The organism is Collinsella sp. CLA-ER-H8 (assembly GCF_040092335.1).
Classification (GTDB): Bacteria; Actinomycetota; Coriobacteriia; order Coriobacteriales; family Coriobacteriaceae; genus Collinsella.
In genome coordinates, this window is sequence record NZ_JBBNLU010000015.1 from 1 (window position 1) to 52,926 (window position 52,926).

The 52,926-nt window shown below is 58.0% G+C and carries 40 protein-coding genes, 5 tRNA genes and 1 rRNA gene; 20 read left to right on the forward strand and 26 right to left on the reverse strand.

What is annotated here, in order from left to right; translation table 11 throughout:
- The 11 genes from AAAX72_RS08415 to AAAX72_RS08465 all read right to left on the reverse strand — a co-directional run.
- Positions 1–121 (reverse strand): 16S ribosomal RNA (locus AAAX72_RS08415); the annotation flags it as partial.
- Positions 122–895: 774 nt separating this feature from the next.
- A tRNA-Lys gene (locus AAAX72_RS08420) sits at positions 896–971 on the reverse strand.
- 28 nt (positions 972–999) lie between these two features.
- Positions 1,000–2,280, reverse strand: a complete 1,281-nt coding sequence (locus tag AAAX72_RS08425) for an aminopeptidase (RefSeq protein WP_316366577.1) — start codon at positions 2,278–2,280, stop codon at positions 1,000–1,002.
- 89 nt (positions 2,281–2,369) lie between these two features.
- Positions 2,370–2,945, reverse strand: a complete 576-nt coding sequence (locus tag AAAX72_RS08430) for a hypothetical protein (RefSeq protein WP_022093792.1) — start codon at positions 2,943–2,945, stop codon at positions 2,370–2,372.
- The gene (locus tag AAAX72_RS08435; protein WP_035136481.1) at positions 2,946–3,824 is read right to left on the reverse strand and encodes a phosphoribosylaminoimidazolesuccinocarboxamide synthase; all 879 of its coding nucleotides are present in this window, start codon (positions 3,822–3,824) and stop codon (positions 2,946–2,948) included.
- 118 nt (positions 3,825–3,942) lie between these two features.
- Positions 3,943–5,388, reverse strand: coding sequence for an ATP-binding protein (locus tag AAAX72_RS08440; protein WP_006236209.1), 1,446 nt, complete (start codon positions 5,386–5,388; stop codon positions 3,943–3,945).
- A 131-nt stretch (positions 5,389–5,519) separates the two neighbouring features.
- Positions 5,520–6,242 (reverse strand): response regulator transcription factor, encoded by a 723-nt coding sequence (locus AAAX72_RS08445; protein WP_006236208.1) that lies wholly within the window; start codon positions 6,240–6,242, stop codon positions 5,520–5,522.
- Positions 6,243–6,396: 154 nt separating this feature from the next.
- Positions 6,397–7,608: a hypothetical protein gene (locus tag AAAX72_RS08450; protein ID WP_349129976.1), complete on the reverse strand. Its 1,212-nt coding sequence runs from the start codon at positions 7,606–7,608 to the stop codon at positions 6,397–6,399.
- The gene (locus tag AAAX72_RS08455) at positions 7,608–7,871 is read right to left on the reverse strand and encodes a TIGR03905 family TSCPD domain-containing protein (protein ID WP_006236206.1); all 264 of its coding nucleotides are present in this window, start codon (positions 7,869–7,871) and stop codon (positions 7,608–7,610) included. Before AAAX72_RS08455 ends, AAAX72_RS08450 begins: the two co-directional genes overlap by 1 nt.
- A 128-nt stretch (positions 7,872–7,999) precedes the next feature.
- Positions 8,000–9,346, reverse strand: coding sequence for an adenylosuccinate lyase (gene purB / locus AAAX72_RS08460; RefSeq protein WP_055251306.1), 1,347 nt, complete (start codon positions 9,344–9,346; stop codon positions 8,000–8,002).
- 293 nt (positions 9,347–9,639) lie between these two features.
- Positions 9,640–9,714 (reverse strand) — tRNA-Gly (locus AAAX72_RS08465).
- Positions 9,715–10,011: 297 nt separating this feature from the next.
- Between AAAX72_RS08465 and AAAX72_RS08470 the strand changes: the two genes are divergently transcribed.
- Positions 10,012–13,443 carry a SpaA isopeptide-forming pilin-related protein gene (locus tag AAAX72_RS08470; RefSeq protein WP_349129977.1) on the forward strand — a complete coding sequence of 1,144 codons (3,432 nt, stop codon included), beginning with the start codon at positions 10,012–10,014 and terminating at the stop codon, positions 13,441–13,443.
- Positions 13,444–13,509: 66 nt separating this feature from the next.
- On the opposite strand, the gene AAAX72_RS08475 is transcribed toward AAAX72_RS08470, so the two are convergent.
- Both AAAX72_RS08475 and AAAX72_RS08480 read right to left on the reverse strand, forming a co-directional pair.
- Positions 13,510–13,728, reverse strand: a complete 219-nt coding sequence (locus AAAX72_RS08475; protein ID WP_022094153.1) for a hypothetical protein — start codon at positions 13,726–13,728, stop codon at positions 13,510–13,512.
- A 21-nt stretch (positions 13,729–13,749) separates the two neighbouring features.
- Positions 13,750–16,926, reverse strand: a complete 3,177-nt coding sequence (locus tag AAAX72_RS08480; protein ID WP_349129979.1) for a hypothetical protein — start codon at positions 16,924–16,926, stop codon at positions 13,750–13,752.
- Between the two features lie 198 nt (positions 16,927–17,124).
- Here AAAX72_RS08480 and AAAX72_RS08485 point away from each other — a divergent pair, with 198 nt between their 5' ends.
- Entirely contained in the window at positions 17,125–18,147 is a 1,023-nt protein-coding gene (locus AAAX72_RS08485) for a WYL domain-containing protein (protein ID WP_349129980.1), read from the forward strand.
- The gene (locus AAAX72_RS08490) at positions 18,134–19,051 is read left to right on the forward strand and encodes a WYL domain-containing protein (RefSeq protein WP_349129981.1); all 918 of its coding nucleotides are present in this window, start codon (positions 18,134–18,136) and stop codon (positions 19,049–19,051) included. Before AAAX72_RS08485 ends, AAAX72_RS08490 begins: the two co-directional genes overlap by 14 nt.
- On the opposite strand, the gene AAAX72_RS08495 is transcribed toward AAAX72_RS08490, so the two are convergent.
- Positions 19,048–21,942, reverse strand: coding sequence for a helicase C-terminal domain-containing protein (locus tag AAAX72_RS08495; protein ID WP_349129983.1), 2,895 nt, complete (start codon positions 21,940–21,942; stop codon positions 19,048–19,050). The genes AAAX72_RS08490 and AAAX72_RS08495 overlap by 4 nt on opposite strands.
- The gene (locus tag AAAX72_RS08500) at positions 21,936–22,901 is read right to left on the reverse strand and encodes a D-alanine--D-alanine ligase (protein ID WP_035136496.1); all 966 of its coding nucleotides are present in this window, start codon (positions 22,899–22,901) and stop codon (positions 21,936–21,938) included. Before AAAX72_RS08500 ends, AAAX72_RS08495 begins: the two co-directional genes overlap by 7 nt.
- Before the next feature lie 85 nt (positions 22,902–22,986).
- On the opposite strand from AAAX72_RS08500, the gene rlmN reads away from it, so the two are divergent.
- On the forward strand, positions 22,987–24,039 hold the full coding sequence (gene rlmN, locus AAAX72_RS08505) for a 23S rRNA (adenine(2503)-C(2))-methyltransferase RlmN (protein ID WP_349129985.1): 1,053 nt from the start codon (positions 22,987–22,989) through the stop codon (positions 24,037–24,039).
- 199 nt (positions 24,040–24,238) lie between these two features.
- Here rlmN and AAAX72_RS08510 read toward each other — a convergent pair whose 3' ends face one another.
- The 9 genes from AAAX72_RS08510 to rpmH form a co-directional block, all read right to left on the reverse strand.
- The gene (locus tag AAAX72_RS08510; protein ID WP_349129987.1) at positions 24,239–24,493 is read right to left on the reverse strand and encodes a hypothetical protein; all 255 of its coding nucleotides are present in this window, start codon (positions 24,491–24,493) and stop codon (positions 24,239–24,241) included.
- Positions 24,483–25,388: a ParB/RepB/Spo0J family partition protein gene (locus AAAX72_RS08515; RefSeq protein WP_349129988.1), complete on the reverse strand. Its 906-nt coding sequence runs from the start codon at positions 25,386–25,388 to the stop codon at positions 24,483–24,485. Before AAAX72_RS08515 ends, AAAX72_RS08510 begins: the two co-directional genes overlap by 11 nt.
- Positions 25,381–26,181 (reverse strand): ParA family protein, encoded by an 801-nt coding sequence (locus AAAX72_RS08520; RefSeq protein WP_022093800.1) that lies wholly within the window; start codon positions 26,179–26,181, stop codon positions 25,381–25,383. Before AAAX72_RS08520 ends, AAAX72_RS08515 begins: the two co-directional genes overlap by 8 nt.
- Before the next feature lie 134 nt (positions 26,182–26,315).
- Positions 26,316–26,981, reverse strand: a complete 666-nt coding sequence (gene rsmG / locus AAAX72_RS08525; RefSeq protein ID WP_349129990.1) for a 16S rRNA (guanine(527)-N(7))-methyltransferase RsmG — start codon at positions 26,979–26,981, stop codon at positions 26,316–26,318.
- 168 nt (positions 26,982–27,149) lie between these two features.
- Complete coding sequence (locus AAAX72_RS08530; protein WP_022093802.1) at positions 27,150–27,719, reverse strand: R3H domain-containing nucleic acid-binding protein; 570 nt, start codon at positions 27,717–27,719, stop codon at positions 27,150–27,152.
- 44 nt (positions 27,720–27,763) lie between these two features.
- A complete protein-coding gene (locus AAAX72_RS08535; protein WP_349090988.1) occupies positions 27,764–28,534 on the reverse strand; it encodes a YidC/Oxa1 family membrane protein insertase in 771 nt (256 codons plus the stop codon).
- A gap of 29 nt (positions 28,535–28,563) precedes the next feature.
- A complete protein-coding gene (gene yidD, locus AAAX72_RS08540) occupies positions 28,564–28,788 on the reverse strand; it encodes a membrane protein insertion efficiency factor YidD (protein WP_082421942.1) in 225 nt (74 codons plus the stop codon).
- Positions 28,785–29,123, reverse strand: coding sequence for a ribonuclease P protein component (rnpA, locus tag AAAX72_RS08545; RefSeq protein WP_006236191.1), 339 nt, complete (start codon positions 29,121–29,123; stop codon positions 28,785–28,787). The genes yidD and rnpA overlap by 4 nt, the downstream gene beginning before the upstream one ends.
- 20 nt (positions 29,124–29,143) lie before the next feature.
- Positions 29,144–29,278, reverse strand: coding sequence for a 50S ribosomal protein L34 (gene rpmH / locus AAAX72_RS08550; protein WP_019127408.1), 135 nt, complete (start codon positions 29,276–29,278; stop codon positions 29,144–29,146).
- 345 nt (positions 29,279–29,623) lie between these two features.
- On the opposite strand from rpmH, the gene AAAX72_RS08555 reads away from it, so the two are divergent.
- The 16 genes from AAAX72_RS08555 (at position 29,624) to AAAX72_RS08630 (ending at position 50,508) form a co-directional block, all read left to right on the forward strand.
- Positions 29,624–30,976, forward strand: coding sequence for an ATP-binding protein (locus AAAX72_RS08555; protein WP_349129991.1), 1,353 nt, complete (start codon positions 29,624–29,626; stop codon positions 30,974–30,976).
- Between the two features lie 15 nt (positions 30,977–30,991).
- Positions 30,992–32,716: a DnaA/Hda family protein gene (locus AAAX72_RS08560; protein WP_349129992.1), complete on the forward strand. Its 1,725-nt coding sequence runs from the start codon at positions 30,992–30,994 to the stop codon at positions 32,714–32,716.
- A 238-nt stretch (positions 32,717–32,954) separates the two neighbouring features.
- Positions 32,955–34,058, forward strand: coding sequence for a DNA polymerase III subunit beta (gene dnaN, locus AAAX72_RS08565; protein WP_022094338.1), 1,104 nt, complete (start codon positions 32,955–32,957; stop codon positions 34,056–34,058).
- Between the two features lie 10 nt (positions 34,059–34,068).
- Positions 34,069–35,175: a DNA replication and repair protein RecF gene (gene recF / locus AAAX72_RS08570; protein ID WP_349129993.1), complete on the forward strand. Its 1,107-nt coding sequence runs from the start codon at positions 34,069–34,071 to the stop codon at positions 35,173–35,175.
- Positions 35,162–35,725 carry a DciA family protein gene (locus tag AAAX72_RS08575; RefSeq protein ID WP_346963405.1) on the forward strand — a complete coding sequence of 188 codons (564 nt, stop codon included), beginning with the start codon at positions 35,162–35,164 and terminating at the stop codon, positions 35,723–35,725. The genes recF and AAAX72_RS08575 overlap by 14 nt, the downstream gene beginning before the upstream one ends.
- Positions 35,726–35,830: 105 nt before the next feature.
- Entirely contained in the window at positions 35,831–37,861 is a 2,031-nt protein-coding gene (gene gyrB, locus AAAX72_RS08580; protein ID WP_040360015.1) for a DNA topoisomerase (ATP-hydrolyzing) subunit B, read from the forward strand.
- A gap of 41 nt (positions 37,862–37,902) precedes the next feature.
- A complete protein-coding gene (gyrA, locus tag AAAX72_RS08585) occupies positions 37,903–40,614 on the forward strand; it encodes a DNA gyrase subunit A (RefSeq protein WP_349130002.1) in 2,712 nt (903 codons plus the stop codon).
- A gap of 300 nt (positions 40,615–40,914) precedes the next feature.
- Positions 40,915–40,991, forward strand: a tRNA-Ile gene (locus tag AAAX72_RS08590).
- Positions 40,992–41,058: 67 nt separating this feature from the next.
- Positions 41,059–41,134 (forward strand) — tRNA-Ala (locus AAAX72_RS08595).
- Positions 41,135–41,138: 4 nt separating this feature from the next.
- A tRNA-Ile gene (locus AAAX72_RS08600) sits at positions 41,139–41,215 on the forward strand.
- Between the two features lie 158 nt (positions 41,216–41,373).
- Positions 41,374–41,874 carry a bifunctional nuclease family protein gene (locus AAAX72_RS08605; protein WP_349129994.1) on the forward strand — a complete coding sequence of 167 codons (501 nt, stop codon included), beginning with the start codon at positions 41,374–41,376 and terminating at the stop codon, positions 41,872–41,874.
- Entirely contained in the window at positions 41,875–42,264 is a 390-nt protein-coding gene (locus tag AAAX72_RS08610; RefSeq protein ID WP_349129996.1) for a hypothetical protein, read from the forward strand. It begins immediately after the preceding gene.
- Positions 42,265–42,294: 30 nt separating this feature from the next.
- Positions 42,295–42,744 carry a hypothetical protein gene (locus tag AAAX72_RS08615; RefSeq protein WP_089572580.1) on the forward strand — a complete coding sequence of 150 codons (450 nt, stop codon included), beginning with the start codon at positions 42,295–42,297 and terminating at the stop codon, positions 42,742–42,744.
- Positions 42,745–42,861: 117 nt separating this feature from the next.
- Complete coding sequence (gene typA / locus AAAX72_RS08620) at positions 42,862–44,700, forward strand: translational GTPase TypA (protein WP_349114818.1); 1,839 nt, start codon at positions 42,862–42,864, stop codon at positions 44,698–44,700.
- 422 nt (positions 44,701–45,122) lie between these two features.
- Positions 45,123–48,863 (forward strand): FctA domain-containing protein, encoded by a 3,741-nt coding sequence (locus AAAX72_RS08625; protein ID WP_349129998.1) that lies wholly within the window; start codon positions 45,123–45,125, stop codon positions 48,861–48,863.
- A complete protein-coding gene (locus AAAX72_RS08630; protein WP_349130000.1) occupies positions 48,856–50,508 on the forward strand; it encodes a SpaA isopeptide-forming pilin-related protein in 1,653 nt (550 codons plus the stop codon). Before AAAX72_RS08625 ends, AAAX72_RS08630 begins: the two co-directional genes overlap by 8 nt.
- 191 nt (positions 50,509–50,699) lie before the next feature.
- Here the strand turns inward: AAAX72_RS08630 and AAAX72_RS08635 are convergent, their stop codons facing one another.
- Both AAAX72_RS08635 and AAAX72_RS08640 read right to left on the reverse strand, forming a co-directional pair.
- Complete coding sequence (locus AAAX72_RS08635) at positions 50,700–51,845, reverse strand: polymer-forming cytoskeletal protein (RefSeq protein ID WP_342996779.1); 1,146 nt, start codon at positions 51,843–51,845, stop codon at positions 50,700–50,702.
- Positions 51,846–51,951: 106 nt separating this feature from the next.
- The gene (locus AAAX72_RS08640; RefSeq protein ID WP_229065363.1) at positions 51,952–52,641 is read right to left on the reverse strand and encodes a TRIC cation channel family protein; all 690 of its coding nucleotides are present in this window, start codon (positions 52,639–52,641) and stop codon (positions 51,952–51,954) included.
- Positions 52,642–52,926: the final 285 nt, after the last annotated feature.

Genomic DNA, 52,926 nt, shown 5'->3' on the forward strand with positions numbered 1-52,926 from the left:
TCTCCACGTGTTACTCAGCCGTTCGCCACTCGCTTCTATCCGAAGATAGGTGCCGTTCGACTTGCATGTGTTAGGCGCGCCGCCAGCGTTCATCCTGAGCCAGGATCGAACTCTCCGTCCAAAATATTTGGGCTTCGAGCCCGTCCGGTCCTCTCAGTCATTCGCTGATCGGTTCCGTTCGATTCATATGGTTTTAGTATAGGAAAAGGAATTTCTCGGGGCCGCCTCTCGGCGGCCTTGCGAAAAACAAATCCAAGTTAGACCATTTCAAATGGTTCGATGTCTGCCCGGATGCGACACTGAAGTAAGTGTCCATCCTCGCAGTATCCGGTTCTCAAGGTGCACGCCCCGCGGCTGATCCGGTTCCACCGGGCCGCGCGGCAAGGAGATATATTGCCAGACCGGAGGGGCCCCGTGGGCGGGAATCGCGCACTCCATATTTTGTTCACAAATGAATAGGTCCCTCAGTCGCATCACTGAGGTTAAAACTGAAGCATTGGCTTCTGATATTGGCGATGACCAGCTGTTTTATGAGTATTGAGACATCGGTCATCTCTGGAGCGCTACTTTACTCCAAAGGCATCAGCCATTTGTTTCCCATCGGTAAAAGGCAGGTTTTGTTCGCCAAGCGTTCTTATATATAGACAGATACGGGTTCGAACCCATGAAAGGGCGACAAAAAAGACGGCCAACCGAAGTTGACCGTCTCGGCAATCTTTGGGTGGGCCGTCAGGGGTTCAGCCTGCTTCGCAGGCGGCCGCTGCGGCGCTTTCTCGCCTTGCGCGCTGCGCTGGCAAACGCTCACGCGTTTACTCAGCTCCGCGCCCCGACGGGTTTGAACCCATGTCGCGGCAACAAAAAAGCGACCAACCGGAGTCGATCGCTTTCTTTTCTATGGTGGGCCGTCAGGGGTTCGAACCCTGGACCTTGGGATTAAAAGTCCCCTGCTCTGCCAGCTGAGCTAACGGCCCGCGGGTGGCATTGTACCACGGTCTGGGACTATTCCCAACTCCATTGGCCGTTCTGGAAAATCACAACTTCACGTCCATCAGGCGTAATGCCCGTAATATCGATGTCGTCCGTGCCGATCATAAAATCGACGTGCGTGCTCGAGACGTTAACGCCATGCTCCAGGAGCTCCTCCTTGGACATGTCATACCCACCCTCGATGCATTCGGGGAAACCGACACCTAGCGCGAGATGGCAGCTAGCGTTCTCGTCATAGAGCGTATCGTAGAACAGAACACCACTTTCGCGGATCGGCGTGTTCTTGGAAATGAGCGCGACCTCTCCCAGGTGAGCAGCGCCCTCGTCAGTATCGATGATACTTGCGAGCGTTGCCTTGCCCACGCGGGCGTCGTAGTCCACCACGCGGCCTCCCTCAAACTTAATCCAAAAATCGTCGACCTTATTGCCGTGGTGGATGAGCGGCATGGCAGAGTACACGATACCGTCGGCGCGCATGCGATCTGGCGAAGTGAAGACTTCCTCGGTGGGAATGTTGGGGAAGAAGGGGTGCCCATCGGGCGTTTTGCCCTTGCCGCCGGCCCACTCGTGACCCTTCGTCATGCCAATCGTCAGATCGGTTCCATTTGCCGCGGTGTAATGCAGGTAGTCGAAACGATTGTCGTTCAGGAAGCGCAGGTTCTTTTCGAATGCGGCGTCATGGAGTTCCCAGTCGCTCTCCGGGTCCTGGCCATCGGCGCGCGCGGTGTGCAGAATCGCATTCCACAGCTTATAGATTGCAACCTCATCGGCGTCTCCCGGGAACACCTCGTGCGCCCATGCCACGACCGGAGCGCCGGCGATGCACCACGGATTGATGTTGTAATCCAGTCCACGGCGGAAAACTTTGCACTGCGTATTCCTCGCCTTGGATGCCGCGGCCGGCTTGGCTGGATCGATGCCCTTGAGGGCCGCAGGATCCGCACCCTCGATAAAGACAAAGCAGGCACCATCCTGGGCCAAGGAATCCAGCTGCATGCGCTTCCACTCGGGCGTCTGCTCAAAATAGCTTTTCTCGACATGCTCGTACGTGAGCCTCGTCACGGCATCATCGGCCCAAATAACCGTCACGTGGCCGGCGCCGGCAGCATAGGCCTCCGCGACCACCACGCGCGCAAACGGCGCGCACTCGACCGGAGACTGAACGACGACCTCCTGGCCGGGCTTGACGTTTACGCCCTTGCGGACGACCAGGCGCGCGTAGTTTTTAATCTTGGGCTCCAGGGCCTTCATGCCCTCCAGAGCCTCTTCGACCGTCAGGGCAGCTCGAATCATGTGCCACTCCATCTATCTATAGAACAGTAAAAAGGCGCGCCGCAAAAACGACGCGCCTTATATCTTAGCGATAAGTATGTATGCAAACGCTACTTCTTCTTGGAGTCCTTCTTGTCCTCCTCGGCAGCCGCGCGCTCAATAAGAGCGTTGAGCTTGTTCTCGGACATGCCCTCGGCCTGCGCGCGGTACATGTTGCGCAAGGGACGAATACGAGCGAAGTCATAGATAAAGTCGCCCAAAATGATGACGTAGGACAAAACAATGCCGACCATCTGGACAGGGCTGGACACCATGCCAGCGGGAGCGAAGTACAGCGAGGCCCAAATTGCCACGACGAGCACCATGCCAATGGCGAGCACAATCCACCAGATGCGACGGCGCTTGGTGTAGTCCTCGTCCTGCTTGAGGAGGATATTCGACACCGTATAGATGCGGTCCTCCTTGGCGCGCTGCTTAGCCTTGCGGGCGCGCTTCTCCTCTTTAGAGAGGCCCTCGAGGTTCTCGCCCTTCTCGAGCTCTTTGCGGCGTGCCTTAGACGAAGCCGGCACGACGCGAACGGAGCTCGCTGCTTGGCGGGCGGGCTTAGCAGATGCGGCAGACTTGCGCGCAACCCCGGTAACTTCATGGGATTGCGTGCGCTTGTTCGTGGCGCTACGGGTACTCACTTATGCGTTCTCCTTCATGCTTGTGAACTGGGAGCCCGTGATGATCTGGAAGGCCTCGCGATAGCGCTCGGACGTGCCATCGATGACCTCGGCGGGCAGGTGCGGGGTCTCCCCCGTCATATCCCAGTTGGCCTTGAGCCAATTGCGGACGAATTGCTTGTCGTAGCTAGGCTGGATCTTGCCCTCCTCGTAGCTGGCAGCAGGCCAGAAACGGCTGGAGTCGGGCGTGAGACACTCGTCGATCAGCGTGACCTTGCCATCAATAACACCAAACTCGAACTTGGTGTCGGCAATGATGATGCCACGGGTCGCGGCGTACTCGGCGGCAGCCTTGTAGATCTTGAGGGAAAGGTCACGAATCTGCGTGGCGATGTCCTCGCCCACGATCTCGCAGCAACGCTCGAACGAGATGTTCTCGTCGTGGTCACCGATCTCGGCCTTCGTGGACGGCGTGAACAGCGGCTCAGGAAGCTTGGAAGCCTCGGTCAGGCCCTCAGGCAGCTGGATGCCGCAGACGGTGCCGTTCTCGTCGTAGGTCTTCTTGCCCGAACCGGTCAGATAGCCGCGGACGATGCACTCGATAGGAATCGTCTGGGCCTTCTTAACCAGCATGGCGCGGCCAGCGAGGTAGTCACGATACTCAGCAAACTCCTCGGGGAAATCCGCCGGGTCGATGGAAACGAGATGGTTGGGGACGATGTCGGCAAACTTATCGAACCAGAATGCCGAGATGCGGTTGAGTACCTCTCCCTTAAACGGAATCTCGTCGGGAAGAATGAAGTCGAACGCAGAAATGCGGTCGGTGGCGACCATCAGCAGGTTTTCACCGGCATCGTAAATATCACGAACCTTGCCACGGGAATCCGGACGACGCTCCATCGTTGTCACGTGAGTCACTCCTTACCTAAATACGACAGAAATGCGGGTTCTTTCCCGCATGTTTTCGCAAACTCGGAGCGGCAGGGACGCGGCCCCTCCTTCACCGAATAGCGAAAAGCTAGTGCTCCATTGTAGTAGATGCCGCGTCTGCCGTGTGCTCGCGGGGCAGATGAATTGTAAAAGTCGTACCCTTTCCAAGCTCCGACTCCACGGATATGTAGCCATGGTGACGCTCGACGATCTGCTTGGTCACGGCGAGGCCAACGCCCAGGCCGCCAGCTTCGCGGGCGCGGCTGGCATCGGCGCGCCAAAACCGCCCGAAGATGCGCGACAAATCGTCCTTGGCAATACCGATGCCGGTATCAGAAACGGCAATGCTGACGTGCTTGCGGTCACTGAGCACCGACACCACGACCCAACCGCCCTCGGGGGTGTAGCGCATGGCGTTGCTCATGAGGTTGATAACACATTGCGTGATCATGTCGGGATCGGCCTCGACGACATCGTCGTGACCCTGGGTCTCGTCCGCAAAACGCAGGCGCAGATCGCGGTCGACAAACAGGCGCTCCTGGGCATTAACGATGGAACGCACGAAAGGAACCATGTCCACCGGCTCAAGGTTGAGCGGAGCCGTGCTGTTTTCCATGCGCGACAGGTCGAGCATCTGCTGCACCAGACGAGCCAGGCGACGCGTCTCGGAAGCAACGGTTTCCAAATGCTCATCGTCGGTGGGATACACGCCATCCTGCATGGCCTCGACCGTTGCGAGCATGGCCATAAGCGGCGTGCGAAGCTCGTGTGCAACGTCTGAGGTCAGGCGCTTCTCGTGTTTCATATCCTTCTCGAGCGAAGTGGCCATCTCATCGAAGGTCTCACCCAGCTGATCGATCTCGTCATCACCGCGCAGTCCCGTGCGAGCCGACAGGTCGCCGTCACGGATTTGCTTTGCGGTACTGGTGATGCGATGAATCGGCTTGGTGAGCATGCGCGACACGAGCGATCCGATAACGACCGAAATGCAGATTGCAACAACCGCGGCGAGGGCCATGGCGTTAAAGGTCTTCTCCCTAAACGCAGAGTCCGCCTTGGTGAGCAGAGCGTCGGAGCCGATGGCCCACAGCTTTACCTGTCCGACATGCTCGCCGGAAGACGTTACAATCTCGACGTTAGCAACGCTATCGGAGTCGGTTGGAGCAGACGAGACCGGGCTATGCGATGCCCTCTTGCCGCTCGTGTCGTCGGTCGTAGCCTGGTTTTCGCGTACATCGGCGGTGGCGCTTGCCGAGGGCCAGGAATCGTCATAAACGATCACACCCTTTTTATTGACGACCTGCATGCCCAGATCGTCGGAAACCAAACTCGACGTTGCGACCGTGCGCAGTTCTCCCGCGGTCCAAGAGCCGTTTTCCTCATATGAGGTCGCCAACTTCTCGGCAGCGGAATTTGCGATTTCGACGATATTGGAGCGTGTGTAATCCGAAAAGACCGTGCCCCACACAACAGAGACAACGCCCACCAGCACCAATACCGTCATGAGCGATGTCAGAGCAAAAGCAAGTGCCATGCGCGAGGGATAGCTCATCGTTGGCCGTGAATCGGAACGAGGCGGGTTCCAACTAGCCTTGGAACCCGCCTCGCTCTCCTGCTTGTGCTTTTGTCCGATTTCAAAGCGCGCAGGTGTCATATGTGATTTCCCTATTTCTCGTCCGACTTATCGGTCTTGGCCGGAGCCTCGAAGCGATAGCCGACACCATGGACGGTGTAGAGCCACTTGGGCTTCTTGGGATCATCGCCCAGCTTGGCGCGAAGATTCTTCACGTGGCTATCGATGGTGCGCTCATAGCCCTCAAAGTCATACCCGAGCACTTTCTCGACCAGCTCCATGCGGTTATACACACGGCCGGGATGGCGGGCAAGCGTGGTGAGCAGCTTAAACTCGGAAGCCGTCAGATCGACTTCCTTGCCCTCGACCAAGATCTTGTGGCCCGAGATATCGATGACCAGATCGCCGAAGTCGAGTACCTCGACGGCGGGCTCGTCGGCCTGATGGGCACGGCGGAACAGAGCGCGAACGCGGGCGACGAGCTCGCGCGGCGAGAACGGCTTAATCAGATAGTCGTCGGCGCCGAGCTCAAGACCGATAATACGGTCCTCGATCTCGCCCTTAGCCGTCAGCATGATGATGGGGACATCCGAGGTATCGCGAATGGTGCGGCAAACGCGCTCGCCGGGAATCTTGGGGAGCATAAGGTCGAGCACGACCAGGTCGAACTGATGCTTCTCGAACTCCTCGATCGCGGACTGGCCGTCGCCGACGCCCACAACCCAGTAGCCTTCGCGCTCGAGATAGGCAGCGACGGCGTCACGGATTGCCTTCTCATCCTCGACCAGCAGAATCTTTTTTGCATCTGAAGCCATAACACGGCCCCCCCTGTCTCAATTAGCTAAGAACAAGCCCATTTTAACGCACCTGAGCCCGCCGGATGCCGCTATGACGCGGCAGCTCGGCGGGCGGTACTCACAATTACAACGCGTTTATTCCCCTGTTGGCGCCTTTTTAACCCCTCTAAGCTTAAAGAGAGAATAGGCGTGCAGTGACCGTCTCTGGTATACCCTGGCTGTTGCGCACCGTGGCGTACGTAAGGAATGAGTCCGATTTTCCCGCCGTAGCTGGATAATCGCCATACTCCAAAGCGCGGTCGGGCGACAGCAGCGAGCCATAGGTCTTGGCAGAGGTGTCGATCAGGAAATGCGACGCCTGTACCTTAACAAGGTATTTATTCTTCTTGCCAGCCGCACATGCGAGCGGCTCGCGTGACAGAAAGAGGTACGGCCCTCCCTCATTACCGATATACGTGCCCATATTGCCCAGGCTGCCCACGCCGCTATAGGCCGCCTCGATAGAAAACACGAAGGTATCGCCCATATATACGGCCTCGAAAGGCGAGACTGACGAGGGAAGGACTAGCTGGGCACGTTTGGGGTTGTTGCCGTCGGTCAGATCGATTGCCGTTATGCCGTAGTAGACGCCCTCGTCGTTGCGGACACGCGGCGAGATGGTCAAAATGCCGTCGCTCGCGCGCGGGGCCGATGCAAAGCGGCCCGTCGATTTCCAAATTACCTCGGCCTTGGATTCATCAAGCGAGCGACGATAGCAAAACGAATCGCTACTCGTTTTATTGCCACCTGCCGAGGGCATTTTATACCAGATGACTGATGACCCGAACGCCGTAAACAGCGGCGGATCATAGTCCTTGCCACCTCGATCGAGCTCAACCACGTCGCCAGAGAGCGAAGCGCCCGACAGATTTTGACCGTAGAGCTTCCACGATGAATTGGCAAAGTTCATCTCAACCCACGCGAATACGCTGTCGCCGGCACGGACATCGTAGAATGCATATCCCGTGCCCTCGATAGGATCCTCGATTAATGTGGTAAGCGAGCCATCGCCCAGGTTGAGCACACCGAGTGTGTTGGCGTGCAGTGCCGATGCGGGCGCCATCATCGCCGCGGCGTAATCGCCGTCGCAGTAGTACAGCAGCGTACCCAGAGGCAGCGTCCATGACGCCGCCGGCTCAAGATCGATGTCGACTGCCTCGTACTCATCCGTAATCGAGATGATTTTGGAATCATCCTTGATAACCTGCGGCTCGCCGGCGGCATCATCGCTGGTGCCCGTTTTTTTCGAGCATCCGGCAAGCACCGTGGCAGCGCCCGCGGCAGCCCCACCGAGTACAAAGCCGCGACGCGATATTCCGTTCTTGATGTGATCGGCGATACCCATTAGGCGATCTCGGTGCGAGCGGCCTCGATAGCGCGTGTAAGCTGGTCGGCGCAGGAGGTCTTTTTCATACCGCAGGTATTACCGGCGAGAACCTCGATTACGCGATCGGCAGGAGCGCCCTCGACCAGCTTGGAGATAGCCTTGAGATTGCCGTCGCAGCCGCCGGTAAACTCAACGCCCATCACCTTGTTGCCGTCATCGGAAAGATCAAGGTGAATATTGCGAGCACACACGCCCTGAGGCTTGTAATCAAACGAAATCATGCGATCCCCTCTCAGAATGTTATTCGAGACGACTATTATCCCCGTCTTTCCCTAAATGCAACGAGGCGCTTTGCCGGCAACACACATTACCAGCAAAGCGCCCTAAAAAGCTAACGTTATGCCCGAACCTACTCGAAGCTCAGCTGCTCCAGACGATCAAAGACCGTGTCGATACGGGTGAGGAAGTCCCACGGATCAAAGATCTCGTCGAGCTTCTCCTGACTGACGGTGCAGCGCGGGTCGGCCTCGAGACGCTCCTTAAAGGTGGGGCCGGAGACACAATCCTGTACCTCGTGCCAGGTTGCCATAGCGTTCTCCTGCACAATGGCGTACGCGTCCTCGCGGGTGATGCCCGTGTCGACGAGGGCGAGCAGTACCTTGGAAGAGAAGATGAGGCCGCGGGTCTTATTGAGGTTGGCCATCATGCGGGCGGGATACAGCTGCAGGCCGTCGATAACGCGGATGAGGCACTGGAACATGTGGTCGAGGGCGATGAAGCTATCGGCCTGGGCGACGCGCTCGGCAGAGGAGTGCGAAATGTCACGCTCGTGCCACAGGGCGACGTTATCGAAGGCAACCTGGGCGTTGGACTTCACGACGCGCGACAGACCGCAGACTTTCTCCATGGTGATGGGGTTGCGCTTGTGCGGCATGGCTGAGCTGCCCTTTTGGCCCTTACGGAACGGCTCCTCGGCCTCGAGCGTATCAGTCTTCTGTAGATTGCGAACCTCGGTAGCGATGCGCTCACAGGTGGCCGCTGTAGTGGCAAGCACGCCGGCAAGGTAGGCATGGTGATCGCGGCTGATGACCTGCGTGGACAGAGGATCGTGGACCAGGCCCAGGTGCTCGCAGACGTACTCCTCGACGAACGGCTCGATGGAGCTGTACGTGCCGACAGCGCCCGAGATAGCACCGAAGGCAACATTCTTGCGGGCGTCCTCAAGACGATCCAGATCGCGCTTGAGCTCCCAGGCCCAAGAGCCAAACTTCATGCCGAAGGTCATCGGCTCGGCGTGGATGCCATGAGTGCGGCCGGCACAGAGCGTGTTGCGCTCCTCAAAGGCGCGACGCTTGCAAATCTCGCCGAGCTTCTTGACGTCCTCGATGATCAGGTCGCAGGCCTGGGTGAGCTGGTAGCACAGGGCCGTGTCGCCCAGATCCGAGCTGGTCATGCCATAGTGAACCCAGCGGCTGGGCTTGGGGTCGCCCTCGGGAACATCGGCATCGATGTATTCCTTCATGTTGGTCAGGAAGGCAATGACGTCGTGGCGCGTGACTTCCTCGATCTCATCGACCTTCGCCTTCTCAAAGTTGGCATGGTCGCGGATCCACTGGGCCTCGTCTTTGGAAATACCGATCTTGCCGAGCTCCGCCTGGGCCTCGCAGGCCAGAACCTCGATTTCCTGCCAAATGGCGTACTTGTTCTCGAGGGAGAAGATGTGTCCCATCTCCGGGCGGGTATAGCGATCGATCATAGCGGCTCCTTTTTGGTTATTGGCACGTTGGTCGTAACCCAACCATTGTACCGTGCGCAGGTACAAGTATGGGCAGCAGGCATTAACCTAACATTTTGGAATTGGAGCGGGCATGGGGACGTCCGCGTATTTGCTTCGCAAATCCGCACCGGCTGCGGTCGCCTATCGGCGACCTTGCCTGCTCGCTATAAACGCTTCGCGTTTATTTAACGCTCGCACCCTGTCGGGTTCGAGTCCCGGCACTTTATTGAAAAAGGCACGGTAACGAAACGTTACCGTGCCTGAAATTCGAATGGAGCGGGCAACGGGACTCGAACCCGCGAGTGTCAGCTTGGGAAGCTGATGCCTTACCACTTGGCGATGCCCGCATATGTGGGGGATAGTATAACGCGGTTGTCTTGTTCGATACAAGAGTGGCGATGCTTGTTTTAGCTGTGGAGATTCGTTTGAAAATCGCGTCAATTGTGGAGATGGGGACCTTTAACCTCCTGTTCTCCTTATCTTCTACCTGCGCTTTTGCTTGATTGTTGTATTTGAGCTCAATTTGTCAGGAATTGGGCAAGCTTTTGGTCAGGCTCCGGTACTTACCCGCATGAACCTCGGGGGTAGCCTCATCCTACGCGTCGCAACCTCCCCATGCGGCGCACGAGGGATAAGGAGCAGCCATGTCCAACGCACCCACGCACTCTGTCCACAGCGCAATCGCAACAGGTCCGCTGCTCCTGCTCCTCTTCCTGCTTTTCGGCTGCCTGACACCGGGAGCCGCATTTGCCGTCGATGGCTACGGTCAGCTCGGCTTCCGCACTATTAGCGATGATTGTGGGCCCTTCTTCATCGGCAAGTATGAAGCTCAAGACGCCTCGATTGCCTACTGCATGAACCAGGAGCGCCCCGGCCCCACCAAGCCGGGCGGCCCATGGCTCAACTTTGATCAAGGCTGGGTGTGGCTCGACGACGAGTTCGCGGCAATCGTTTGTCACGGATATCCTACCGCCACGTCGTTTGGCGGTTACCATCTTTCGCCCGATCGCGCCCGCGCCGCAACCCAGCTTGCCGTATGGATGCTCAACGGCACTACCCATGTCGACGGTACTTACTCTTACACGACCGCTCAGGGCAAAACCAAGAGTGGGCACTTTACCGCTGACAATGAAGTCGTGGCGGCGGCGCGGTGGCTCCACGACAGCGCAAAATCAGGAAACATCAAAGCCGCTCCGCACCGCGCGCGACGCTATCTAGGAGCCGTATCGGGCGGCAGCAAACGTCAGGACATGCTCTATGTACTGCCGGCGGTCTCTGTTTCCTTCCAAAAGCAGTCTGCAAACGCTGCCATTACCAGCGGAAACAATACTTATCAGTTTGACGGGGCAACATTCGATATTTTTGAGAGCGCCAGCGGCGCGCGTGTCGGCACCATCCAGATGGACAGCAACGGTCGGGCGCAAGCAACTCTTCTGCCCAACACTGCATACTACCTAGTTGAAACGAAGGCGCCGGCCGGCTATGTCCCCCTTCGTGATCGCATCGCCTTTACCACGGGGAATGACGGTGGACAGGTCGCCATTGATGAACAGCCCGGCATCATCAACCTGCATATCGTAAAACTCGATGCCGCGACGAATGCCGGCCCCCAGGCGGGATCTTCACTCGCAGGAGCAGAGTTCACGTGTGTGTCACAATCAACCCCTGGATGGGCGCAAATCCTCACGACCGACGAAAGCGGTCAGGCCACCCTCGCCGATGTCCCCTTAGGAACCTTTACCATCTACGAATCAAAAGCCCCCGAGGGCTACCTGCCATCCAACGACAGCTGGACCTATACCGTTGGAGCCGACCAGCTCGGCGATTCAGGCGTGGTCGAGATCGAATCTCGCATTTCCGATATCCCCATTGCGTTTGACCTTGAGATTTCCAAATTCAAGGATTACGGCAATAGCGACCAATCCGGCCTGGAGCAACCGGCGGGTGGTGTTGTCTTTGAGGTTGTCAGCAACAGTTCTCAGCAGGTTGTTGGCACACTGACCACAAACATCTATGGCTTTGCCTCCACCAAAGATCAGCCCGAAGCATGGTTCGGCACAGGCAAGCGACCCGCCGGTGTCCACGGAGCTGTCCCATACGACCGTGCCGGCTACACGATTCGCGAGGTTCCGGAAACCGTCCCCGAGGGTTTTAAACGTGCAGGGGAATGGACCGTCGGGGCCAATCAGATTTCCAACGGCGCCGAGCTTCAATATATCGTGGACAACCACGCGCTGTCGACGCATCTCCAGATTGTAAAACGCGATGCCCAAACAGGCGCTTCTGTTCCACTAGCCGGATTCACCTTCCAACTCCTAGACAGCAATCACGAACCTGTCTCACAAACTTGCTGGTATCCAGCACATAACGTATTGGACACCTTTACGACTGACGCGACCGGGACCGTCACACTGCCCGAATCGCTCGTGCCGGGCACCTATTATGTACGCGAAACCTCGGCCAAAGAGCCCTATCTTGTCGGCGAAGAGATCGAGGTAAACATACCCGCCGACATGAACCTAACGCCCGTTGCAGTCGCCTCGTATTATGACCACGCCGCGACCGGAAACATCAGGATCGTTAAAACCGATGCCATAGACGGCAGCAGCCTCGCGGGCGCCGTCTTTGAGATCCGCGCCTCGGGTGATATCGTGCGCCCCGACGGTAGCATTGCCGCGCTCGACGGTGAGACTGTCACGACCGTCACGACGGATGAAACTGGAGAAGCACGCGCGGACAACCTCCCACTGGGATCTGGCACCGCACGCTACGAGGTTGTCGAGACTCAAGCGCCGGCAGGCTTCTTGCTCGATCAGACAACCCATATTGTTGCCCTTACTTATGCCGACCAGAAAACACCCGTTGTAGAAGCACGGCTTAACGTATCCGACGATTACACCAAGGTTGATATCTCCAAGGTCGATGCAAGCGGTGAGCAAGAAGTGGAAGGCGCACAACTCACCTTATATGGTCCCGATAAAACCGAAATAGACTCCTGGACCTCATCCGACAAGCCGCACCGCGTCGAACATCTTGCACCCGGCACCTACTCGTTGCGCGAAATGATGTCTCCGCGGACCTATGACCTTGCCGAGGAGATAACGTTTGAAATAAAGGATACGGGAGATGTCCAACCCGTCGCGATGAAGGATGCGCCCATCGAGATCAAGGGACAGGTCGACAAGCGTCAGGAACTTGTCCAACCTATCGAAAAAGGCCTGTTGGCTAACGGCGATGGTAAAAACCGCGCCACGACGCAAACCAATAGTGATGGGCTTTTCTCCTATACCATCGATGCTCGAAACGATTCCGCTACTTGGGTTGATGAGTTTACGATTACCGATGATCTTGAGTGCGCCAAAGACGGCACGGCGAGATTCATCTCAATCGAAACCCCCGTCGCCATCGGCGACCTCAACGGTCTGTGCAACGTATGGTATCGCACGACGCCGTTGGACTCGACAGACGTCGATGAGCCGGCAAACGCGACACTTGACGATGGGCACGAAAATCCTTGGCTTGAGTCCGACGAAGTAAAAGAGAGCCTGGGTGAGGACTGTCGCCTCGTCGATTACGACGGTTGGCACCTCTGGAAGGCGGATATCTCGACCACGGAATCCACCACACTCGAGGCGAAAGAACTCGACCTTGCATCCAATACCGTCGTAACGGCCATTCGAATTGAATACGGTGCGGTAGCCGCCGACTTTACGACTCGAAGCGATGCGGATTCTTGGACCCGCGATGATCTCAAAGATGAGCACGACGACCTTGACGATGCCAAAGCAATCCTTGGTGCAGACGCTCGGGGCGCAGTCGTGCACATGCAGGCAACATCGGCTTATACGCCCCAAACCGCACTCACCAACAGCGCACGCGTCGATCTTTGTCGCAACGGCGGCGGCGATAAACTTGAGTCACATGACGAGGACTGTGTCATTCAACGCTGTACCCTACCGCAGGACCTACCGGCAACAGGACCAGTTCCCATCGCCGCTTGCATCACCGCGCTCCTGACCTCGGGTGCCGCAGCCCTATGGTTCGCTCGCCTTAGGTCGATCCCAAAGAAGCGCTAGCGCGATGAAAAAGCGGGCGAGCCAGTCCCCTGGCTCGCCCGCTTTCAATCATGTAAATCGCCGTATCTACTCTGCAGACGAAGATCCACCATCAACGATTGCTTGCTCGGACTCAGGAATCCCATCGGCGCCCGTGCTCTGTTCTTGCTCCACCTCTTCGCTGATTGCGGAGGCGGGGGTCGAGCCCTTTGCACCCACGATGTAGGCAGCCCCAAATCCTAACGCAATGGCAATCAAGGTCAAAATCACGTAGACAGGCCAATGGCGCTTAATATACGAAAACACGTTGACTCCTTAGAGCTCCGTCTACGAACGGCGGATAACCTCGGTCACGACCTCGGATACCGTAGCAATGTTCGTCGGGTTGACATTGTGGGGCAGGTCGTCCTCGGTACGAGCGCAAGCCAGACGTGTGCCGTCCACACCGGCGATGGTGAGGGCTCGGCGGCTCGCCTCGAGCGCGGCGTAGGCATCGGTCTTGGCATAGGGCATCTCGAGCGCGCCACAATCGACATGGAACGACTTGCAGACCTTGCTGACCAGGTTCATGATGCGGCGATCGCCCTTGAGCAGTTGTTGTTCGCCCTCGACCGTCACAACCGAAAGCCTACCGGCGCCGACGGATTCAAGATTGATAAAGAATACGCCGCGGAGCTTATCGCGATGCGAAGCCAAGAAGGCCTTCATGCCGGCGCCATCACAATCCGAGGCACCCGTTGCCACAAACCAGATATCGTGACCGAGCAGCTCATCATCGCCCATAGAGGCGACAGCCGAGAGCATATCTTCGGAAGAAGCGCCATCGGAAGACGTAGCGCCGCCCTTCCAGCCATCGTTATCGTCCTCGAAGTTATCCCACGAACCGATACCGCGACCGGATTTCTTGGCATCGTAATCGTCTTCGACGCCCAGCCAGTCACTCATGCTGTCCTGCTCGTTTTTCTTTTTACGACCGAACAGGCCACCCAGGCCGCGCTTACGAGACTTGGGTGCCGCCGGGGCGGGAGCCGAAATGGTCTCGATCGGCTGCGCGCCCGACGCAACGGGCATAGGAGGCGCAACGGGTGCCGATGTGGGTTCGGGACCTTGGGCGGTAGCAAAGGGGTCGTTGACCTGGGCAGAGGGATCGGGAAGGTCGAACAGCGACGTGCGAGACGCAACGTTTGCCTGCTTCATAGACGGCAGCGACGGATCGGGGACCGAAGCCAGCGGAGACGAGGAAGGTGCAGGCGACGGTGCCGACGCCGGATCGGGAACATTCATCTGCGGACGCGGCGATGCCTGGGAGGAAATCTGGGCCATAAGGGAATCGACCGTTTCGTCCTGGGTGGGAGCGACATTGGCAACCGTGGCACCGGACCCACTCGGGGTCGGCATGGTGAAAATCTGCGTGGAATAAGGCCTCGACTCATCCGTCTCGGGAGTCTCGGAAACCGCAGGCACTTCCTCCTGCTCGACCTCGGTCGAATCACCTTGATCGGCTGCCGCGTATTGCTCTTCGTCAGAGTTGGCCTCGACGGACTCGTCCTCGGCGGCATCCTGAATTTCGGCAGCATCAATAGGCTCGTCATCGTCTGCCGCGTCGCCCTGCTCATCGGAAACAGGAAGGGGCTCGGCAATCGCGGTGCCTTGCTTTTCAAACGTTATCGTGGAATCGAACTGCGCGGCATCAAACGACATGGTGCTATCGACGTGCTGCTGAGCCTCGAAAGACGTCGTCGCCTCAACAACATCCGTGGACGCCGGTTGCTGGGACTCAAAGGACGTTGTAGCTTCGGCGGCGTCGACGGGCGCGGACTGCATAGCCTCGTTCTGCTCGAACTCTTGCGCCGCGTGCTCACGTGCCGCCTCGGCTGCCTGCTGCTGAGCGATAGCCTCCTGCTCGGCAGCCTCGCGTGCGGCAGCGCGCTTCTCCTCGAAATCGTCGACAAATTTCTTGCCCTTTGCAAGCGCACCCTTAAAGAAGTTGGAAGCGCTGGCGCCAATCGACGAGAACGCGGATGCAATGTCGGCATGGGGCGTTGCCGCGGGAATCTCGGCCGAGAAATCAGTATCGCTCTCGTAAGACACGCGCCTCGGCTGTTCAACGTAATCGTCGTCAGACTCGTCCGCAACGTCTTGCGCCGGCGCGGCGGGAGCCAAAATGTCCAGTCCTGCCGCGGGATCGATCGCGGACACCGCCTCGGGCTCGGCAACGGCAGCGGTAACCGCGGCAGACTCATCATCCACAGTGACAACGGGCGCAGGCTCGGGCTCAAACGTCGGCTCCTCGCCCTCCTCGTAATCGAGCGTGCAGGACTCGGGAAGCATTCCGAGCGCACGGATGGCATCCGAACCAAAGCGGATGTTGCCGGCGGCGTTGCGATAGAGCTTGGGCTCGGGCTCGACCGCGGCAGGTTCCTCCGCCGACTCGGCAGCGGGAACCTCGTCATTGAACTCTTCGGCCTGGACAGCCTGATTCTGATCCTCGGGCACGATAGCGCCGATCAGCGTCTCGTCGGCAGATGCACCCTCAAAGCCCTCGATCTGCTCGTCGAAAGCCTCACCCTGTTCGGGCTCGGTCTGAGTGTCGGGAGCAATCGGCTGACCGAACTCGTCCTCGGCGTAGGTAGGCTCTTCGTACTCGATGGTGTTGCCGTAGTCGTTTTGCTGCTGGGCCGCGGCATACTCCGCCGCTGCACGCGCCATTTCCTCGGCACGACGCTTCTGCTCCCCAAAATAGGTATCGAACGGAACATCGTCGGGAAACTCGTTTTCGCCCTGGAAGGGAGCAACGTTGTCCATAACGCCGAGCATAGCGGCGACAGAAGACTTGTTGCACACCGCGCCGGACGTATAGGGAAGAATGTGGCGGTTAGAGATGATGTTTGCCGCGTTGGCAAGTGCAACGAGGGAAGCGAGGATCGCGACAATCCACAGCAGAACCTTGAGCGCGCCGGGGAGCGGCAGGATACGCAGGATGGCAACGGCAGCAGGGGCAACCGTGGCAACAGGCAGCAGCTTGGCGATGAGCGCACGATACGAAGCATAGGGCTCGCGGGCGAGCAGCTCAGCACGGGGAGAGTCGTAGTGTGCGACAACGACCACCGGGCGGTTACGCGGGGACGCGAGCGGGCCCGAGGCCTTGTGATAGGCGATGACATTTTGGCTCACGCCCGTCTTGCCCAGGCGCGAAACCACGGGGTGCCCTGTGCGCTCGAGCACGTAAAGAACGGCGCCGACAATGGCCAGCAAGGTGCCGACCAAGCCGATACCGCCGCCGATGCCCATCAGCAGGGCACCGGCAAACGCAAGAATACCGGTAACGGCAAATGCCAACCTACTGGGCGCCGGGGCATTGAACTCCTGAACCTCGGGATCAAAGCCGTGGTTGCGGAAGATCTGAGCGATATCCTCGGCAGCCAAGCGCTCTTCTTCGCTGCACGCCGGCGTAATGCCGGTGTTCTGCAGCAGGTGGTTAATATAGTTCTGGGTGTTCGCCATGTGCGCTCCACATCCATAATCCGACAAATAGGCCCAATGCATGCACATTAGAACCGTATATAGTCGAAAGTATACCCCGAGCGAGCGCAAACGACCGAATTCGGGCCATCTTAACGCCCCGAGCGGACAAGGATATAGCCTAATCTCCATATCGGACTAAAATCATGGCAGCAAACCACCTTCTCATGCGAGGACCCTATGACGGCAAGCGACACGACCGAGACAATTAAAAAGGGGAATTCGGAGCCCAGTTTCGATAAAACGGCTCAGCGCATCCTCAATCTTTTCTTTGTGCTCAACAGCTCCCCCGAACCGCTGACGACCGAGCAGATCGTCTTGGATTCCGACCTGGGATATGGCTCGGGCAATATCGACTCGGATAAGCGCAAGTTTCGACGCGATCGTGACAAACTGCTCGAACGCGGCATCTTAATCAAGGAGGTTCGCCCCACCGGCGCGCAGGAGACCGAGGAAAGCTCGTGGACAATCGACCGCGAGCACACGTTTGCTGCAGGCGGCCTCATCACCGCAGACGACGCCGATATCCTGCTCAACGCCATCGACCAGACGCTAGCGGCCGGCTCATCCACTTTTGCCGCACCGCTTGCCGATATTCGCTCCAAGATTGCCTATCTCACCGGCAGGACGACGGTAGACGAGGCGCCGATCAGCCGCTCTCCCACCGTCGATGCGGTTTGGAGCGCCTTTGCCGAGCGTTGTGCGCTGCGATTTTTATATCAGAACGGACGCGGCGAGCAGAAAGAGCGTACCGTCCGCGTCTACGGCATGTTCGAGCGCGAGGGCGTGGCGTACTTCTGCGGCCTCGACAATGCCACCGACGACATCAGGACATTCCGCTGCGACCGTATCGTTCGCGCTTGGCGTCCTTCGAAGGCCTACGCCATCCCTGCGGACTTCAATCTCAACGACTATCTGTTCTTTGAATTCGATTTTGCCGACCGGCCGCCCGTTGCAGCCACGTTCTCGTTCGCCCCTCAGACACAGATCGATATGATCAACGGCCTCACGCGCGGGCGAGGTGAGCTCGCACACACCGATGCAGGATGGGCCTGGACCGTTGACGTGCGCGATCTTGAAGCCGCCGCCTCATTTTGCATGGCCCACGCCATGGACGGCATGAGGCCCATGGCCCCCAAATCGCTCAAGCAGGCGTGGAACCACCTCATCGAAAGGACGGTGCACGAGCATGCCCGTGCGTAAACTCACCAGCGAGCAGAGGCTCTCGCGCGCCATCGACATCATGGAAGCCCTCTACGCCGCCGGCGAGAGCGGCATGACACGAACCGAGATTTGCAGTCGCTTTGACATCACGGGGGTATCGCTCGACGAGATTCTCGAGATCGTCTCGACGCTCGCGGACCGAGAATCGGGCGCGCGCATCATCTGCGAATGCCGCGGCGAGCGTGTGGTCCTCACCGGTGACGCCGGGCGTGTGCTACCGTTGCGCCTGAGTGCCGCCGAGGGCGCTGTGCTCAACCATGAACTTGAATCGTTGGGGATCGAGCCGCAGACGGCAGCTCGGATTCGACATGCCCTTCTACCCGAAGAGTTCGGCTATAACCAGCGCGTCTTTGACACCGTCAACCACGGGTCGCACTGGCAGCAGCTGAGCTGCGCCATTCAGGACGGCGTTCGCTGCCGCATCTCGTATCGCTCGATGGACGATGCACGGCCACGCGAGCGTCTGGTCGACCCCTTGCGCATTACGGCAAACGGCGACCAAACATACCTGATTGCCTGGGACATCGCGGTCGATGAGCAGCGCACCTATCGCATGGATAAAATCGAGGGACTCGCCTTGACGGAAGACTCCGTCGTGCCTCACGCACCGGATGTCGCATCCCTCCACGATTCCCTTGCCCGGACGCAGCGTAGCGCAAAGCTCCTGATGCCATTCGATATGGCGGAGCATCTGGACTGGGCCGGCATCACCCTAATCGAGCGCAGCGGGGCAGACACGGCAACGGTAACCGTGCATTACGGCTCCGAGCGTTGGCTACTGAGCCAGATAATCGCAGCGGGCGGAGCCATCCGCATCTTGGATGACCCCGCCCTGTCAAAGCGTCTGTGCGATATGGCAAAAACCCTCGTCTGTCCGCTTTAGCGACGCCGCTCGTGGCGTGCGCGCCACAGTTGCAGATAGTGCCCGATCTGCGCCGATTCGATGCGCTGGTAGGAGCTCGTGGGCAGCGACGTTAAGAACTTCTTTCCGTAGCCCTTCGTCACCAGGCGCGGGTCGGCCAGAATCAGCACGCCGCAATCGGTCGACGAGCGGATAAGGCGGCCGGCCGCCTGCTTGACCTCGAGCACCGCCTCGGGCAGCGAATAGCGCGCCCAAGCGCGGTCTTCGCGCAGGTTGCGCTCGCACGAGAGCGGGTCCGTGGGACTCGAGAACGGCAGCTTGGGAATGATGACGCAGCGCAGCGTCTCGCCGCTGGCGTCGAATCCCTCCCAGAAGGCCTTAAGAGCAAAAAGCGACGAGGTCGGCTCGTTGATAAACCGGTCGCGCAGGCGACGAGGAGATGAGTTGCGCTGCTGGCAGTTGAGCTCCAGACCCGCACGGGCCATTTTGGGCTCAACGCGGGCGTACAGGTCTTCCATGTCGCGCCGATTAGTGAACAGCGTGAGCACCGATCCGCCCATGGCAAGATGGGCGTCGACCAGCACGCGCTCGAGCGCCGTAAGATAGCCCTCACGATCCCGCGGATCGGGAATATCGCCCGCAACGACTACAGCCATGTTCGAATCGAAGTCGTAGCTCGAGTCCAAGTGCAACGATGAGGATGCTGAAGCACCGATGCGATCGAGGCCGACTGCGTGGTTAAAGTGTTCAAAGCTTTTGGACACCGTCATGGTCGCCGAGGCAAAGATAGCCGTGTGAACCTCGGGCAGCCACTCGGTTGCCAAGGCCTCGCCAATGTCGATGCGCTCTGCGGTCATTGACTCTCCGCCGGCGCGCAACCTGCGATTGACCTGCAGCGAATACACGTAGTGTTCATCGGTGCCATCAATGATGAGTTTGAGGTTCTCGGCCAGCTCGTGTAGGCGGCGCGAGATATCACCCAGGTCGACAACAACCTCGGGCTTGTCGGCGGCGACGGCTTGCACCAGCGCGTCGACGCTCTTGTCAGCTTGTTCCAATGCGTCGATGGCAGTGTAGGCCGACGGTAAGAAATCATGCCAGTCGTCAGATTCGCGCAGCTCGGGGCCAATCCATAGATTGGCATTGTCATAACCCCCACGGGCACGGCGGCCGAGCTCGCGAACGCCATCGAACACGTCGGCGATTGCCATGCTCGCGCGCGCAACCGTCGACGTCGCCTTGGCAGTAAGGCCCAGATAGAGCGTAGAGCCCTCGGAGGTTGCCAAATCACGGGAAACCTGGCTTAGCGCGCCGGTGCTCGAGCCACCCAGGCGCTCAAACAGAACGCGTGATTCGTCCGCCGATACCACGCGCGCCCACTGACGGCGCGCCTCGCGCTCGATAGAATGGGCCTCGTCGATTACCCAATGACGAATCGGAGGCAAAATCCTGCCCTCGGCCGCAACATTGCGGAACAGCAGGGAATGGTTGGTGACCACCACATCGGCATGCGCCGCACGACGGCGAGCGCCGTGGACCAAACATTTATCAGGGAAAAACGGGCAGAGGCGACGAGCACACTCGCGCGAGGCCGTCGTAAAGTCGGGGCGGTTGACGCTGCGCCACCGAATGCCAAGTGAGTCGAGGTCGCCATCGGCTGATTGGCAAACGTACGCCATAATGACCGCGACCGCCGTGAGCGTGTCCGCCGGATCGCGCTTGGTGGTAATCTCGACCTGGCCGCGGCTCATGCGCTCAAGTTTGCGCAGGCACGGATAGTGGTCATACCCCTTGAGAGCGCAAAATGACAGACCACCTTCCAGTTGCTCGGCAAGTTTTGGCAGCTCATGGTACATGAGCTGGTCGGCAAGATTGTTCGATTTGGTCGCAATACCAACCGTGATGTTGTTACGGCGTGCTGCCTCGGCAAAAGGCACCAGATAGGCCATCGATTTGCCGACGCCTGTGCCCGCCTCAATTACACGATGAGTGCCCGTGACCAGCGCATCGCGGACCTCGAGCGCCATCGCGATCTGCTCATCACGCGGCTCGTAAGTGGGATACATGCGATTGACCAGGCCACCCGGCGCATAGTCTGCCTCAATCTCCTCACGACTCGGCATCTTGAGGACCGGTAGTTCGTCGGCGTCCACCCGATCGTCGGCGCGATCGGCCTTGAGAACGTCAGCACGAGCGGCGCTGAGAGAGAAGATAGAACCAGGGTTCTGCCCTGCCAAGAACGAGAAGATAGGACGATAGGACCAAGGCACGTCCGGATGCATGTCGGCTAGGCGCGCCATGAGGCCCTGGGGCAAGTCGGTGAGCGCCACGAGCAACACGCGCCATACGCCGCACAGGGCGTCGACGTCGGCATTGGCACGGTGTGATACCGAGTCACAGCCAAACAGATCGGCCATAAAAGACAACTTGTGCGAGGCCAGGCGCGGAAGCGCGATGCGCGACAGCGCCAGCGAATCGATCCAGATATCGCTCACGTTGACGCCGCCTTTGACCGACTCGATAAATGAGCGGTCGAACGTGGCGTTATGTGCGATTACCGGGCAACCACCGACAAAATCGGCGAGAGCGGCTACGGCCTCAACGGCCGACGGGGCATCTGCCACATCGGCATTTGTAATGCTCGTGAGCTCGGTAATCTCGGCGGGAATCAGCTGTTTGGGATGCACGAAGGTATCGAAGCGGTCGACGACCTCGCGGCCCGAAAGACGGGCCGCCGAGATCTCGATCAGCTCATTGTCCTGCACCGAAAGACCTGTGGTCTCGGTATCGAGGACAATCACATCTTCCTCGATAAGACCAAAGGACTGCGTTTTGGCGCGTTCGGCAAGCGTGGCATAGGAGTCGGTGACAAACTGCGGCGTTCCTGACGAAACCGCGTCCTCGATTAGCATGCAATGCCCGCTCGACGAAGGCCCATACGGATCAGGCTGTCACAGACCTGCGGGAACGTCATGTCGTCGGTGTGGCGGATCTCATCCGGATACAGCGACGTATCGGTCATGCCGGGAATGGTATTGGTCTCGAGGATAACGGGGCCGTCCTCGCTCACGATAAAATCGCTGCGCGAGATACCCAGGCAACCGAGGGCCTTGTGAGCGGCGCAGGCAAGCTCCTGAGCGCGAGCATAATTCTCGGGTGAAATCTGCGCCGGAATGCGATGGATGTCCGTAGGGTCGACATACTTCACGTCCAGATCGTAGAACTCGCAGTCCTCGGGCTTACGAATCTCGACAATCGGCAGAGCGCGCACGTCATCTTCGCCGTATACGCCGACGGTGATCTCGGTACCCTCGATGCACTTCTCGACCAGCACTTTGTCGCCGTACTCAAACGCCTTGGCGATTGCCGCGGGCAGCTCGGAGGGCTCATGGACCAGGGAAATGCCATAGCTGGAACCGTTGACGGCCGGCTTCACAAAGCAGCGCTCGCCACAGACCTCGACGATATGATCGATATCGACTTCATCGCCCACCTCGAGCGCAAGGCCGGGGGCAATGGGAATGCCCGCCTTGGCGTACAGGAGCTTAGAGACTTCCTTGTCGGCACCGCAGGCGCTGGCAAGCACGCCCGAGGCCGTGTAGGGGATACCCAGGGTCTCCATGGCACCCTGCATGGCGCCATCCTCGCCGCCGGCACCGTGCATGGCGATAAACGCCACGTCAAAGCCGCCGGTCGCCATGGTTACCATAAAATCATCAGCGGCCGTGTCGAGCAGCTCCACCGAGGTGTAGCCGGCTTCCTTCAGTGCCACCACAACGTTCTTTCCCGAATTGAGCGAGATCTCGCGCTCGGCGGAATGACCGCCCGCCAAGACCGCTACGTGCATGTTCTCTAGGCTTTTACCCGGCATGGGCAGACTCCTCCTCTATAATTTCTGCAGCTGATACCATATTGTAGCGATACCCTCTACGTTTCCCCAAAATCGAAAGGCTTCCATGAATCCCAGGACTAAATCTCAGGACATTCGCGACTTGAGCCAAAACGATATTCGCGAGCTCGTGGCCGAACTTGGCCAGCCCGCCTTCCGCGCGAAGCAGCTCATCGAATGGGTCTTCGAGAAGAACGTTTGTTCGTTTGACGATATGACCAACCTTCCCAAGGCTTTCCGCGAGCAGCTTAAAGAGGCTTTTGCCTTTGACACGCCCACTGAACTCACCAAGCAAGTTTCCAAAGATGGCTCGCGCAAGTATCTGCTCGAGTACCACGACGGCGTTTCCGTCGAAACTGTCGGTATGCCCCGTCGTAACAAGCTTTCCGTCTGCGTTTCCACCCAAGCTGGCTGTGGCATGGGCTGCGCCTTTTGCGCTACCGGTCTCAACGGCCTCAAGCGCTCTCTGACCGCTCAAGAGATCGTCGACCAGGTGCTTCATGTATCTAACGACTTTGGCGAGCGTGCCACGAGCGTTGTCTTCATGGGCCAGGGCGAGCCGTTTGCCAACTACGATGAGGTTCTCAAGGCGCTGCGAATCCTCAACGACCCCGATGGCATTGGTATCGGTGCTCGTCACCTCACCGTCTCCACCAGCGGCGTTATTCCCGGTATTCGCAAATTTGCCGATATCCCCGAGCAATTCACGCTTGCCGTTTCCCTGCATTCCGCCATTCAGTCGACGCGCAATAAGCTCATGCCCGGTGTTAAGAAGTACACGCTGCTTCGCCTTCACGAGGCGCTTCAGCTCTACACCGAGAAGACTGGCCGCCGCCCGACCTATGAGTATGCCATGATCGAAGGCGTTAACGATACGAATCCCGAGATGCAGGCGCTCTGCGACTTCTGCGAGGGAACGCTGTGCCACGTTAACCTGATTCAGCTTAACGACACCGAGGGCAGCCCGCTCAAGCCGTCGCCGATTCATAAGGTTGAGGATCTTCAGCGTCGTCTTGAGTCCCGTGGCATCGAGACCACGATTCGTAACTCACGTGGTAACGATATTGACGCCGCTTGCGGACAACTGAAGCAGCGCTTCAAAGTTCAGAAGAACGCATAGGGGAGTCGCACCCCAAAACGTTTCATGTGAAACATCGAACGACCCCGGTTACAGAATATGCAACCGTGGTCGTTTCATTTATTGACCTTTATTTTGAATCAGCTGCTACTGGTCCCATTTTTTACGGCCAAAATAAGGGGTCCTTGTCTCGTGAACCGGACAAGGACCCCTCAATATATGCTGAGTAATTGTTAGGTACCTAATAGCCTACATTTTCCCATTGGTTGCTAACCCAACCTTGATTAATCTTGGGATTCTTCGTTACCTGAGCAGTACGCATGGCAACATCTTCCGTCATAACATCCATTTTCTTTTTGGAAGTATCGACGATATCTTGCGCGCCACGAAGCAAACGACCTCGAAGTTCACCGTCTGTCGCGATCATATAGCCAGCAATGGCACCAGCCGCAACAGTCGTCGCCAATGCAATCGCAGTTAAAATCTTATTCCTCATCTTGGCCTCCTTGATCAAACTGAATCATCTCGCCAAGAATACGAGAGAGCTCTTCCTCGTCTTTAAACTCAATCTCAATCTTATTCTTTCCACGCGAGCTCTTCACACGCACATTGGTATTAAATACCTGACGAAGTACACGGGCAGCCTTTTTAAAAGACTGAGGCGTTGCAGGCCTTGGAGTCTTAGGTGTCTCTCCGGCAGAAAACAACGGAGCGAGATTTTCTGTCGCTCTTACGGAAAGGCCCTCTGCAACAACCTTCTCTGCAAGTCGAATTCGAGCGTCCTCATAGGGAACTGCAAGAATCGCACGCGCATGACCAGCAGTAAGTTTGCCCTCAAAAATCATCTGCTGAACAACTTCAGGGAGATCAAGAAGGCGCAGCGAGTTTGTAATTGCAGAGCGTGACTTGCTTACCGCCCTCGACAATGCCTCCTGGGTCATACCGCTGGCATCGATGAGCTGTCGATAGCCCTTAGCCTCTTCGACGGGATTCAGATCAGAACGTTGAAGGTTTTCGATAAGAGCAAGAGCCAGCATCTCTTCATCGTTAACATCTTTAATGATGACAGGCAGTTCCTCAAGACCAGCAAGCTTTGAAGCTTGGTAACGACGCTCACCAGCAATGATCTCATAGCCGTTTCCATGCTTGCGAACCAAAAGCGGCTGCAAAACGCCGTGTTCTTGGATTGACTCGCTTAACTCGCGAAGTTCAGTTTCGTTAAAATGAATTCGTGGCTGATTAGGGTTGGGAACGATATCCTCAATAGGTAGTTTTGTTTCAGATGCGGTATTTGCAGCCGATGTAGCCGAACCACCGGTCTCATACTCGGCCTCTGAGACCAAAGCATTGAGGCCACGTCCTAATCCGCCTCGTTTCTTTACACTAGGCACGCTTGATCACCTCTTTTGCAAGGTTCATATACGCTTTTGCACCCTTATTTTGAGGTGCATAGGTAATTACTGGTTCTCCAAAAGACGGAGCTTCGGAGATTTTAACCGTACGGGGGATCAGCGTCTTAAACGCCTTATCACCAAAGTACGATTGAACCTCCTCAACAACCTGATTCGATAGAGAAGTACGCGAGTCATACATGGTCATAAGCACACCATAGGTGTCTAAGCCCTTGTTCAGACGTGATTTGACCATCTTCATTGACTCAAGCAGCTTCGTAACGCCCTCGAGTGCATAATACTCGCATTGGATCGGAATCAAAACGCTGTCTGCTGCGGTCAAGGCGTTGATGGTAAGCAAGCCGAGCGAAGGAGGACAGTCAATGAAAATAAAATCGAACTCGTCCTGAATCGGCTCAAGCAAATCTTTGAGGCGGGTTTCACGAGCAATTGCGCTTACGAGCTCAATTTCGGCGCCTGCAAGCTGAATTGTAGCCGGAATTACGAATACCTTTTTGCAATTTGTATCAAGGACAAGCGATTCTGCCGGCACATCATTCAACAATGCATCATAAATGCAGTGGTCAAGGTCTTCTTTTTCAATTCCAAATCCGCTAGTGCTGTTTCCTTGCGGATCAAAATCGACAATCAGCGTCTTACGACCCTGCTCACCCAGTGCTGCTGCAAGGTTTACAGCCGTCGTTGACTTACCGACGCCGCCTTTTTGATTGATGATTGCAATAATACGCGTGTCTTTTGCGCTCTTAGAACGCTTAACGTCGCGAAATCCCACGGTCCCTCCTGGTGTGTATTAAAGCTGTCAAACGGAGGATGTTTCACGTGAAACATTCCGATTCGATATCAACCGCCATGTTTCACGTGAAACACTGCAAGTTGTTAGTATCCATTATGTTTCACGTGAAACATCTAGGCAAGCGGATTCTTCTTGGCCATGCCATTTGCACGAGGCAATGAAACGGATGCTGGATGGCTCTTCTTAAGAACAATGAACTCCCTGTGGCCCAGGCCCTCAGGCAAATCGATAGCGTCATTCAGAAGCAAAGTGAAGCCGCAAATCTTTGCTGCTGATATGCCGGAAGCAAGCTCCTCATCCGAAGGATTGCCCTTGGTGATAACAAATAGCCCTCCATCCTTGAGGTACGGCGCCGCATACTCAACAAGAATCGGTAAAGGGGCCAGTGCGCGGGCGGTTACGACAGAGAACTGCTTCTTATGGCTTCGAGCATATTCTTCAAGACGATCATGGACCGCATGAGCATGTTTCAATCCAAGAGCATGGATAAAGGAATTGACTGCATCAGCCTTCTTGCCAACAGAGTCAATATAAGTAGCTTTACGATGCGTGGTTATGGTTAATGGAATACCAGGGAAGCCCGCACCTGTTCCCATATCGAGCAAAGCTCCCTCAGGAGCCTTGTTGATATAGGGGAGCAAAACAAGTGAGTCGAGGATATGAAGTACTGCAGCATCTTCTACGTTAAGAATACGGGTGAGATTGGTTGTCTTATTTGTTTCTAGAACCAAATCCAAATGCTGAATACATTTCCTCAGCTCAACATCAGTTACGCTCAAGGAATACTCTTTGCAATAGGAAGTTAGACGACTCAACATCTCGTCAGCCTGCTGATCAGTAAGTACTAACAACGAAAGCTCCTTTCTGACAAAAATCAGTGTATCGAGAACTTTTGACAAAAAAAGGGGACGTGGAAACCACGTCCCCTTAGCATAAGCTCGAGAAGATTATCGAGCAACAATCACCACATGGCGATCAGGGTCAGAACCCTCAGAATGAGTATCGACGGCATCATTGCCACGAAGTGCAATGTGAACCAGTCGACGCTCGTAGGCATTCATGGGCGGAAGCGAAACACTCTTATGAGTGCGGATGGCACGCTCGGCAGCAGACTGAGCCATGGAAGCAACCTTGTCCTGACGGCGACTCTTGTATCCCTCTACGTCCACTACAACCGGATACCTAAAGCCAAGTTTGCGGCTCACCAGCAAAGAGAACATAACCTGAAGGGCATCAAGGGTGCGACCATGACGGCCAATGAGAACAGCAAGGTCGGGAGCCGTTACATCCAAAATCAGCTCACCCTCGTCGCCCTCATACTCATCGATAGGAGAGTTGGCGGCATCGAAGTGCGAAAGGATGGAACGCAGGATGGAAATCGCAACATCGGCAATGGTGTCGAGCTCCTCATCGGTCAGCTCTTCACCAGCCTTGTAGCGCTGTGCAATCTCGGGATAATCGCCCGCGACCTGCGGGGCAACCTCCTCAAGCATATCCTCGATGATCTCTTCAGACATAACGTACTCCAAAAGTTAGGTACCTAAATAAGATTGATATCCCACTACTTCTTCTTGTGCGGGCGCGGCTTCTTCTCTCGACGAGTGACCTCAACCTGCAGCGGAGCGTTCTTAAGACGCTCCTCCTCATCGGCCTTCGCCTTGTCGATGACCTTCTGCGTCACAAAAATCTGCTGGATAACCTGCCAAGCAGACGAGACGTCGTAGTACAGCAGAACACCAACGGGAAAGCTCCAGCCCATCCAAAGCATCATGACCGTCATGACAACGGCCATCATACGCATGCTCTGAGCCTGCTGGCCGGTCTGGTTGCGCGACATATAGAGCTGCGGAATCAGGGTCAGGACGGCGAACAGGATCAGGCAAACCAGCGCAGGCAGTGCAACCATAAAGCCATCGGCAAAGGAAGCGCTCGGCGTGGTGGTCAGGTCGGGCAGGATGTTGAAGAACGAGAACGTGCCGTCGTTAAAGTACTGCGGCAGGTTGCGCAGCAATGTAAACAGGGCGAACAGGATAGGCATCTGAATCAGCAGCGGCAGACAGCCAGCCATGGGGTTGAACTTGTTCTCGCTGTAGAACTTCTGCATCTCCTCGGCCTGACGCTGGGGATCGTCGGCATAGCGCTCCTGGATCTCGAGCATCTTGGGCTGCAGCACCTGCATGCGAGCCGTCGACTTGGTCGACTTGAGCATGAGCGGCGTCAGCAGCAGACGGATGATGACCACCAGGATGATGATGGACAGGCCCCAGTCGACCGCAAAGGTCTGGATGAGCTTGAGCAGCTCGAAAAGGATGTTAACGATCCAATCCCACATGTAAGTTTTCCTCCGATAGCGAGTGCCCGCTAGGGCACAGGGTCATAACCGCCGACGTGCAGGGGATTGCAGCGAGCGATGCGCCTCACGGCAAGCCAGCAGCCTCTCAAAACACCGTGCTTCTCAATCGCCTGGACGGCGTATTGCGAGCACGTTGGGTAATAAATGCAGGCGTCAGGCAATAAGGGCGAAATAACCTGTTGATATATGCGAATAGGAGCGATGGCAACACGTCGCAAAACGTGATTGCTCATCGCTCCTCCCCGGCAACGCCGGCGCGCTTCATAAGCGAACGCAACGCCTTGTCCATCTCCTGCGGCGAGGAAACCCTCGTCTTGGGAGTTGCAAACAAGATGATGTCATAACCCGCAACGGGAAATCCGCAGCTGCGGGCGGCCTCGCGCATCACACGCTTAGATCGGTTGCGCACGACGGCACAACCGAGTCGCTTAGCACCAACGAAGGCGACCCTTCCGGAGTCGCCTTCGCCAACCGATTCACATATGGTCATTCGAATCAGAGGGTGATTGAAACGACGCCCCTGACTGAACACATGCTCGAAATCTTGCCGAGACTTAATAGTCTTCATGCGAGATGTGTGTATCGCTGCTAGACAGTGAGACGCTTGCGGCCCTTGGCACGACGACGGGCGAGCACGGCACGACCACCCTTAGTGGCCATACGGGCACGGAAGCCATGGGTCTTGGCACGCTTACGCTTATTAGGCTGATACGTACGCTTCATCTTAAGTTCCTCCTGCTGCATTTCGAGTGTCCGCGGGGACGCGGACGCAGATATAGACACGTGAGCTTGAAGATTGTAGGGAAATCAATGTTCAAATGTCAAGAAATCAAAGGTAAAAGGTTGCGCAGTTCACACGGTTCCCCCATAAGCCAAGCTCGATTTAGCGGTGCATGGCAACTTTTCACGATATTTCATCGAGTTTTCAACAGGTCATGTTGGCAATGTTGAGAACTTTTCGCCCGTTTTCCAAAGTTTTCAACAGGTTTTGAAAAGTTGTCGAAAGATGAGAAACATTGCACGGTGAGCTACTATTTGTTCGAAACCTTTTGAAAGATTGCGAGCGGCATGTCTGACGACTTTTACACCATGGTCGATTCCGGAGACCCGGCACCCGACAACGAACACATCACCGGCGTGCGCGAAGAGCATGCGGAAGGAGAGCAGACGACCACGCAGGCGCCAAAAGCCATGTACGCCGCGCGCATCGCCGTCTATGACGACATGCTGTCGACACCGCGTGTAATCGTCATTGATCCGCAAGATGTCCGCACGTATTTGGAAGAGACGACCAACACCGTCTACCAGTGCATGAAAGAACAAGGTGGCCATATCTCGCTCATGGTCATCCGCGAGATTGTCGAAAACTTTATCCACGCGCACTTTGCCGAGCCCATCATCTCGATTCTGGACGGCGGAGACACCATCCGCTTTGCTGATCAAGGACCCGGCATCGACGACAAGGAACGCGCCTTCGACTTTGGCGTTACCAGCGCAAACAGCAAGATGAAGCGCTATATCCGTGGAACCGGAGCAGGGTTTCCCATGGTGCAGGAGTATTTGGAAAACGCCGGCGGTGCCGTATCCATCGAGGACAACATGGGCAACGGCACCGTGGTTACGGTAAGCCTGAACCCTAAACGAGTGCAGGAAATCGAGCGTGCCGGCGGACGCGGTGCTGCCGTGCGGCCCGAGACGGAGCAGCCCACATATCCCCTGCCGGGAGCTTTTGCGCAGCAGCCCATGGCAACGCAGCAGATGCAGCCCCCCGTGAGGCAGATGCAGCAGCCCGGAATGCTTCCCACACAAGAGCCCCAGGCGACATCGATGTCGATGCCGCCAAACATGCCAGAGGCCGTGCCGCTGGCGGATCAGGATGCAGCAGCAATGCAGCAGGCGACGGGCGCACCGGGTGGCCAGCAAATGGGCTATCAGCCGTACCAACAGGGATATCCATATCAGCAGATGCCGCCGCTGGGGTACGGCCAGCAGTTCCCGCAGCAGTACCAGCAGGGGTATCAGCAGCCGTACCAGCAGATGCCGCAGCAGCAGTACAACCCCTGGGCCCAGCAGATGCCTCCGCAGCCTTACCAACAGTGGCCTCAAAGTTTTCAACAGCAAATGCCGCCGATGCAGAGTTCTCAACAACCAGCAGCTCAAATGATGTATCCTAATGCAGCAAATCAGTATGCGCAGCCACAACCGGACGTGTTCGTAAGCGATCGCGGCAACGCCGCGCTGGGCTATCTAGCGCAAAATCAAGCGTGCGGTGCAACCGATCTGGCGAGGGCGTTTGGAAACTCGGCCCCCACTTGGTCACGCACGCTCAATGACTTGGCGCAGGCCGGCTTGGTCATCAAGCATGGCCAGAAATACCATCTGACCGAACTCGGCGCCGCTCGCGTGCGAGCTCAGAGCTAAAGAACGGGAGAGACAGTGGACGAGGAAGCAAGCATCATCCTGGGGGACGCCATCGCCTTTTGCCAGCGCGACGGCCAAGATGCACGCCTCATCAACATGCTGGGGCAATCGCGCGCCATAAGCCTGACCGAAGATACGCTCACGATCGAGGCCCCCTCGCGCTTTGCCATCGCGCAGCTCAAAAAGCATCAGCCGACTATTGAGGCTTATCTGGAAGAAATCGCCTTTGCACCGATTGCGCTCGACATCGTGGCGCCGCAAGGCGCCGCGACGGAATCCGCTGTCGCGACGGCGCCCGCCACGGCTCCCGCTGCTTCCCCGACGGTACCAGCCTCCGCAAGCGACGTGCCGACAATCGAGCACCAGCACAGCGATGTTTCCCGTGAAACCATGGCGCCGTTGCCGACCGCGGTAGCGACGTCAACGAACGCACCCGTCACGCACATGCCCATCGCTCACGACGCAGCGGCGGGCGCGGATTCGGGCATTGCAATCAAAAACACGCTCTCGGCCGACGATTTTCGCCGCATGATGAACCAGATGAAGGGCGGAGCGCCGACTAAATCCACGCAAGCTGCGACCCCCGCTTCACCCATGCCAGCACCGACCGTGCCGGCCGAGCAGAATACGGATGGAGCCCCGCTCGCCGCGAACTCAAAATTTACCTTTGAGAACTTTGTCTACGGCCCCGAGAACAGCCATGCCTATCGCTCGGCACTCAAGTTTGCCGCCCTCGCGGACGAGCGCGGCACATGCACATCACTGTTCATCTACGGCAAATCGGGTCTGGGCAAGACGCACCTGCTGCTTGCCATCAAAAACGAGCTCGCCGAGAAGTCGCCCGAGATCAAGGTCAAGTATGCCAACTCCCAGGCATATCTGGACGACCTGATGACCGAGTTCGACCGCCAAAAGAAGAGCAACGCCCCCATCATGCAGGCGTACCACGGTGTGGACGTGCTCATCATCGATGACATCCAAAACATCATCGGCAAGCGCGCGAGCGTGGACTACTTTTTCCAGCTCATGGACGAGTTCATCCGCAACAACAAGAAGGTCGTCATCGCGGCAGACCGCGCCCCCAAGGACCTGAGCATGGACGAGCGTCTGACCAGCCGCTTCAACGCCGGCATGCTCTGCCTAGTCGCAGAGCCCAGCTACGAGATGAAATACAAGATCTTGCAGCGCTATTACGAGAACACCATCGTCGCCGCTCCCGAGGCAGGCGACGACTCGCTGCTGGCGGCCTATGGGGGCGACGGCGGGCACCTGACCGATGAGCACTTTAAGCACATGGCAGAGGTGTCGGGCACCAACATCCGCGAACTCGAGAGCTTCTGCGAGCGCTGCGCCGGCGAGGCGGGCGACCGCGAACGCGAGGGCGGGGAGCTCACCTTTGACGATATCGACGCCATCGCCAGCCAGTACTTCGACACATCGGCCAAAAAGATCAACGTGCAAACGGTTCAGTCTGTCATCGAAGAGCAGTACGGCGTGACGCACGAGGAGCTCATCGGCCCGCGTCGCAACGCCAATATCGCCAAAGCACGCCATATCGCTATCTACCTGGCCATCGAGATGTGCGAGATGACGACCACGGCGGTGGGCGCCGAATTTGGCAACCGCAACCACTCGACCGTCAGTACGAGCTACAAAAAGGTCCAGAAGATGATCCAGGAAGACCGCACCGTCACCGAAGACCTCAAGTCGCTGCGCGATAAAATTACACTGCGCTCGTAGGGAAATAGAGACACCTGTTGAAAACTTGTCGAAACCACGGGCATAAGGTGTCTAAAACCCAACCCGCGGTGATGAAAAGTTTTGCGCAGGTTTTGAACGTGGAAAACCACCCCCGTTGCACACAGGTTGCTGTCGATTCTCTTTCTGGGTCTGACCTGCGTCTTTGGGAGTAATCAACAGTTTCGTCAGTGCTATTACTATTATTAAGATATTTATATCTATAGAAAGGTATTAAAAGATGAAGTTCACCGTCAGCCAGAGCTCGCTTACACAAGCCATCGGCGTCGTTATGAAGGGCGTCGCTTCGGCATCCACCCTTCCCATCCTGTCGGGCGTGCTCGTCAAGGCGCAAGACGGCATCTTGGAATTCCAGACCTCTAACTACACCATCTCGATCCGTCATCGCATCGCGGCGCATGTCGAAGAAGAGGGCGAGATGGTTATCCCCTGTAAGATGCTCTCCAATATCACCAAGACCCTCCCCGATGCCCCGGTCACCTTTGAGCTGTCCGAGCGCCAGGTGCTGATTGGTTGCGAGAAGAGCTCGTTCCGCCTGAACACGCTCGATGCCAATGACTTCCCCGAGTTTCCGGCCTATGCCATCGAGAGCGCCGTGGAGCTGCCGACCGATATCTTGTCCGAGATGGTCGGGCGCGTATGGCGCGTCACCTCGACCGACAAGGCCCGCCCCATCCTGGGCGGCGTGCACATGAAGGTCGAGAACAACACCGTGCGCCTGGTGGCGACCGATTCCTTCCGCTTGGCCGTGTGCGATACGCAGGTTGAGACCTCGACCCTCGAGGGTTCCTTTGAGCTCAACGTTCCGGCTGACGCCTTTAACGACGCGCTGAACATCATGGCCAGCCAGGCGACCATCATGATCGGGGCTACCGACACCCAGGTCGTCTTCGAGGCCGGCAATACCACCTACGTGTCGCGCCGCATCGAGGGCGTGTACCCCAACTACAAGCAGCTCATCCCCGATTCGTGCGTGACGAGCGTCAAGATCGACGTCGCCGCCTTTAACGCCGCCCTCAAGCGCGTGGCCGTTATCGCGAGCGCCAACCCCGCCGTCAAGTTCGAGATCGATGTCGAGAACGGGCAGATGGGCCTGTCCTCCATTTCCAATGACCAGGACCTTGCACAGGAGACGATCGATGTCGAGGCCGAGGGCGAGTCGGGTACCATCGCCTTCAACTACCACTACATCTTCGGCTGCCTCAATGCCCTGTCCAAGGAGAAGGAGATCACGCTGGAGCTCAAGAGCTACTCGCAGGCGGGCATCTTCAAGTCCTACGACAAGATCAACTACCTGTACCTGGTCATGCCGGTCCGCATCTAGCAACCGCCCTATGACCATGTTCGCCCGCGATCTTTCCGTCGCGCACTACCGCAGCTTCGATAACTATCGTCTTGCCCTGGACGAGGGCGTGACGATACTTGCGGGACCCAACGCGGCGGGAAAGACCAATCTCATAGAGGCGCTGCAGCTGCTGACGAGCGGCGCCTCGTTTAGGCATCCGACCGCAGCCGAGCTCGTCCATGATGGCGTGGGCTCGTGCAAGATCGAGCTGAGGCTCGAGGGCGACGGCCGCGTACTTGATATGGGATTGAGCGCGGAGGACGGTAAACGCTCGTTTAGCCGCAACGGCAAGAGATGCTCTGCCGCCGGTGTGCGCGGGGTTCTGCCGAGCGTGCTGTTTTGCCCCGACCATCTGGACATGGTTAAGCGAGGCGCCAGCGTGCGCCGCGCCGCCCTCGATGACTTTGGCATGCAACTGAGCGCACGCTATGCCGATCTTGCGAGCACCTATGGGCGCTGCGTGACCCAGCGTAACGCCTTGCTCAAGGAGACCTGGTGCTGCCGCGAGATGCTCGGCGCGTGGAACGATTCGATTGCCCGCGCGGGCTCGGCCCTGCTCGTGCACCGGTTGGCCCTACTCGACCGGCTGGCGGGCCATGTGCGCACTGCCTACGGGCAAGTGGCGTCCGGTGAGGCTGCCAACGTGACCTATACGTCCACGCTGGGGGATTTGCCCCAGGTCGAGGATCGCGAAGAGCTGAAGGGCTGGGCGTACGAGCGCATGCTGGCCGCCCTTGATGAGCACGCCGACGAGGAAATTCGCCGCGGCGTGACGTTGGTGGGACCGCATCGCGATGAGATTGAGTTTACCGTGGCGGGTCGTTCCGCCCGTTCGTTTGCCAGCCAAGGTCAGCAGCGAACGTTTGTTCTGGCCTGGAAGGTGGCGGAGGTGGCCGTGGCTCGCGATGTCCTGGGCACCGCCCCATTGCTGCTTTTGGACGACGTGATGAGCGAACTCGACGGCGAACGCCGCGGTGCTTTCCTGCGGCTGATCGGCGATGATATCCAGACGGTCATAACCACGACCAACCTGGGGTACTTTACCGATGATCTGCTTGATCGAGCCAAGGTGGTGAGCATGGGTGAGACGTGCTAATTACGAGCGCGAGAGCGAAACGGTCGCCTTCAGTGGGTTTTTGAACGCAGAGCGCCAGCGCATCCTGGCGGCCGCGACACCTGAGCGCCGCGCGCAGATGGAGGCTGCAGAGGAATCTCGTGCGGTCTATCGCGCGTGGAACGCGGTGTGCTCGGGCACGCGCGAGGGGCGGCATGTGACGGGTCTGCGCTACCTGCCCGAGTCCAATGAGCTGCTGGTGTATCTCGACTCGCCCTCGTGGACGCAGGAAATGACGCTGTTGCGCGAGATCATCCGCGCGCGTATGGAGCGCGCCGGTGCGCATGTGGACGGCCTGGTGTTCAAAACCACCGCGCCCGGTCACACGCCACCCGCCGCCAAGGAGCGCCTGCGCCCGGCGACGACCGAGCGCCCGCCGGCCCCGCACGCCGACCTAAGTGAGGCCGAGCGCACCGAGATCGAGCGCCAAGTGGCACCCATCGAGGACCAAAAACTGCGCGAGGCCCTCGAGAACGCCATGAGAGCCAGTGCCGAGTGGGCCAAGGGCGTGCAAAGCAAAAAAGAGCCTTAAATCGCATCTGGTGGCCTTGTAGAGCCAAATACCCTCGTTCCCGAGGTTATTTTTTTACGATAAACTAGTAAGGCTGTACACATTTTCTTGACTGAAGGAGGACGTGTGGCAAACGAAAACGATTACGATGGCGGCGAGATTAAGATTCTCGAAGGTCTCGAGGCCGTTCGTAAGCGCCCGGGCATGTATATCGGCTCGACGAGCGCCAGCGGTCTGCATCACCTGGTGTGGGAGATCGTTGACAACTCCGTCGACGAGGCCATGGCCGGTTTCTGCACCGAGATCCAGGTGACGGTCCACGCCGACAACTCCATCACGGTCGTCGACAACGGGCGCGGCATCCCCGTCGACGAGCACCCTGTTAAAAAGATCCCGACGCTCGAGGTCGTCATGACGATCTTGCACGCCGGCGGTAAGTTCGATAACTCGGCCTATAAGGTCTCGGGCGGCCTGCACGGCGTGGGCATCTCCGTCGTCAACGCACTGTCCAAGCGCGTGGTCGTTCAGGTTCGTCGCGATGGCAACACCTACGAGATGGAGTTCTCGCGCGGCAAGACCGTCAAGAAGATGGAGGTCGTGGGCACCTCGGATTCGACGGGCACCACCGTCACCTTCTGGCCCGACGATGAGATCTTCGAGACCTGCATCTACGATTTCGATACGCTGCATAACCGTCTGCAGGAGACGGCGTTCCTCAATAAGAATCTCAAAATCGTGCTGACCGACGAGCGCGAAGCGACTCCCCACGTGGAGGAGTTTTGCTACGAGGGCGGCATCATCGACTTCGTCAAGTTCCTCAACGAGGGCAAGGACGTTCCCGAGGCCTTTAAGGAGCCCATCTACATCGAGGGCAAATCGGACCCGGACGCGCCTGTGGCCAAGATGGGCGAGGTCGAGGTTTCCCTGCAGTGGAATAGCGGCTATGGCGAGAACGTCATGTCGTTTGCCAACGACATCTACACCCCCGAAGGCGGCATGCACCTTGAGGGCTTCCGCACCGCGCTCACCCGCGTGATCAACGACTATGCGCGCAAGCAAAACCTGCTCAAGGAAAAAGACGCCAATCTGACCGGCGACGATGTGCGCGAGGGCCTTTCGGCCGTTATCTCGGTCAAGCTGCCCGATCCGCAGTTTGAGGGCCAGACCAAGGCCAAGCTCGGCAGCTCCTATATGCGCGCGCTCACGCTCAAGATTGTGACCGACGGCCTTGTCGATTACCTCGAGGAGCATCCCAAGCCCGCTCGCGAGATCGTCAAGAAGGCGCAACAGGCCTGCAAGGCGCGCAACGCCGCCCGCAAGGCGCGCGAGGCGACGCGTCGCAAGAGCCTGCTCGAGACGGCGTCCCTGCCCGGTAAGCTCGCCGACTGCTCGGTGCGCGATGCCGAGCTGACCGAGCTCTTCATCGTAGAGGGCGACTCGGCAGGCGGTTCGGCCAAGGACGGCCGTCGCCGAGACATCCAGGCGATTCTGCCCCTGCGCGGCAAGATTTTGAACGTCGAGCGCGTTGGTGACCATCGCGCGTTCTCGAGTGACACCATCCAGTCGCTGATTACCGCGATCGGCTGCGGCGTCACGACGAGTGCCGGCGACGGCGGCGATTTCGATATCACCAAGGCGCGCTACCACAAGATCATCATCATGACCGATGCAGACGTCGACGGCGCGCATATCCGCATCCTGCTGCTGACGTTCTTCTACAAGTACATGCGTCCGCTGATCGATGCCGGCTACGTCTATGTTGCCTGCCCGCCCATCTTTGGCATTAAGGTGCGCAACAAGATCCACTACGTGTATCCCAACGGCCGCCAGCCCGAAGACGAGATCCTGCGCGATACCATCCAGAGTCTGGGCCTGAACCCCGACGATAACGACGAGGACGGCAAGGCCAAGGACGGCAAGATCACCAAAAAGCGCAAGGGCTATACCGTCCAGCGCTACAAGGGCCTGGGCGAGATGGACCCCAAACAGCTTGCCTCGACGACGATGGACCCAAAGACCCGCATTCTGCAGCGTGTGTCGATCGAGGACGCCGTGGTGGCGGACCGCGCCGTGCGCGAGCTGATGGGTTCCGAGGTCGGCTATCGCCGCGAGTACATCGAGAAGCATGCACATGATGCACGATTCCTTGACGCTTAAGAGGAGGTAACGTGGCAGACGATATCAACAATAACGAGGGTATGGACGAGGCCGGCGATGCCGGTATGCCCGATGATCTGAAGCGCCTGCTTGCCCGTGCTGAGCAGGGCGAGGACGGCGATCCGGACGCCTATAACCCCGATGCCGATGATGATGAGGAAGAGGACGACGACGGTGAGCTCGAGGAGAGCTTTGGCGAAGTCGATCGCGGCGCCTCGGCCGGCGAGGACATCAACGGCGGCCAGCTCCAGATTTCGGAGTTCGGTCGCGAGATGAAGCAGTCGTTCATCGAGTATTCGATGTCGGTTATCACAGCGCGTGCCCTGCCGGACGTGCGCGACGGCTTAAAGCCGGTACACCGCCGCATCCTGTACGCGATGAACGAGAGCGGCATCTACCCCAACCGCCCACACAAGAAGTCGGCCTGGACGGTCGGCGAAGTTATCGGTAAGTACCACCCGCACGGTGACTCTGCGGTCTACGAGGCCATGGTCCGCCTGGCGCAGTGGTTCTCCATGCGCACGCCGCTCATCGACGGTCACGGCAACTTCGGCAACATCGATGGCGACGGCGCGGCGGCCATGCGTTACACCGAGAGCCGCCTGGCCAAGCCCGCCATGGAACTGCTGCGTGACTTGCAGAAGGATACCGTCGACTGGCAGCCCAACTACGACGAATCGCTCGCCGAGCCCGTGGCACTGCCTGCGCGCTTCCCCAACCTGCTGGTCAACGGCAGCCAGGGCATCGCCGTCGGCATGGCCACCAACATCGCCCCGCATAACCTCACCGAGGCGATCGAGGCCACCTGCTACCTGATCGACAACCCCGACGCCACCGTCGACGAGCTCATGCAGATCATGCCCGGTCCGGACTTCCCCACCGGCGCCATCATCATGGGCAGCGCCGGCATTAAGCAGAGCTATGAGACCGGCCGCGGTTCCATTACCGTGCGTGCCAAGGCACATGTGGAGTCCACCAAGACCGGCCGCAGCCGCCTGGTCATTACCGAGATTCCCTACATGGTCAACAAGGGCACCCTGCAGGAGAAGATCGCCCAACTCGTCAACGACAAGCGCATTGAGGGCATCTCGGATATGCGCGATGAGTCCAACCAGAAGGGCATCCGTCTGGTCATCGAGCTCAAGAAGGGCGTCATTCCGCAGGTCGTGCTCAACAACCTGTATAAGTACACCTCGCTGCAGACGACCTTTGGCGCCAACAACCTGGCACTCGTCAACGGCGTTCCCAAATGCCTGAGCCTGCGCGAGATGCTGCAGCACTACATCGACCACCAGGTCGACGTCGTCACCCGCCGCACCCGCTTCGACCTTAAGAAGGCCCAGGCCCGCGCGCATATCCTCGAGGGCTACCTGATGGCCCTTGACCATATCGACGAGGTCATCAGCATCATCCGCTCCTCGCAGACCGACTCCGAGGCCAGCAGCCGACTGATCGAACGCTTTGGCTTTACGCCCGAGCAGACCACGGCCATCCTCGAGATGAAGCTGCGCCGCCTGACCGGCCTGGAGCGCGACAAGATCCAAGAAGAGTTGGACGGCCTGCGCCGCGCCATCGCCTACTACGAGGACCTGCTGGCGCACGAGGAGAAGATTCTGGGCGTCATCAAGGAAGAGATGCGCGAGATCTCCAAGAAGTTTGGCGACAAGCGCCGTACCGAAATCAGCCAGGTTGAGAAGGACCTGGATGTCGAGGACCTCATCGCCGACGAGGATATGGTCGTGACCATCACCCACACCGGCTACGTTAAGCGTATCCCAGTGGCTGCCTACCGTGCCCAGAAGCGCGGTGGCAAGGGCGTGTCGGGCGTCAACCTCAAAGAGGACGACGTTATCGATGAGATGTTCATCGCGTCCACGCACGAGTACGTGCTGTTCTTCTCGAGCAAGGGCAAGGTCTATCGCCTGAAGGTGCACGAGCTGCCGGTGGGTACGCGCCAGGCGCGCGGTACCGCGATCGTCAACCTGCTGCCCTTCGAGGAAGGCGAGAAGATCGCGAGCGTCATCAGCTGCCGCGAGTTCCCGGCCGACGAGTACCTGATGTTTGCCACCAAGAGCGGCATGGTCAAAAAGACCGTGATGAGCGCATATGACCGCAGCCGTCGCGACGGCCTGATCGCTATCAACCTGCGTGACGACGACGCGCTGCTGAACGTGCGCCGCGTGCGCGACGGCGACAAGATTATCCTGGCCACCACCGCGGGCAAGGCGATCATGTTCTCCGAGGAGCAGGTGCGCGCCACCGGCCGCGATACCAGCGGCGTTCGCGGTATCGGTCTGAAGGACGGCGTGAGCGTTCTGGGTATGGAAGTCACTAACGGCAACGGCGATCTATTCGTCATCACCGAGCGCGGCTACGGCAAGCGCACGCCGGTCGCGGACTACCCGGAGCAGAATCGCGGCGGCCAGGGCGTCTACACCATTCAAATGACCGAACGTAAGGGTAACCTCGCGGCCATGAAGACGGTGGGCCCGCAGCACGAGCTGTTCATCGTGACGGAGGGCGCGACGGTCATTCGCGTCAAGACCGACGAGATCAGCCAGACCGGCCGCGCCACCCAGGGCGTCAAGATGATGACCGTCGACGACAACGACCGCATCTGCGCCGTAGCCCGCATGACAGCCGCCAAAGAGAAGCCCGAAGGCGAAGCCACGGAAAACGGCTCCGCCCCCGAAGAAACCCCTGTCGATCTAGGCGACGGCAACGACATGCCGGAAGATCTCCTCGACGAGTAAGAGGCCCTAACTGGTAGAAAATATCAGACCCCATATATCGGCGGTCGGCGCACTGCGCGCCGACCGCTTTTTTGAAAACCTTTGAACCCCGCGTCGGCCCCGGCTGCCCGGCGGCATGCGAAGTCGATCGCGAGTTCCGCACGAGCCGGAGAGCACTTAATGTGCTCTCCGTGCGAGCAGGACTGTCCGAGCAGGCGACTTCGCATGCCGCCGGGCAGCCGGGGCCGACACCCCTCAAAGATTTTCAAAAAAGTTGTTGACGCGCGCGTAACGACTCGTCTAATATATCCCTTGCGCGATGGACCTGTAGCTCAGTTGGTTAGAGCGTCCGGCTGATAACCGGGAGGTCACAAGTTCGAATCTTGTCAGGTCCACCACTTTCTTTCGCAATAAACACCCCAGCGAGAGCCGAGTCGCCGCTGGGGTGTTTATTACTGTCTCCGTGGGGGTTTAGCTCAGCTGGGAGAGCGCGGGCTTTGCAAGCCTGAGGTCAGGGGTTCGATCCCCCTAACCTCCACCATGATGGACCTGTAGCTCAGTTGGTTAGAGCGTCCGGCTGATAACCGGGAGGTCACAAGTTCGAATCTTGTCAGGTCCACCATCAAAACTGTGAAGAGCCCTGGGGCATTGCCTCGGGGCTTTTTTCTTGTCTGCGATAAATCTCATTTTGGTTTTGTGTGCTGTGCGAAAGTTTGGGTAGTATAGCTATTCAATGCGGCGGACTGCCGCGTGTTAACCGCTACGTACCGGAGGTGTTCCATGGTTCGTGTCGACATAGAGACCATCGTCATGGCCGCCGGTCCCGTGCCATCGCTTATCGTGCTTCGCGAGCGCTGCAGCAAATCGGACTCGCCTGCGCCACTGCGTTCCCTTTCCATTCAGACTGGTTCGTTTGAAGCTGCTGCCATTAGCCGCGGCATCGATAGCGGTCGCGCCGAGCGCCCGATTACCCATGACCTGTTGCTCGATACTGTTGGTGCCCTGGGTGCCAAGCTCGAACGCATCGAAATCGTTCGCGCCGAGCCGCCCGTGTTTTACGCGACGGTTGTCGTGTTGGCCGATGGCAACGAGCATGAGATCGATGCGCGTCCGAGCGACGCCATCGCCCTCGCCGTACGCAGTAATGCCCCCATGTTCGTTGAAGACGACATCATGAATCGCCTGGGCACCGTTTCTGCCCATGCCGAGGAAGTCGACGACGAGCAAGAGTTCGAGAAGTTCGACGAGTTCGTCCATACGCTCTCCCCCGATGACTTCTAAATGCTGGGCGCCCAGGCTGCGGAGCGTTCGCTGATGGCTGGCGGTATGTCGGCTGAGGCGGCTGCGATCGCCCGCGAGGCCCAGATGCGCTCGGAGGCTTCTGAGGCGGCTCGCATTGCCTATGTGACGCAGGCCCGCACGCTTCGCGAGCGCCGCGGCTCGTTTATCAAGATGGTTGTCGTCTCCGTCCTTGTCGCGGCAATCTGCTCGCGCCTTCGTGGTACAGTTGGTGCGCTTGGGTTTTCGATCTCTACGGGCCTTGTGATCTGGGGTGTGGTCGATGCGGTAATGCTGACCAGTCAGATCAAGGTGCTCGACAAGCGCGCAGCGGACATGATGCGCGCCCGCGACGCTGCCGCCAGGATCGCCGCCGAGGCACAAGAACTGTAACGACGCCAGACTCGATGGGAAGGTCTAAAGATGGCACAGGATATGCAGGACGCCGGTAACGTCTCCGCCGAGCTCGACGCCATGGTGTGCGATCTGATCGGCGCGTTCTTGGACGACCTTGCCGCCGGTGAAAACCCTGGCGTGGTCGTGGCAATTGAGGACGCCGCTTCCAACCGTTATCTGGCGGCGCTCGATGAGGATGGCGAAGAGGCGTGCCTCGAGGCGGCCACCAACTTTATCTCCGAGCACAAGATGGGTCTTAAGGACGAGGGCCTGGGCCGTATCGCTCGCTATGCCATCGGCTACACCGGCTGCGTCGAGATTGACGGCGGCTATCACGATGCTCTGCTCGTGAGCTTCTTCGAAACCACGCTCGAGAGTGGTTTTTCGGCATATGTGCTGTATGAGGGCATGGGCGCCGGCGATGGTTTTATGTGGAGCGACCCTGAACCTGCAGGTGAGGAAACCCCTCTCATCTAAAATCGCTAAAATAAACGAGTTTTCGGTAAAAGGCTCAATATTCCCGCTGAGCGTTGTATCGCTGGGCGGGCCGCATACGCGTGCCGGTTGTATATAGATAGAAGATAGGGGAACTACATGCGCGTAGACAATCTGAGGAACATCGCCATCATCGCTCACGTCGACCACGGCAAGACGACGATGGTCGACAAGCTCCTGCGTGCCACGGACGCCTTCCGTGCCAACCAGCAGGTCGAGGACCGCGTCCTGGATTCCAACGACCAGGAGCGCGAGCGCGGCATTACGATTCTCGCCAAGAACATCTCTATCGAGTACAAGGACGTCAAGATCAACGTCATCGACACCCCGGGCCACGCCGACTTTGGCGGCGAGGTCGAGCGCGTGCTGCGTATGGCCGACGGCGCCCTGCTGCTGGTCGACGCTTTTGAGGGCCCCATGCCCCAGACCCGCTTCGTGCTGCGTCACGCTATCGACACCGGTCTTAAGATCATGATCGTCATCAACAAGATCGACCGTCCGGGCGCCAACCCCGAGAAGGCCTACAACGACTGCCTGGACCTCATGGCCGACCTGGGTGCCACCGATGACCAGCTTGAGTTCGCCATGGAGCACGTGGTCTACGCCAGCGCCATGAACGGCTTTGCCCGCCTTGACCCCAACGACGGCAACATGGACATGTACCCGCTGCTCGATATGATCATCGACGACATGCCCGCGCCCGAGGTTGACGAGACCGCCCCGCTGGCCATGCAGTGCGTGACCATCGACCACTCCAACTTCGTTGGCCGTATCGGCATCGGTCGCGTGTACTCCGGTACCATTCACCAGGGCGACCAGATCCTGGTTGTGAAGAACGACGGCTCCAGCGCCACCGCTACCGTCAAGCAGCTCTTTACTTTCGACTACCTGGGCCGCACCGAGTGCCAGGAAGTCGGCGCCGGCGACATCGCCGCCGTCGTGGGTATCGACCGCACCGATATCGGCGATGTCTACACCGATCCCGAGAACCCTGTCGAGCTCGAGCCCATCGAGATCGACCCGCCGACCCTGTCCATCGTCTTTGAGGCTTCGACTTCCCCGCTCGTCGGTCGTGACGGTGACATCGTGGGCGCCCGTCAGCTCAAGGAGCGCCTGTTCAACGAGGCCGAGAACAACGTGACCATGAAGATCGAGGAGCTCGAGGACAAGAGCGGCGTCGAGGTCTCGGGCCGCGGCATTCTGCACCTGTCCGTCCTGATGGAGTCCATGCGCCGCGAGGGCTTTGAGTTCCAGGTCGGTCGTCCCCGCGTTCTGTTTAAGAAGGACGAGAACGGCAACAAGATGGAGCCTGTCGAGCAGGCCGTCGTCGAGTGCCCGGACGAGTACTCGGGCAAGGTCGTTGAGGTCTTCGGTACCTCCGGCGGCATCATGACGAGCATGGACACCTCGGGCATCGTGACGCACCTTGAGTTCAAGATCCCGACGCGCGGCATCATGGGTCTCAAGAACCGCATCATGAACGTCACCCACGGCGAGGGCGTGTTCTACCACACCTTCCTGGAGTACGGCCCCTATGCCGGCGAGATCGGCAACCGCCAGAACGGCGCAATGATCTCTATGACCACCGAGAAGGCCGTTGCCTATGCCCTGGGTACGCTGCAGGAGCGCGGTCAGCTGTTTGTTGAGCCAGGCACCGAGTGCTACGAGGGCATGATCGTGGGCGAGCGCAGCAAGGCTGGCGACATGGTCGTCAATATCGCCCGTACCAAGAACCTGGGCAACCAGCGCTCCTCGACCTCCGATATCTCCGTTCAGCTGGTGCCGCCCCGCACCTTCTCGCTGGAGGAGGCGCTGGAGTACATCGCCGACGACGAGCTGGTCGAGATCACTCCCAAGAACATCCGCCTGCGCAAGCGTCTGCTCAACGCCACCGACCGCAAGAAGGCTGCCGTTCGCGCCGGCCAGGTCAACAAATAAGCGCTGGGCTTTATAGCGACTAACAAGAAAGGGCGTCGACCATCGCGGTCGGCGCCCTTTTTGTGCAGTGGACAGGTTCGTTTGCACCACAGCTGGGGCGGTTATCCCTCCGAGCGGCTTTCCGGTCAAAGTTAAGTTGTTTAAACATATACATAATTCTACAGAATATAACTGCTTTAATGCAAACCCGTTAACAGGTAAATACCAACTGGTATTAAATTAAAAGACCTCTTTACCTGCGGTTTACATGACTGGTATCTATATTATATTTTATGCATTGTGGCATAGACGAACCGTCTTAGAAGTTGCTCCCCAATGGGTTCTTGCAATGCGCTAGGCAGGTTCATGTTGATGTTGGGGTTTGTGTTCGATCCGACGATTCGCCGTATTCCACACTGTGTTGTAGGAATTAGGGGACAACTATGGACGCACACCGCTCGCGGTCGCTGGGTATGGCGGCCCTGGTCTTCATTTTGATTAGCCTCACCGCCGCTGTTTTTCGCGGTGCAGCCCCAGTGCGCGCCGAGGACGTGACGACGCCGACGCCGATTGTGATCAACGGCGATACGGCGGACGTTACGGTTGGGCTGTATGCCGATAAGGGTCGTCAGCAGCCTCTCGGTAAAGAGGGCTCACCCTCGATTACGACAGCCGATACTATCTACGGTTTTATGGAAGCTCGTTTTCATGAGAATTGTGGGCCTACACCTGAAAGGCTTGAGACGATTTATACCTTTCCCGACTCGATTGTTGTGAACGAGAACGAGGGCGGTATCTTAAGGACGGATGATACCGAGAATGCACAAAGGATGGGAACTTGGTACATAAAGGATAACAAGGTCGTTTTTAATTACGATGCCAGCTATCTCAGCAGTCATCCCTCTTCGCTCTATGTGCGCGTCAATTTCGAGTTTGAGCTTAAAGACAAAGATGTAGATGACGGCGAAAAAGTCGAACTGAAATTTCCAGGCGTTGGCGAAACTGTGCCGATCGAGATTCAAGATGGCGCAGTTGATGGAAACAAATCAGGTGTCTTTTCCCAAGATAGCAGTACCGGAAATGCCAAGATAACTTGGACTATTAATCTGAGTGTTACGTCGCACGCAACGGATGTAAAACTGGTCGATACGCTCGGTGACTACCTGGACTTTGAGCAAAGCAGCTTCAAGCTCGATGGAAATCCTCTTGGTTCGTCCGTGAGCATCGAAGAGCGAACTGCAACGTTGCCGCTAGGTAACCTTTCTCAGGGCGACCATACCGTTACCTACGAAACGACAGTTAGCAAGAACTTGTCTCTTTCTAATGGCACGCCTACGCAAGGTAGGAATAGTGTGCAAACAACCTGGGGAAAAGCAAATCACCAACAATCTCTTACGATTAAAGGGGCGTCGGAACCGTTTCAATACGACATGATTCAAAAAGAGGCTGGCTCCGGAACATCGTCTGTCATCACTTGGAAGGTTGTGCTCAACAGGGGATCTCTCAAGGCCGATATGTCTGGCTACACCTTTACCGACAAGCTCGATGGCAAGCAGGATTATATTGGCAGCTATACGGTCTACAAGGGCGAGACCGCCGATGAAAAACAAAAGATCGATGAGGAAATGCTGAGCGAGTCAGGGGATTCATTTAGCTATACGTTTAATCCAAAAGAGGGCGATCGGTATGCGACCTACTGCATCGTCTATCAAACTAAGCTGAAAGATGAGAATTCCTACGAAAAAGTTAGTAACACGGCAAGTGTGAAAAAAGAAGACTCCGGTCTGCCCTCTGGTGAAAGCACCGCATACTACATCCGTCCTTGGACGGGTAAAACCATTAGCAAAACGCTGCTTAATCCGGATGAGGCATCTCGGACCGGAAAAGCAACTTGGCAATTACGCGTAGAGCTCCGTGATTACGTAAATGCGAAAAACCCAACATCCATTCTTATCAAAGATACCATGCTGGCGGCTTGGAAGCAGACTATGGGGCCGGATACCTCCGATGGCCCTTCACATGTAATTACCATTGGGGGTACCAAACTGGACCAAGGTACCGATTGGACGTTTGCGGGTGGTGAAAATCCGTCGCAGAACAGCAACCAACACAACTGCAATATCCAAATAACCATTACGGATAAAGTCAAAGAAGCGCTTGATAAGTCCCCCGAGGTGGTTATTACGTATAAAACGGTGACCGATGCACTTCCTGGTTGGTACTCCAACTTCGCCTCTGTCGACGGGTTTAGCGGCTATTCTGATTTTGTCTTTTACTATGTTGAGGGCGAAGCGGAGCCTTCGGTTGAGAAGAGTGTAAAAATAAATGAAGACGGCTCGCAAGCACGGTGGGATGAGACGTTTGACTGGAAATCAGTGGATGGCTCGAACGACAAAGGTGCGTGGATTGTCGACTGGACTGTCTATGCCAATCGAGCTAAGACGCCTGCCGGTGAGTATTATGGCGCTGGCAGGCTCAATGGCAAGGATGTCGTTGTCAAAGATGAGCTTCCTGAGGGAATGAGTTATATTCCCGGCTCGGCTAAATATTCTTTGTATTCAAATCCCTACGGGACGGCGGTGCCCGGCCGCGAATGGGAACATGAGAGAGGAAAAACCGAGGTTTCGGATGTCTTGCTGACGCCTGCTGTCGATCGCCAGATGGTTGCGTTTTCAATTCCAACGGAAAAGCTGGGCAATAATACAGGGTACGCAAAGCTGACGTATTCGACTGCTGTTAAAAGGTCGGTAGTCGATACGTCAAAGAATCTCGGCGAGCTCACGAACTCGGCGAGCGCAAGCTCAGATGGTAAAGAATTTAAGGCGGACTCTGATACCGTACAGATCAAGAACGACGTATTGTCAAAGACAGGTTCGTCGGTAAGTAATAGCAAGCGAATTCAATACACGATTTTCGTTAATGAATCGGCACTAGACTTAAAGGTCGGAACCGACTACCTCGATCTGTTCGATGTGATGGATTCTAAGTGTACGTTTATCCCCTCGTCGCTTAGCGTATCTGAGTGCGATAACGGCGATTGGCGTGTGCTGACAAAAGAAAAATACAGAGCGACTCTTGACTCGATTGGCGAGGGCGCTGGAAAGCAGCAGCGATTGACGTTGAGGCTTCCCGATGAGAAATACCTGAAAGTCGAATATGAAGTTCTGTCCGGTGAGTCTGGTACAGTTTCCCTTTCCAACGAGGCGCAGCTTGAAGGTGTTGCAGGCGGGTATGTGAAACACGAGCGTGAATATGACATAGATGCCGGCGCATCGGGAGGCGGAACGGGGCACGGCATTGTGGTCCACAAAGTGGATGAAAAGGACGTTGCCGCGCCGTTGGCTGACGCTACGTTCACACTCTATGCGATTGACATGGATAAGGCGCAGGGCAGTGCCGGCGTTGAGGGCGCAAAGACGTTTTTTTCTGACGGAACGACCGGCCCTGACGGAAGTGTGACTTTTGGAACGAGTTCGGAAACGAGTTCGGACGCCATGGCTTCCTGCAAGCTTTACTGCCTCGAGGAGACGACGGCGCCTCCTGGATATCGCGTCGCCCAACCAACATGGATTCTGCTCAAGGGCAATGCGCCCGAAGAGCAATACGAGCAAGCCATGAACAAGGCGAAATCTTTGCTTGATGCCGATACGGAGATAACGTCAGATGCAGAGATTTGGGTGTATGACGCGCCCCTTGAAGGCAAAGCGACGATAAAAGCAAATAAAGTGCTTAAAGGCGGAACCTTCAGGGAAGGTCAGTTCTCGTTCGCGCTTAAGGACGCCGAGGGCAAAGTGCTCCAGACGGTGACCAATAATGACAAGGGAAATGTCTCCTTTGACGTCAAGTACAACAAGGCGGGAATCTATACCTACACCATCTCCGAGGTCGAGCCCGAGGGTGCCATCGACCATGTTAAAGATCACATCACCTATGACACGACCCCGCGCAAAGTCACGGTTGAGGTAACTAATGGCACGGACCAACTCAACGCCGTAGTTGCCTATGGCGATGGCTCTCAGGATCCGCCGACCTTTACCAACAAGTATTCGACTACGCTACCTGAGGCGGGCGGGGCTGGTTTGACTATGACGTATTTAGCTGGTGCTTCGATGCTGTGTTTTGCCGCGACGTGGATGCATGCTCGCCGCCATCGTGATCTTGATCGGAGTGGTCGTCGTGAGTAAAGTGCTCCGTCATATGTTGGCCGTCGTGGTGATGTCCATGGCCGTCGTCTTCGCTTTTGCGATCGCCCCTGGAACGGCCCGTGCTGCCGACACCGGAGCCATTACGGTGGACGGTACAGTCGCGACACGTTACGACGCGTACCAGCTCTTTTCGGCGACCGTTGTCGACGATGCCGATGCTGACCAAAAGGTCGCAACTGATGTAGCGTGGGCGAATGACACGGTTCGCCAAGCTGCCCTTCCCGTGCTTCATGATGCAGGGCTTGATAACTCGGCATCGACGGCGCAAGAGGCTGTCGAATGGATGAATGCCGACGGGCACATGACGACCACGCTAGCGGCAAAGCTTGCCCGTGCGATTTACAATGCCGGTGCGCCTTCCGTGGCCCTTAACGCGGGCACGACGGCCGAGCTGCCCTGCGGCTACTGGCTCATCGTCGCCGACGATGACGCCATTTCCCAGGGCGAGGCCGGCACCGCGCCGATCATGGCCCTGGTGGGCGGCAGCGCCGTCAGCGTCAAGCCCAAGGCCGCGACCCCCAAGGTGTCCAAGCACGTGCTGGAGGACAGCGCCGCCGCCTGGCAGAAGGCCGCCGACGCCACGGTCGCCGACGACCTGTACTGGCGCCTCTCTGCCACGGTCCCGGCGGGCCTCACGGCCTACGACACCTATACGGTGCGGTTCGTCGACACCATGAGCGCGGGGCTCGACCCCTCCAAGGTCGCCGCGAGCATGCGCGTGTACGTGGCGGCGGGCGCGGACGGCGGCTTCGACGCGGTCCAGACCGACAAGGACGGCCGCGTCGGCACCGAGCCCGCGAAGGGCTGGACCGACATCACGGCCCAGTGCGCCACCAAGGTGGCGGCGGACGGCAAGACCTTCACCGTGCGCACCGGCGACCTCATCACCGCGCTCGGCGGGGTCGACGCCTTCACCGCGGGCGCCCGCGTGGTTGCTGTCTACGATGCGCCGTTGGGGGCCAGCTGCAATAGGGGCGCTACCAAGGGCAACCCCAACGAGGTCTGCCTGCGCTACCCGCGCTCTCCTCTCGCCGACCAGTCCGGCGACGCTGGCTTCACCCGCACGCCGAGCGATGACGCGTGCGCCTACACCTGGGGACTCAGTCTGATCAAGCGCTCAAGCTCGGACGATAAACCGCTCGCGGGCGCCAAGCTGCGCATCATCGATGACCGCGGGCGCATCCTAACGACCGACGGCTCGTGGTCGACGGATGCCGCCGCGTGCGTCACCACGGGCGCGGACGGCCATGTGGAATTGAGCGGTGTGGACGCGGGTGTCTACACCGTCGAAGAGGTCGCGGCTCCCAAGGGATACACCGCCTTTGAGGGCAAGCGAACGGTAACGGTTACGTCCGAGGGATTGGACGTTAAACAGGTTGCAGCCGCGAAGCCCAAGGTGACCGTGTCGGCCGAAAGCCCTCTGCGGGTTGATACCGCTGATGCCGGGACGGGTTCGATTGAACTGTCGGTGCTCAACACTCCAAGCAAAGAAGCAAGTCGAGGCTTTATGCCCTCGACGGGAGATAGAACGTTGGTGCTGGTGGCGGCTTTGGCTGCCATCGGAGTGGCGGCTATTGTTGTCGCGCTCGTCATCAAGCGGGGAGGCGGTCGTCGTGAAAAATAATTGCCCCCCTGCTTAATGGCGTGCTGCCTCCGTAGCGAGTGACGCACAGGCCTACCGACCTGATGATCATTGGTTTTGAAAAAGTTACTAGAGAACCCTCCAAGAAAAGCGGGGCACCCGGTCGACATGACCGATTGCCCCGCTTCGTTTGTTGGTGCAAAGTAACCTGGCACCTTTGTGGTGGTTGGTGGCTAAGCGGTGGGGAGTCCTGGCATGTTAGCCGGCTGCTGCGGCTTGAGGTGGGCGTTGCGCCAGATGATCTGGATAACGTAGCCGAGCATAAAGACAAAGGCTACGCCGCTGATGAAGTCACCTACGAGGGGAAGCCCCGTGAGGGCGCCTGCGATTACGCCGCCCACGGCTGCCATGGCGTAGCGGTTTTGGTTGTGTCCGACCATGCGGGAGATCGCGCACCCCGCAAAGGCACTCGACACCAACGCGATGCCGATAACGCCGCACAAGAGGGCTCCGGCAAGCGACAGACCAGCGATAGAGATAATTAGCAGTAGGACGGCGGGGACGATAGCAATCGTGCCCAGAAGACCGCTCACCCACAGGGGTATGGGGCGCTGGTGGAGCATGCCGGCGGCGCTGGCGGTCGCGCGCGGAAAGACGAGCTCGAGCAGCAGAGCGACAAAGCAGGTCGAGAGTGCCGCGGCGACGATACCGCCGATGACATCGTTAACGGTGGAAGTATCCTCGTTCTCGGTGCGGTCGATCTTGAGCGCGCCTACCTCGGCTCCTGCGGCACGCTCGGGGTCCTCGGAGACGTGCGCGTTCACGGTGCCGGTGATGTGGGCGTTCTTGCCCAGGATGAGCTTGTCGGCCCAAACCTCGACATCGCCCTCGACGGTGCCATCGATGGTCACCGTGTCGCCCGCAAGCGCTGCCGACTTGGTAGAGCCGCGCAGGGCAACCGTCTCGCCTATCGCGTAAAAACAGTTGGCGGTGCTGTCGGAATTGAGCACAACGTGCTGACCGACGACCGTGACGCTGCCATCAACCGTGGTCTTGGCGATATCGATAGTGCGTGCCGCCAAGCGGACGGCGCCGCCCACCGTGCAGTCGCGGATGGAGAGGCTCTCGCCTGCTGCAATTATGTCGCGGCCGATGGACGCATCGTCCAAGTTGAGGGCCTGACCTGCCCAGTACAGGTCACCTTCGACGCCGGACGAATTGGCGTCATTGTCGGTCGCAAGTACGTTGCCTGCGGTGTCCGTGCCGGCGAACGACGCCGTGGGAAGCGCGGTGACCGCTAGAGCGATGAGCGCGAATAAGATCGTGATGCGGCCCCACGCTTTACGGCGCTGGGTCGACGGGAATTGATTACAGGGCATAGTGAATCCTTCGTCAGATGCTCGACATGCACCTAACAGGGTACCCAACGCATGGGCGCTCTAAAAGAACCTCTCGGTTGCATTTCGAAGGATGAGCCCGCGCCACCTACTTTTTGCGGTGCAAAAAGCGTGCGATGTCATCCTCGGTGGGGCTTTTGATATCAAAGCGCAGCGACAGCCAGCGTAGTCCCATGGTCACCACGACGCAAACGACCAGTGCGACGACATTGCTGACCAAGCCGCTCATGACAAGGCAAACATAGCTTGCCGATCCGGCGATGGCCGCGATGGCATAGAAGTTGGTGCGTTGGAAGATACCCGGCACCACACCCATAAAACCATCTCGCAGCATGCCGCCGCCCACCGCGGTAAAAAAGCCCATCATGATGCACACCGCCGGCGCAAAGCCGTAGACCAGCGCCTTGTCTGCGCCGGTTGCCGCATAAATACCCACCGAGATGATATCGAGCAGGGGAATGAGCTTTTCGGGCTTGTCGACGATTGCCGGGAAGATGTAGATGATGGCCGCGGTGGCGATGGAGAGCGGGAGCGCCATCGGTTGGTTGAGGATGTAGACGTTGCCCACCTGCAGCGTCATATCGCGCAAAAGACCGCCGCCCAGTCCACAGACCACGGCGAGCGCGACGGCGCCCACCAGGTCGAGTTTGTGCTCGCGTGCGACCAACACGCCCGAGATCGATGCCGCGACGACGGCGAACATCTCGAGCCAAAACGGGATGGCAACCATGGCATCCGAGGCGTGTGCGGTAACGATCATAGCGGCGGCAACGGGCAAGATGGGGTCCTTTGAGTTACGGGTTTAGACAATGCCCGTACATAGTACATGTTCGGCGCCGATTGCGACCCTATTGCTCGGCAAACGGTCGGGACTGGGTACGGTCATAGGTTCCATGTTTGGGGATCCGGGTTGATGCTGAACGCGATGGGGGCGTGTGGAGTGGGTATGATGAATTGGACACCTAGTTAAGAGCGAAAGGTGTTCAAGATGACCCAAAGAAGAAAGCGATACGACAGGCAGTTCAAGGTCTCGGCGGCAAAGGTGGTCCTGTCCGGGGAAATG

What these genes read in the sequence shown, in the direction of transcription:
- AAAX72_RS08425 (WP_316366577.1), bottom strand. Translation starts at nt 2,280, where the DNA reads ATGATTCGAGCTGCCCTGACGGTCGAAGAGGCTCTGGAGGGCATGAAG.
- AAAX72_RS08435 (WP_035136481.1), bottom strand. Translation starts at nt 3,824, where the DNA reads ATGGAGCGTCGTCCGGATTCCCGTGGCAAGGTTCGTGATATTTACGAT.
- AAAX72_RS08440 (WP_006236209.1), bottom strand. Translation starts at nt 5,388, where the DNA reads ATGGCACTTGCTTTTGCTCTGACATCGCTCATGACGGTATTGGTGCTG.
- AAAX72_RS08445 (WP_006236208.1), bottom strand. Translation starts at nt 6,242, where the DNA reads ATGGCTTCAGATGCAAAAAAGATTCTGCTGGTCGAGGATGAGAAGGCA.
- AAAX72_RS08450 (WP_349129976.1), bottom strand. Translation starts at nt 7,608, where the DNA reads ATGGGTATCGCCGATCACATCAAGAACGGAATATCGCGTCGCGGCTTT.
- AAAX72_RS08455 (WP_006236206.1), bottom strand. Translation starts at nt 7,871, where the DNA reads ATGATTTCGTTTGATTACAAGCCTCAGGGCGTGTGTGCTCGCAATATT.
- purB (WP_055251306.1), bottom strand. Translation starts at nt 9,346, where the DNA reads ATGATCGATCGCTATACCCGCCCGGAGATGGGACACATCTTCTCCCTC.
- AAAX72_RS08470 (WP_349129977.1), top strand. Translation starts at nt 10,012, where the DNA reads ATGTCCAACGCACCCACGCACTCTGTCCACAGCGCAATCGCAACAGGT.
- AAAX72_RS08480 (WP_349129979.1), bottom strand. Translation starts at nt 16,926, where the DNA reads ATGGCGAACACCCAGAACTATATTAACCACCTGCTGCAGAACACCGGC.
- AAAX72_RS08485 (WP_349129980.1), top strand. Translation starts at nt 17,125, where the DNA reads ATGACGGCAAGCGACACGACCGAGACAATTAAAAAGGGGAATTCGGAG.
- AAAX72_RS08490 (WP_349129981.1), top strand. Translation starts at nt 18,134, where the DNA reads ATGCCCGTGCGTAAACTCACCAGCGAGCAGAGGCTCTCGCGCGCCATC.
- AAAX72_RS08495 (WP_349129983.1), bottom strand. Translation starts at nt 21,942, where the DNA reads ATGCTAATCGAGGACGCGGTTTCGTCAGGAACGCCGCAGTTTGTCACC.
- AAAX72_RS08500 (WP_035136496.1), bottom strand. Translation starts at nt 22,901, where the DNA reads ATGCCGGGTAAAAGCCTAGAGAACATGCACGTAGCGGTCTTGGCGGGC.
- rlmN (WP_349129985.1), top strand. Translation starts at nt 22,987, where the DNA reads ATGAATCCCAGGACTAAATCTCAGGACATTCGCGACTTGAGCCAAAAC.
- AAAX72_RS08510 (WP_349129987.1), bottom strand. Translation starts at nt 24,493, where the DNA reads ATGAGGAATAAGATTTTAACTGCGATTGCATTGGCGACGACTGTTGCG.
- AAAX72_RS08530 (WP_022093802.1), bottom strand. Translation starts at nt 27,719, where the DNA reads ATGTCTGAAGAGATCATCGAGGATATGCTTGAGGAGGTTGCCCCGCAG.
- AAAX72_RS08535 (WP_349090988.1), bottom strand. Translation starts at nt 28,534, where the DNA reads ATGTGGGATTGGATCGTTAACATCCTTTTCGAGCTGCTCAAGCTCATC.
- yidD (WP_082421942.1), bottom strand. Translation starts at nt 28,788, where the DNA reads ATGAGCAATCACGTTTTGCGACGTGTTGCCATCGCTCCTATTCGCATA.
- rnpA (WP_006236191.1), bottom strand. Translation starts at nt 29,123, where the DNA reads ATGAAGACTATTAAGTCTCGGCAAGATTTCGAGCATGTGTTCAGTCAG.
- rpmH (WP_019127408.1), bottom strand. Translation starts at nt 29,278, where the DNA reads ATGAAGCGTACGTATCAGCCTAATAAGCGTAAGCGTGCCAAGACCCAT.
- AAAX72_RS08555 (WP_349129991.1), top strand. Translation starts at nt 29,624, where the DNA reads ATGTCTGACGACTTTTACACCATGGTCGATTCCGGAGACCCGGCACCC.
- dnaN (WP_022094338.1), top strand. Translation starts at nt 32,955, where the DNA reads ATGAAGTTCACCGTCAGCCAGAGCTCGCTTACACAAGCCATCGGCGTC.
- recF (WP_349129993.1), top strand. Translation starts at nt 34,069, where the DNA reads ATGACCATGTTCGCCCGCGATCTTTCCGTCGCGCACTACCGCAGCTTC.
- gyrA (WP_349130002.1), top strand. Translation starts at nt 37,903, where the DNA reads ATGGACGAGGCCGGCGATGCCGGTATGCCCGATGATCTGAAGCGCCTG.
- AAAX72_RS08605 (WP_349129994.1), top strand. Translation starts at nt 41,374, where the DNA reads ATGGTTCGTGTCGACATAGAGACCATCGTCATGGCCGCCGGTCCCGTG.
- AAAX72_RS08610 (WP_349129996.1), top strand. Translation starts at nt 41,875, where the DNA reads ATGCTGGGCGCCCAGGCTGCGGAGCGTTCGCTGATGGCTGGCGGTATG.
- AAAX72_RS08615 (WP_089572580.1), top strand. Translation starts at nt 42,295, where the DNA reads ATGGCACAGGATATGCAGGACGCCGGTAACGTCTCCGCCGAGCTCGAC.
- typA (WP_349114818.1), top strand. Translation starts at nt 42,862, where the DNA reads ATGCGCGTAGACAATCTGAGGAACATCGCCATCATCGCTCACGTCGAC.
- AAAX72_RS08625 (WP_349129998.1), top strand. Translation starts at nt 45,123, where the DNA reads ATGGACGCACACCGCTCGCGGTCGCTGGGTATGGCGGCCCTGGTCTTC.
- AAAX72_RS08635 (WP_342996779.1), bottom strand. Translation starts at nt 51,845, where the DNA reads ATGCCCTGTAATCAATTCCCGTCGACCCAGCGCCGTAAAGCGTGGGGC.